Source organism: Flavobacterium sp. GSA192 (assembly GCF_006386525.1).
In the GTDB taxonomy this organism is placed as follows: domain Bacteria; phylum Bacteroidota; class Bacteroidia; order Flavobacteriales; family Flavobacteriaceae; genus Flavobacterium; species Flavobacterium commune.
In genome coordinates this window covers 922,743-978,325 of record NZ_VAHC01000001.1, presented here as the reverse complement: position 1 = coordinate 978,325, position 55,583 = coordinate 922,743, and the positions used below count along the sequence as shown (strand labels likewise).

Annotated in this window: 49 protein-coding genes; 39 read left to right on the top strand and 10 right to left on the bottom strand. The window is 33.8% G+C overall.

The features are described 5' to 3' along the window. Nucleotides 1-803: IS3 family transposase (locus FDM27_RS04105; protein WP_140485271.1), on the top strand; the 803-nt coding region annotated here is incomplete at its 5' end. 50 nt (nt 804-853) lie between these two features. Here the strand turns inward: FDM27_RS04105 and FDM27_RS04100 are convergent. Then, nucleotides 854-1,699 carry an NAD(P)H-hydrate dehydratase gene (locus tag FDM27_RS04100; RefSeq protein WP_071186406.1) on the bottom strand — a complete coding sequence of 282 codons (846 nt, stop codon included), beginning with the start codon at nt 1,697-1,699 and terminating at the stop codon, nt 854-856. A 173-nt stretch (nt 1,700-1,872) separates the two neighbouring features. Between FDM27_RS04100 and gcvT the strand changes: the two genes are divergently transcribed. Next, a complete protein-coding gene (gene gcvT / locus FDM27_RS04095; RefSeq protein WP_140485270.1) occupies nt 1,873-2,955 on the top strand; it encodes a glycine cleavage system aminomethyltransferase GcvT in 1,083 nt (360 codons plus the stop codon). Nucleotides 2,956-3,011: 56 nt separating this feature from the next. Next, nucleotides 3,012-3,734, top strand: coding sequence for a YebC/PmpR family DNA-binding transcriptional regulator (locus tag FDM27_RS04090; protein WP_071185481.1), 723 nt, complete (start codon nt 3,012-3,014; stop codon nt 3,732-3,734). Nucleotides 3,735-3,812: 78 nt separating this feature from the next. On the opposite strand, the gene msrA is transcribed toward FDM27_RS04090, so the two are convergent. Next, entirely contained in the window at nt 3,813-4,358 is a 546-nt protein-coding gene (gene msrA / locus FDM27_RS04085; protein ID WP_140485269.1) for a peptide-methionine (S)-S-oxide reductase MsrA, read from the bottom strand. A 155-nt stretch (nt 4,359-4,513) separates the two neighbouring features. On the opposite strand from msrA, the gene FDM27_RS04080 reads away from it, so the two are divergent. After that, nucleotides 4,514-5,206 (top strand): ABC transporter ATP-binding protein, encoded by a 693-nt coding sequence (locus FDM27_RS04080; protein WP_140485268.1) that lies wholly within the window; start codon nt 4,514-4,516, stop codon nt 5,204-5,206. A gap of 14 nt (nt 5,207-5,220) precedes the next feature. Next, complete coding sequence (locus FDM27_RS04075) at nt 5,221-5,985, top strand: TIGR02757 family protein (RefSeq protein ID WP_140485267.1); 765 nt, start codon at nt 5,221-5,223, stop codon at nt 5,983-5,985. Here FDM27_RS04075 and FDM27_RS04070 read toward each other — a convergent pair. Then, the gene (locus FDM27_RS04070; protein WP_140485266.1) at nt 5,982-6,275 is read right to left on the bottom strand and encodes a hypothetical protein; all 294 of its coding nucleotides are present in this window, start codon (nt 6,273-6,275) and stop codon (nt 5,982-5,984) included. The genes FDM27_RS04075 and FDM27_RS04070 overlap by 4 nt on opposite strands. A gap of 537 nt (nt 6,276-6,812) precedes the next feature. On the opposite strand from FDM27_RS04070, the gene FDM27_RS04065 reads away from it, so the two are divergent. The 7 genes from FDM27_RS04065 (at nt 6,813) to FDM27_RS04035 (ending at nt 17,952) form a co-directional block, all read left to right on the top strand. Continuing rightward, complete coding sequence (locus FDM27_RS04065; RefSeq protein ID WP_255510464.1) at nt 6,813-9,563, top strand: T9SS type A sorting domain-containing protein; 2,751 nt, start codon at nt 6,813-6,815, stop codon at nt 9,561-9,563. A gap of 341 nt (nt 9,564-9,904) precedes the next feature. Beyond that, entirely contained in the window at nt 9,905-10,273 is a 369-nt protein-coding gene (locus tag FDM27_RS04060) for a response regulator transcription factor (RefSeq protein ID WP_071186402.1), read from the top strand. Between the two features lie 18 nt (nt 10,274-10,291). Further along, complete coding sequence (locus FDM27_RS04055; RefSeq protein WP_140485265.1) at nt 10,292-11,395, top strand: HEAT repeat domain-containing protein; 1,104 nt, start codon at nt 10,292-10,294, stop codon at nt 11,393-11,395. Between the two features lie 128 nt (nt 11,396-11,523). Next, nucleotides 11,524-12,828 carry a glycosyltransferase family 2 protein gene (locus FDM27_RS04050; protein WP_232227093.1) on the top strand — a complete coding sequence of 435 codons (1,305 nt, stop codon included), beginning with the start codon at nt 11,524-11,526 and terminating at the stop codon, nt 12,826-12,828. A gap of 28 nt (nt 12,829-12,856) precedes the next feature. After that, nucleotides 12,857-15,283, top strand: coding sequence for an LTA synthase family protein (locus FDM27_RS04045; protein WP_140485264.1), 2,427 nt, complete (start codon nt 12,857-12,859; stop codon nt 15,281-15,283). Then, nucleotides 15,283-16,545 carry a YaiO family outer membrane beta-barrel protein gene (locus tag FDM27_RS04040; RefSeq protein WP_140485263.1) on the top strand — a complete coding sequence of 421 codons (1,263 nt, stop codon included), beginning with the start codon at nt 15,283-15,285 and terminating at the stop codon, nt 16,543-16,545. Before FDM27_RS04045 ends, FDM27_RS04040 begins: the two co-directional genes overlap by 1 nt. Nucleotides 16,546-16,602: 57 nt before the next feature. Continuing rightward, on the top strand, nt 16,603-17,952 hold the full coding sequence (locus FDM27_RS04035) for a DEAD/DEAH box helicase (RefSeq protein ID WP_071185472.1): 1,350 nt from the start codon (nt 16,603-16,605) through the stop codon (nt 17,950-17,952). A 161-nt stretch (nt 17,953-18,113) separates the two neighbouring features. Here FDM27_RS04035 and FDM27_RS04030 read toward each other — a convergent pair whose 3' ends face one another. Continuing rightward, a complete protein-coding gene (locus FDM27_RS04030) occupies nt 18,114-19,064 on the bottom strand; it encodes a PhoH family protein (RefSeq protein WP_035661295.1) in 951 nt (316 codons plus the stop codon). A 195-nt stretch (nt 19,065-19,259) separates the two neighbouring features. Here FDM27_RS04030 and FDM27_RS04025 point away from each other — a divergent pair, with 195 nt between their 5' ends. The 4 genes from FDM27_RS04025 (at nt 19,260) to dnaN (ending at nt 23,843) form a co-directional block, all read left to right on the top strand. Further along, nucleotides 19,260-20,090 (top strand): S-adenosyl-l-methionine hydroxide adenosyltransferase family protein, encoded by an 831-nt coding sequence (locus FDM27_RS04025; protein WP_140485262.1) that lies wholly within the window; start codon nt 19,260-19,262, stop codon nt 20,088-20,090. Nucleotides 20,091-20,196: 106 nt separating this feature from the next. Further along, on the top strand, nt 20,197-20,922 hold the full coding sequence (gene gldF, locus FDM27_RS04020; protein ID WP_071185470.1) for a gliding motility-associated ABC transporter permease subunit GldF: 726 nt from the start codon (nt 20,197-20,199) through the stop codon (nt 20,920-20,922). After that, nucleotides 20,922-22,607, top strand: coding sequence for a gliding motility-associated ABC transporter substrate-binding protein GldG (gene gldG / locus FDM27_RS04015; protein ID WP_140485261.1), 1,686 nt, complete (start codon nt 20,922-20,924; stop codon nt 22,605-22,607). Before gldF ends, gldG begins: the two co-directional genes overlap by 1 nt. 117 nt (nt 22,608-22,724) lie before the next feature. Further along, a complete protein-coding gene (gene dnaN, locus FDM27_RS04010) occupies nt 22,725-23,843 on the top strand; it encodes a DNA polymerase III subunit beta (RefSeq protein ID WP_071185468.1) in 1,119 nt (372 codons plus the stop codon). Nucleotides 23,844-23,996: 153 nt separating this feature from the next. Here dnaN and FDM27_RS04005 read toward each other — a convergent pair whose 3' ends face one another. Further along, nucleotides 23,997-25,769: a MutS-related protein gene (locus FDM27_RS04005; protein WP_140485260.1), complete on the bottom strand. Its 1,773-nt coding sequence runs from the start codon at nt 25,767-25,769 to the stop codon at nt 23,997-23,999. 249 nt (nt 25,770-26,018) lie between these two features. Then, nucleotides 26,019-26,852: a universal stress protein gene (locus FDM27_RS04000; protein WP_140485259.1), complete on the bottom strand. Its 834-nt coding sequence runs from the start codon at nt 26,850-26,852 to the stop codon at nt 26,019-26,021. Between the two features lie 145 nt (nt 26,853-26,997). Between FDM27_RS04000 and mnmE the strand changes: the two genes are divergently transcribed. From mnmE to FDM27_RS03985, 3 genes are all read left to right on the top strand, one after another. Next, complete coding sequence (mnmE, locus tag FDM27_RS03995; RefSeq protein ID WP_140485258.1) at nt 26,998-28,401, top strand: tRNA uridine-5-carboxymethylaminomethyl(34) synthesis GTPase MnmE; 1,404 nt, start codon at nt 26,998-27,000, stop codon at nt 28,399-28,401. A 56-nt stretch (nt 28,402-28,457) separates the two neighbouring features. Next, nucleotides 28,458-29,045, top strand: coding sequence for a nucleosidase (locus tag FDM27_RS03990; protein WP_140485257.1), 588 nt, complete (start codon nt 28,458-28,460; stop codon nt 29,043-29,045). 171 nt (nt 29,046-29,216) lie between these two features. Continuing rightward, nucleotides 29,217-31,517 carry a DNA topoisomerase 3 gene (locus tag FDM27_RS03985; RefSeq protein WP_140485256.1) on the top strand — a complete coding sequence of 767 codons (2,301 nt, stop codon included), beginning with the start codon at nt 29,217-29,219 and terminating at the stop codon, nt 31,515-31,517. A gap of 51 nt (nt 31,518-31,568) precedes the next feature. Here FDM27_RS03985 and FDM27_RS03980 read toward each other — a convergent pair whose 3' ends face one another. From FDM27_RS03980 to FDM27_RS03970, 3 genes are all read right to left on the bottom strand, one after another. Next, the gene (locus FDM27_RS03980) at nt 31,569-33,263 is read right to left on the bottom strand and encodes a GH39 family glycosyl hydrolase (protein ID WP_140485255.1); all 1,695 of its coding nucleotides are present in this window, start codon (nt 33,261-33,263) and stop codon (nt 31,569-31,571) included. A gap of 162 nt (nt 33,264-33,425) precedes the next feature. Continuing rightward, on the bottom strand, nt 33,426-34,466 hold the full coding sequence (locus FDM27_RS03975; RefSeq protein ID WP_071185442.1) for a PLP-dependent cysteine synthase family protein: 1,041 nt from the start codon (nt 34,464-34,466) through the stop codon (nt 33,426-33,428). A 71-nt stretch (nt 34,467-34,537) separates the two neighbouring features. Beyond that, nucleotides 34,538-36,598 (bottom strand): S9 family peptidase, encoded by a 2,061-nt coding sequence (locus tag FDM27_RS03970; protein ID WP_140485254.1) that lies wholly within the window; start codon nt 36,596-36,598, stop codon nt 34,538-34,540. 143 nt (nt 36,599-36,741) lie between these two features. Between FDM27_RS03970 and FDM27_RS03965 the strand changes: the two genes are divergently transcribed. After that, complete coding sequence (locus tag FDM27_RS03965) at nt 36,742-37,062, top strand: YbaB/EbfC family nucleoid-associated protein (protein ID WP_071185440.1); 321 nt, start codon at nt 36,742-36,744, stop codon at nt 37,060-37,062. A gap of 72 nt (nt 37,063-37,134) precedes the next feature. Here FDM27_RS03965 and FDM27_RS03960 read toward each other — a convergent pair whose 3' ends face one another. Next, a complete protein-coding gene (locus FDM27_RS03960; RefSeq protein ID WP_140485253.1) occupies nt 37,135-38,154 on the bottom strand; it encodes a threonine aldolase family protein in 1,020 nt (339 codons plus the stop codon). A gap of 84 nt (nt 38,155-38,238) precedes the next feature. Between FDM27_RS03960 and prfB the strand changes: the two genes are divergently transcribed. The 19 genes from prfB (at nt 38,239) to FDM27_RS03875 (ending at nt 55,563) form a co-directional block, all read left to right on the top strand. Next, a protein-coding gene (gene prfB / locus FDM27_RS03955; RefSeq protein ID WP_140485252.1) for a peptide chain release factor 2 occupies nt 38,239-39,337 on the top strand; the annotation gives its coding sequence in 2 pieces (ribosomal slippage) (nt 38,239-38,301 and nt 38,303-39,337; 1,098 coding nt in all). A gap of 200 nt (nt 39,338-39,537) precedes the next feature. Further along, a complete protein-coding gene (locus tag FDM27_RS03950; RefSeq protein ID WP_140485251.1) occupies nt 39,538-40,107 on the top strand; it encodes a pentapeptide repeat-containing protein in 570 nt (189 codons plus the stop codon). A gap of 180 nt (nt 40,108-40,287) precedes the next feature. Continuing rightward, complete coding sequence (locus FDM27_RS03945) at nt 40,288-41,658, top strand: TlpA family protein disulfide reductase (RefSeq protein ID WP_140485250.1); 1,371 nt, start codon at nt 40,288-40,290, stop codon at nt 41,656-41,658. Nucleotides 41,659-41,719: 61 nt separating this feature from the next. Next, nucleotides 41,720-42,328 (top strand): hypothetical protein, encoded by a 609-nt coding sequence (locus FDM27_RS03940; protein ID WP_140485249.1) that lies wholly within the window; start codon nt 41,720-41,722, stop codon nt 42,326-42,328. A gap of 163 nt (nt 42,329-42,491) precedes the next feature. Then, nucleotides 42,492-42,839 (top strand): DUF1801 domain-containing protein, encoded by a 348-nt coding sequence (locus tag FDM27_RS03935; protein WP_140485308.1) that lies wholly within the window; start codon nt 42,492-42,494, stop codon nt 42,837-42,839. Nucleotides 42,840-43,041: 202 nt separating this feature from the next. Continuing rightward, nucleotides 43,042-43,479 (top strand): Hsp20/alpha crystallin family protein, encoded by a 438-nt coding sequence (locus FDM27_RS03930; RefSeq protein ID WP_071185435.1) that lies wholly within the window; start codon nt 43,042-43,044, stop codon nt 43,477-43,479. A 175-nt stretch (nt 43,480-43,654) separates the two neighbouring features. Continuing rightward, nucleotides 43,655-44,428 (top strand): Rossmann-like and DUF2520 domain-containing protein, encoded by a 774-nt coding sequence (locus FDM27_RS03925; protein ID WP_140485248.1) that lies wholly within the window; start codon nt 43,655-43,657, stop codon nt 44,426-44,428. Beyond that, nucleotides 44,412-44,939, top strand: coding sequence for a KdsC family phosphatase (locus FDM27_RS03920; protein ID WP_140485247.1), 528 nt, complete (start codon nt 44,412-44,414; stop codon nt 44,937-44,939). The genes FDM27_RS03925 and FDM27_RS03920 overlap by 17 nt, the downstream gene beginning before the upstream one ends. Before the next feature lie 164 nt (nt 44,940-45,103). Next, the gene (locus FDM27_RS03915) at nt 45,104-46,036 is read left to right on the top strand and encodes a geranylgeranylglycerol-phosphate geranylgeranyltransferase (RefSeq protein WP_083382123.1); all 933 of its coding nucleotides are present in this window, start codon (nt 45,104-45,106) and stop codon (nt 46,034-46,036) included. Continuing rightward, entirely contained in the window at nt 46,023-46,607 is a 585-nt protein-coding gene (locus tag FDM27_RS03910; RefSeq protein ID WP_071185431.1) for a Maf-like protein, read from the top strand. Before FDM27_RS03915 ends, FDM27_RS03910 begins: the two co-directional genes overlap by 14 nt. 11 nt (nt 46,608-46,618) lie before the next feature. Next, the gene (locus tag FDM27_RS03905) at nt 46,619-47,158 is read left to right on the top strand and encodes a mechanosensitive ion channel domain-containing protein (protein ID WP_071185430.1); all 540 of its coding nucleotides are present in this window, start codon (nt 46,619-46,621) and stop codon (nt 47,156-47,158) included. An 82-nt stretch (nt 47,159-47,240) separates the two neighbouring features. Then, nucleotides 47,241-47,930 carry a hypothetical protein gene (locus FDM27_RS16180; RefSeq protein WP_255510463.1) on the top strand — a complete coding sequence of 230 codons (690 nt, stop codon included), beginning with the start codon at nt 47,241-47,243 and terminating at the stop codon, nt 47,928-47,930. A 274-nt stretch (nt 47,931-48,204) separates the two neighbouring features. After that, a complete protein-coding gene (locus FDM27_RS16175) occupies nt 48,205-48,420 on the top strand; it encodes a hypothetical protein (protein WP_255510462.1) in 216 nt (71 codons plus the stop codon). Nucleotides 48,421-48,821: 401 nt separating this feature from the next. Next, nucleotides 48,822-49,055 carry a hypothetical protein gene (locus FDM27_RS16170; protein ID WP_255510461.1) on the top strand — a complete coding sequence of 78 codons (234 nt, stop codon included), beginning with the start codon at nt 48,822-48,824 and terminating at the stop codon, nt 49,053-49,055. A 114-nt stretch (nt 49,056-49,169) separates the two neighbouring features. After that, the gene (locus tag FDM27_RS03895; protein ID WP_255510460.1) at nt 49,170-49,454 is read left to right on the top strand and encodes a hypothetical protein; all 285 of its coding nucleotides are present in this window, start codon (nt 49,170-49,172) and stop codon (nt 49,452-49,454) included. Between the two features lie 146 nt (nt 49,455-49,600). Further along, complete coding sequence (locus FDM27_RS03890; protein WP_071185427.1) at nt 49,601-50,104, top strand: hypothetical protein; 504 nt, start codon at nt 49,601-49,603, stop codon at nt 50,102-50,104. 431 nt (nt 50,105-50,535) lie between these two features. Continuing rightward, nucleotides 50,536-51,051 carry a hypothetical protein gene (locus FDM27_RS03885; RefSeq protein ID WP_071185426.1) on the top strand — a complete coding sequence of 172 codons (516 nt, stop codon included), beginning with the start codon at nt 50,536-50,538 and terminating at the stop codon, nt 51,049-51,051. 136 nt (nt 51,052-51,187) lie between these two features. Continuing rightward, nucleotides 51,188-53,725, top strand: a complete 2,538-nt coding sequence (locus FDM27_RS03880) for a PIG-L family deacetylase (protein ID WP_140485245.1) — start codon at nt 51,188-51,190, stop codon at nt 53,723-53,725. A 122-nt stretch (nt 53,726-53,847) separates the two neighbouring features. Continuing rightward, a complete protein-coding gene (locus FDM27_RS03875; protein ID WP_071185424.1) occupies nt 53,848-55,563 on the top strand; it encodes a sodium:solute symporter in 1,716 nt (571 codons plus the stop codon). Nucleotides 55,564-55,583 lie beyond the last annotated feature (20 nt).

Here is a 55,583-nt window from a genome sequence, read left to right as displayed (position 1 = left end):
CAAGTGGCTATTATAAATGGAAAAGCAGGGTTGTTTCAGAAAGACTACTAAAAAAGAATATGCTGAAAGAAAAAATAAAAGCTCTTTATTTTGAATTTAAGCAACGTTATGGTAGTCCAAGAATAATATCTGAGCTACATGCTTTAGGATATCGAATATCACGATTTACTGTCGCAAAATACATGAGACAACTTGGCTTACGGAGTAAAGTAAGTAAGAAATTTAAAGTTACAACCAATTCAAAACATAATTATCTAATTGTTGATAATGTGCTCAATAGAAACTTTATGGTAACTAAACCTTCAGAAGTATGGGTGTCCGATATTACCTATATTCAAACAAAAGAAGGTTTTTTGTATTTAACAACTGTAATTGATTTATATGACCGAAAATTAATTGGCTGGAGTTTGAGCAATACAATGAGCACGAATGACACATCACTAGCTGCTTGGCGAATGGCAATAAAAAACAGAGCTATCAAAAAAGGATTAATATTTCATTCCGATCAAGGTGTACAATATGCTACTAAGAGATTTGCTAATACTATTAAGTCTTATGGAGTAATCCGGAGTATGAGTAGAAAAGGGAATTGCTGGGATAATGCAGTGGCTGAAAGTTTCTTTAAATCTCTCAAAACAGAACTTATCTACGGAAATAAGTTACTATCAAAAGAACAAATGAAACTTGAAATATTTGAATATATTGAAATATGGTACAACAGAAAAAGAAGACATCGTGCTTTGAATTATAAAACAATAGAGGAGTTCAATTATCAAAACGATATTTACAAAAATGTAGCTTAACTTAAACTGTAATTTTTATTTGCATATCCAGACAGGTCTGTGTACCATTTTTACTCCAAACTCAAAAAAGCTGCACCAAGATGGTCAATAATATCCGAAGCGACGAAAGATTGAAATCCGGTTTTAGGCACAGCAATATCAGCCGTTAATCCATGTAAATAGACTCCCAAAATAGCTGCTTGGAGCGGTTCGTAGCCTTGTGCTAATAAACTCGTAATGATTCCTGTCAAGACATCGCCACTTCCGGCAGTTGCTAAGGCGGGATTTCCGGTTGTATTTTTATAAATAGTTTGACCATCAATAATATGTGTTGGTGCGCCTTTCATTACAACTACTACATGATATTGCATCGAAAAAGAAATGGTTTTTTCAAATTTCTCTTCTTCCGAATTCCATTCTCCAATCAATCGTTCCAATTCTTTGGGATGAGGAGTTAGTATGCTTCTGGATGGCAAAAGCAGAAACCAAGCTTTGTTTTTAGATAAAATATTCAAAGCATCGGCATCAATAACTAAAGGGGCTTTATTGTTTTTTAGAAATTTCAAAAAAGTCTTTTGAGTCAGTTCGTCCTGCCCTATTCCCGGGCCAATTCCGATAGCATCGGGCTGAATATCAAAACTGATATTGGAGATACATTTTTTCTTCACATCAGTCAAAACCATCACTTCGGGAATGGCAATTTGAACTATTTCATAACCACAGCGAGGTACAAAAGCAGTTACTAATCCACAGCCCGCTTTCAGAGCTGCTTTCGATGATAAACACACTGCACCTATTTTACCATAGCTCCCCCCAATAATCAACGCATGTCCCTGAATCCCTTTGTGCGTATCTATAGCTATTGGCTTATAATACTTTAGCATTTCGTTCTTATCAATAGGAATAGAAGGTATCATGATAGCTGTTTTTTGAATATATTCCTCTAATTTAGTGGTATTTCGGCGAATAAAATGAATTTCTAAAGTATTTTTCATTGGCATTTATTCCCGATAAACTTTGACTCTCACGCCTTTGCTACTCAAAATAAAAGCAATAAATTAGCGCCATCAAAATTTACACAGAAATCATAATGAAAAATACTGCGCTAACGCACATACACGAAGCCTTGGGAGCAAAAATGCTACCATTTGCCGGATACAATATGCCTATAACTTATGAAGGAATAAACGCTGAACATGAAACAGTTCGTACCGCTGTTGGTGTTTTTGATGTGTCTCACATGGGAGAGTTTTTACTTTCGGGACCAAATGCTTTAGCCTTGATTCAAAAAGTAACTTCTAATGATGCTGCTACATTAACAGACGGAAGAGTGCAATATTCTTGTTTACCTAATAATGAGGGAGGAATCGTTGATGATTTGCTGGTTTATAAAATCAAAGACGAGCAGTATTTGTTAGTGGTTAACGCATCCAATATTGATAAGGACTGGGACTGGATTTCGGCTCACAATGATTTAGGCGTTGAAATGAAAAACCTTTCTGACGACTATTCTCTATTGGCAATCCAGGGACCAAAAGCAATTGAAGCTTTACAATCTCTAACTTCAGTAGATTTATCAGCAATAAAATACTATCATTTTGAAGTGGGTGATTTTGCAGGAATCGAACATGTGATTATTTCGGCTACTGGATATACCGGTGCCGGAGGTTTTGAAATTTACTGTAAAAATGAGGAAGTAGAACAAATTTGGAATAAAGTTTTTGAAGCTGGAGCTGCTTTTGGAATTCAACCAATTGGTTTAGCTGCCCGCGATACTTTACGCCTTGAAATGGGATTCTGTCTTTACGGAAATGATATCAACGATACTACATCGCCAATAGAAGCAGGATTAGGTTGGATTACAAAATTCAACAAGGAATTTAGTAATTCGGATAATTTAAAAAAACAAAAAGAAGCTGGAGTAACTAAAAAACTAATCGGCTTTGAAATGCAGGAACGCGCTGTACCAAGACACGATTACGAAATTGTTGACGCCAATGGAAACAACATCGGAATTGTAACTTCGGGAACCATGTCGCCTTCATTGAACAAAGGAATCGGAATGGGATATGTAACTGTTGACAATAGCGCAATTGACAGCGAAATCTTTATTCGAATCAGAAAAAAAGATGTTCCTGCTAAGGTGGTAAAAATGCCATTTTATAAAAACTAATACTTAAAAAAATGCAGAATAATTGTAATTTTGCATCGTTAAAAAAATAATCAGAAATGGGAAGAGCATTCGAATTTAGAAAAGGAAGAAAAATGAAACGTTGGGCTGCAATGGCCAAAACATTTACCAGAATTGGAAAGGATATTGTTATGGCCGTAAAAGAAGGCGGACCAAATCCTGACGCTAACTCCAGATTGAGGGCGGTAATGCAAAATGCAAAGGCAGCTAATATGCCTAAAGACAACGTAGAGCGCGCCATTAAAAATGCAACGAACAAAGATACTGCCAACTATAAAGAAATTTTATTCGAAGGATATGCTCCTCACGGAATTGCCATCCTGATTGAAACTGCTTCTGATAATAACAACAGAACGGTAGCTAATATTCGTAGTTATTTCAACAAATGCAACGGAACTTTAGGAACTCAGGGTTCAGTAGAATTCATGTTTGACCATACTTGTAACTTCCGAATTCCAAAAGAAGGTTTGGATGCTGAAGAATTAGAATTAGAATTAATTGATTTTGGTGCCGAGGAAGTTTTTGAAGACGAAGATGGTATCTTAATCTACGCACCTTTCAACAGTTTTGGAACTATCCAAAAAGAGTTAGAAAGCAGAAATATTGAAATCCTTTCTTCTGGTTTCGAAAGAATTCCTCAAATCACGAAACAACTGACTCCTGCTCAGGTTGCCGATGTGGAAAAACTAATTGAGAAAATTGAAGAAGATGATGACGTAATGAACGTTTATCACACAATGGAAGAACAGGAAGAAGCTTAATTCTTCAACTATTCATAAAAAAAGAGAGTTTAGCATTACGTTAAACTCTCTTTTTTATTTAGGAATTTACGAAGTTATTTATTTTAACTTCTCAGCAAAATATTTCCTCACTTTCTCTATTTTTGGTGTAATTACAAAAGCACAATATCCCTGAGTTTTATTTTGATTGTAATAATTTTGATGATACTCTTCGGCAGGATAAAAAATGGTCGCAGCTGAAACTTTGGTAACTATTGGTTTTTCAAAAACAGCTTCCTGAGTCAAAAACCGAATAAAATCTTCTGCAATTTCTTTTTGCTCTTCGTTATGATAAAAAATTTCGCTGCGGTATTGCGTTCCCACATCATTTCCCTGACGGTTTAAAGTGGTAGGATCGTGTGTAGCAAAAAACAATTCTAATAATTCTCCAAACGAAATCGCATTAGCATCAAAACTAATCTCAATTGCCTCAGCATGTCCTGTATCTCCCTGACAAATTTCCTTGTATGTGGGATTTACCGTTTTACCTGCAATATAGCCCGAAACGACAGCTTCTACCCCTTTTAATTCTAAAAAAACAGCTTCGGTACACCAGAAACAACCACCTGCAAAAGTTGCCAATTCCATTTTCATTTCTTTTTCCATAACAGTCTTTGTCTATTTTTACACAACAGCTCAATTGGTTTCTAAAAAACGTTTGCTTTTTATTAACCCAAATTTATGACTTTATACTCTAAAAAAATAGCTATTCCCATTTTATAATCCTTAAAATCTTTGTTTCTTTGTACAAACTGCAAACCATGATACAAGCCAAAAACTTACATAAATATTACGACCAACTCCATGTTTTAAAAGGTGTTGATTTGCATATTCAAAAGGGCGAAATTGTTTCAATTGTAGGAGCTTCAGGAGCAGGAAAAACAACACTTTTACAAATTTTAGGCACACTCGACAGACCTAACACCTCAGACGATAAAGGAGACAAAAATCTTAAAAACGATATTGAACTCCGAATTAATAATGAAGATATTTTGTCTATGAACGACAAAAATTTATCCCGATTTAGAAATTTGAATTTGGGATTTATTTTTCAATTCCATCAATTGCTACCTGAATTTACAGCTCTGGAAAATGTTTGCATTCCGGCTTACATTGCTAAAAAATCCAAAAATGAAACCGAAGCGGAAGCCATAAAACTACTTACTTATTTAGGACTTTCGCATCGAATCAACCACAAACCCAGCGAACTTTCGGGTGGAGAGCAACAGCGTGTGGCGGTGGCCAGAGCATTGATTAACAAGCCTGCAGTAATTTTTGCCGATGAACCTTCGGGAAATTTAGATACCCATTCAGCAGAAAATTTACATCAATTATTTTTTAAACTAAGAGATGAATTTGGACAAACTTTTGTCATTGTAACCCATAACGAAGAATTAGCCAACATGGCTGATAGAAAACTGGTGATGGTGGACGGAATGATTAGTGACCATTAATCCATCTGTTTTATATGAATTTTGACGAACTCAAAGATTTTCTGGACGAAAAAGTACTGCAATATAACACCTTAGATTTTATCGAAAGTGACCCGGTGCAAATTCCGCATTTATTTACCCAAAAAGAAGATATTGAAATTGCGGGATTCCTGAGCGCTACCATAGCCTGGGGAAATCGCAAAATGATTATTAAAAATTCGCATCGCATGATGGAACTCATGGGGAACACTCCTTATGATTTTGTGATGTCCCATAATGAAACTGATTTAGAAAGATTAACATCATTTGTACATCGCACCTTTAATGGTCAGGATTTCATCGGTTTTATCCAATCACTACAAAACATCTATAAAAATCACGGCGGACTGGAAGCTGTCTTTTCAAAAAACCAGGAAGTGAATTCGATGCAAAAAAGCATCTCTGAATTCAAAAAAATCTTTTTTGAAATTCCTCATTTGGCCCGTACCCAAAAACACATTTCGGATCCTTTAAATAATTCGGCAGCAAAACGCATCAACATGTACTTGCGTTGGATGTGCCGTCAGGACAACAAAGGAGTCGATTTAGGGATTTGGAAAAGCATTTCCCCTGCTCTGCTTTCTTGTCCGTTGGATGTCCATTCCGGAAAAGTAGCCCGAAAATTAGGCTTATTGGAACGTAAACAAAATGACGGCAAAGCACTTTTTGAATTAGATTCTAAACTTCGGGAGTTTGATCCAAAAGATCCTGTCAAATACGATTTCGCACTTTTTGGCCTTGGTGTTTTTGAAGGTTTTTAAATATCAATTTTATAATATTCATTATTGGCAATTCTAGTTAATTCAATTATATTAAAATTGACTATATAAGTGAAATTTTCTTCGAAATTTATTATATAAAATTTTAAACAGCCCAAAACATTATTTACAATATTATCGACATTATCAGTTGGCAGAGTAATTAAACTACTATCACCTATTTTCAAATCTTTTTTAATAGTCAATAATGTAGCTATATTCCAAGTTGCTCTGGCTCCATCAGAATTCCAAACAGCATCATTTGTCCCATCAATTTCAATTCTATTTTTCATTTTGTTTCCTAATTAAATTTAAGATATGAGACAAAGTTACGAGAGATATTTAAATAATAAAAAGTATTAAACTCCAGATTCAAATCTTAAATTTCCTGACAACAAAAACTTGGTAAGATACTTTTTTGCTCTTTTAGAACTTGGAGCATTTGAATATTTTTAGACAGATTTACCATAGATTATTGTTAGTCTCAATTTAAGTAAATTAAAAAGTATAGCACTAGCCAATAAGTTTTTTTGGGAAAAAACTTTTTTTGTCAATTTACCTCTGTTTTAGCACCAAATTGTGATTTGACCCTGCTTTAAAAGCAATTTTTACCCCTAATTTGTTTTTTGTATATCTAATTTTATCCAGTATAAAATATTTATTAAAAGTTTTTTTATTACTTCATGTAAACGTTTACAAAAAAAACAAACAAGAAAATTATGAATGAAAAATTTTAAACAATAAATCGAATTATTAACCCAAAAACCAACCTTAAAATGTTAAAAAATTACATGAAACCGTCATTGGTCAAGGCGATAGTCTGTCTCACAATGACAACAACCGCAATGCTTGCACAGAATCCAGTAGTAAAAATTGATTTTGACCAATCAGGAAGACAATCAGCCGAAGTAAGTGAACCAGGATATACTCCCTGGGTAGTTACAACAAATACAGCCACTAAAATCCAAAATGGAGTTACATTCACAGTAACCAGAGTTGGAGACAAAGGAGATAATTTAGGAACCAACTGGGAAAAAGTAGGTATTCAAGCCCCCTATTATGCTAAATTAGTATGCGATGGACTCACTGTAAAAGGAACAACTGCCAATCAAGGTGGACAAATAGAACTTCGAATAAAAGGATTAGAAACTGGAACTCATACTATAATGGCTTTTTTAAATGCCGTAGACAGTCCTGTTTTTACTTTTAGTCCCATTGATATTTCTGTAGATGGAAATTTAGTTTTTGATAATGTAATTCCGACTATCAGAGCTCACAAAACAGCCGATGCAAAATCAGTTTATCTAACTTTTCAAGCCACAGCAGGAAACGATGTGGTCATCCTTTTTGCGGCAGAAAGATCAGGTTCTGAAGTTTATAAAAATGTAATGCTAAACGGAATCGAGTTAAATACCCCTAACATTTTCAACCAGGCCACCAATCCGACTCCTGGTAACAATGACGAACACGTAGAATTAAAATCCGGAGGTACAGTTTTGAGTTGGACAGCTGCCATAAATGCGGTATCACACAATATTTATTTTGGAACAGATTTAGCATCGATTGAGACAGCAAATACTTCTTCTTCGTTATATAAAGGAAACCAGCCTAAAGCAAATAGCACTTATACAGTAAATGGGCTATATACTGAAGAAACCTACTATTGGAGAGTTGACGAAGTTTTAGCCAACGGCGAAGTAGTAAAAGGAAATATTTGGCGTTTGCGACCAGCTCAACTAGCTTTTCCGGGTGCTGAAGGATACGGTCGTTTTGCCCGCGGAGGAAGAGGCGGAAAAGTAGTAGCTGTAACAAATTTGAATGACAGTGGTCCTGGAAGTTTGCGTGAAGCGGTTACTAATGATATCGGTCCAAGAACGATTGTTTTTAATACTTCAGGAATTATCCAATTGAATTCCCGTTTGGTTTTAAACCAGCCTTATGTGACTGTTGCGGGACAAACTGCACCCGGAAAGGGAATCTGTATTCGTTCTGCTCCTTTCGGTATTACAGGAAATGATGTAATCGTCCAAAATATAAGAGTCCGATTAGGTGCAGGTCCTACTTATGACGGAATGGGATTAACCGGAGCCAATCATAGTATCATAGACCATTGTTCAATCAGTTGGACAATTGATGAAGCATTTAGTTCACGCTCAGGTAAAAACATTACTTTGCAAAGAACATTAATTTCAGAAGCCTTAAATGCAGCAGGGCATCAAAATTATCCGGCAGGAACTGAACATGGTTATGCAGGAACAATAAGTGGAGATATTGGAAGTTTTCACCATAATTTATTAGCACACAATTACGGACGCAATTGGAGTCTGGGTGGTGGATTAGATGGTAGTGGAGCTTATTCCGGCAGAATGGATATCACTAACAATGTAGTTTACAATTGGGGAGGCAGAACTACAGACGGAGGAACGAAAGAAGTCAATTTTGTAAATAATTATTACAAGCCTGGTGCTGGTTCTAAAATATTTGTTGCATTTAGTGCAGATAATGAAAATGTAGGAACTGGAACACAACGTTGTTATTTTAACGGAAATGTAATGCCTGGTTACTTTGATGAAACCAATCAAACTATTGGTAGAAGAGCTACTTTTAGAAATGGAGCTACATATCAATACGATAACTTTGTGAACACTCCATTTTTTCCTTCTTATGTAACAACTCAAACGGCTGGTCATGCCTATAAAATTGTACTTTCTGATGTAGGTTGTGTTCAGCCAGAATTTGACGAACACGATCAAAGAATCATTACAGAGACATTAGAAGGAACTTATACATACACAGGAAGTGTAACCGGAAAACCTGGATTTCCTGACAATGAATCAGATGTAGGGGGTTATGAAAACTATCCTGTAGTTAACAGAGATGTTGATTGGGATACCGATCAGGATGGATTACCTAACTGGTGGGAAGCCATCAAAGGAACTAATCTGAATTCTGCAATTGGAGATTTTTCAGACACTAATGCCGACGATGATTTAGACGGTTACACTAATTTGGATGAATATTTACAATGGATGTCTCTACCTCATTACGAATCTCCAAAAGGACATAAATTAAGTATTGATATCAAAAAACTTTCGAGAGGATTTACCGATGGAGCTAGTTACTCCCTATCTAATGTTGAAAAAGGAAATGCTACTTTAGTTTCTAACATAGTAGAATACAGACCAACAGCCAACGGCTTAGGTTCATTCGATTTTACCGTTACTGACAATACCGGAGCAACAATGACACGCAGAGTAAATATAGTTAACGGATATTCTTTGTCAGCAACAAAAAAAAATCCAGAAATCTCTACTCAAGTTAATGTTTGGCCTATTCCAAATAATGGTTCATTTTCTATACTAATGACCAATGACAGTGATCAAGCTGAAACAAATACTAATTTTAGCTCTAATGCAGAATACAAAATCTATGATATTTTTGGAAAAGAAGTCAAAAAAGGAATTCTTAAAGAAAGTCGTCAGGAAAATGCTAACCTACAATTAAAAGGAGTTTTTATACTAAATGTTTCAAATATTTCAACTAAAAAAATAATACATTCACAAAAAATCATCATACAATAACTTTTACTTAGCTTTTAGACAAATGGCAACTTTTTTAAGTTGCCATTTTTTTTATACCAGATTCCAAATCTAAAACCTTAATTTTCTGACTACTTCACTACAATCCAAAACTATTCTGTAAATACTATTTTGCACTTTTAATCTTGGTGTTTTTGAAGGCTTTTAATTTCGGGTATACAAAAAAGCTTTATCGTTTTATAAAAAATATAAACAAAAAACTACAAAACACACAAAATATGTATTTAATCGATGTTTTTATACACTTTATCGATGTTATTAACATTTATTTATTACATTTATACCGTAAAAAGCCCCCATTACAAACTAATAACCTACAAAAGATGAATCTTACAAAAAAAATTGTTCTAGCTGAGGATAATTCAATCCTTTCTAAATTGTTGCAATTCAAATTAGAAAAAGAAGGTTATCAACTCTTAATAGCTGTCAATGGTAAAGAAGCTGTTGATTTAATTGAAGATCACAACCCTGATATGATACTTACCGATATTATGATGCCTTTCATCAGCGGATTAGAGGTTATCAGTCACGTAAGAAACAAACTGGAAATGCAAACTCCTATAGTTGTTTTTTCTTCTGCCGGTCAGGAAGAAATGGTTCTGAATGCTTTTAATTTAGGTGCTACTGATTTCATGAGTAAACCTTTTAGTCCAAACGAATTAATTATTCGTATTAAAAGATTATTACAATAATTCTATAAAACAGCTATTATGTTAGAATTACTTAAAAATAGCGTTGACACATTAAATAATTCACATCCAATTATTCAATTGTGTATTTATGGGACTATCATTTTGACAATCTCTATTGTAATACTCCTTTTTTACTTAAAAAACCTTAGGTATAAATTAAGAATAAAAGGCAGAATTGAAGCAACGTATCAAAAAAAATACGAATCTGACCTTATCGAATATTTATATGCTGGTGATGAACAAGAAATAAATGAACAACAAAAGCAAATAGTTCGATACTTAAAAAAGTGTGCTGAAAACAGCTTAAAAAGAAAAATTATCATTAAAACTTTTTTAAAACTAAAGGATGATATTTCGGGTGAAACAGCTGATGCAATTCAAAATTTATATTATCAAACAGGACTAATTGACTCGGCTACCGGAAGATTAAAAAGTAAAAAGTGGGATACTGTAGCACGCGCCATAAGAGAATTAACGCAATTTGAAATTAAAGAAGCACATGACGAAATTATCTTATTGATTAATCATCCTAAAAAAGAAGTTCGTAATGAAATTCAAAAGTATTTAGTTAAACTATTTCGTTTTGAAGGTCTTGAATTTTTAAATGTTCTGGAAAATGAACTATCAGAATGGGATCAGATTCAATTATTAGAAATTTTAAATAAATTCAACAATCTTCATATCCCTGATATTGGAAATTGGCTGCGTTCTGCTAATCAATCAGTAGTTTCATTTGCTTTAAAACTAGCTAAAATATACAAGCAATTTGATGCTAAAGACGATATAATAACGCTATTTAATCATTCCAATGCCGATATTAGAATCGAAGCTATTAATCTTGTAACTCATTTAGGCATTTTTGAAGCTGTAACTATCTTAAAAAAAGATTTATTTGACAGAACTTTAGACGAACAAATTGCTTTTTTTAAAATGATGGAAGAGATGGCTATGCCTGAAGACATTCCGTTTGTTGAAGAACACATACAGCATGAAAATTTCTTTATTCGAATTTCGGTAATGAAAATCATGAACCTGATTACAGTAGAAGATAACAATACATTCAAAATCAATAATGCCGACCAGTACTACATTATAGACAAAAAATTAACCAAAGCCAGTTAGTTATGTTTCAAAATCTACCCCAACAATTAATTGAAATTTTTGATTTTATTTTTTTCGGCTTTGCATTTGCAGCAATATCCTCTTATATTATTTTAGCAATAATATCAGCTTTTGAAACGGTAAATTACATGAAGAAAAATAGTTTTGTAAACTATACCGAAATATTATCTTCTTCAATTTCACCTTCCATCTCCATTATTGCTCCTGCGTATAACGAAAGTTTAAATATTGTTGAAAATGTTCGCTCTTTGCTCTCAAACCATTATGTAAACTATGATGTAATTATAATCAATGACGGTAGTAAAGACGACACTTTAGAAAAATTAATTACAGCATATAACTTAGTAAAAGTAGATTATTTAATCAATAATCAAATTGCAACAAAACCGCTTCGAAAAGGCGTTTTTAAATCTACTAATCCGGCTTTCGAAAAATTAATTGTAGTTGATAAAGAAAATGGAGGAAAAGCAGATGCACTTAATCTAGGTTTAAATATCAGTACTAACAAATACGTTGCCTGTATTGATGTGGATTGCTTATTGCTGGAGGATGCTTTACAAAAAATGATAAAACCATTCCTTGAATCAACCAATGAAAAAGTAATTGCTGCGGGTGGTGTAATTAGAATTGCAAATTCATGTAAAATACAAGACGGAAAATTATTAGATATTAATTTTCCTAAAAACCGAATTGTCAGAGGCCAAATTTTAGAATATTTAAGGGCTTTTCTTTTAGGACGAATGGCCTGGAGTAAACTCAACGGATTATTAGTTATCTCGGGAGCATTTGGTTTATTTGACAAAAAAATTGCTCTTGAAGTGGGTGGTTATGACACTAAAACGGTGGGTGAAGATATGGAAATCATTGTGAGAATGAGAGCCTATATGGAAGAGCAAAAAGTAAAATACCGAGTGGCTTACATCCCTGATCCGTTATGTTGGACAGAAGCTCCGGATAGTTATAAAATTTTCATTTCACAAAGAAACCGTTGGACACGAGGTACTATTGAAACCCTTAAAAAACACAGAAAAATTGGATTTAATCGAAAATACAATTCATTAGGAACACTTAGTTATCCTTATTGGTTTTTCTTTGAAAGATTAGCGCCAATAATAGAAATACTTGGATTGGTTTACTTTACCATACTTATTGTAACCAATAATGTAGTTTGGACGTATGCCATACTATTTATGATTGTTGCCTATCTTTTTACCGTATTGTTCTCAATTATTACTATTATTGCCGAAGAACTTACTTACCACCAATACACCAAAAAAGGCATGGGATTACAGCTCATAAAAACGGCTTTTACAGAGCCGATACTTAATCATCCTTTTATTTTGTATGCGGCACTAAAAGGGAATTTTGACTACTATTTTAACAAATCAATTAAATGGGGCGAAATGACCCGAAAAGGTATGAGTAGTAATTAATTTAGTAAAACAACACAACTTATTAATAATGGATAACAATCAACAATTAAAAAATCACTTTAGTTACGGCTTCGCTTGTCTTTCTTTAGTAATTTCTTTTTGGTTCATTAGCATTTTTGAAATCATTGCTAAAATTTACACAGGAATTAAAGTTCCTGCTATTGGACTTAGTTTATTTTACAAAATAGTAAACGACTTTAACACCGTTCTTGTTATTAGTCTTGTTGCTTTGCCTGTATATCTTATATTATATTTTAGCAAACAAAACTGGAAAGATACCTTTATAAAAATTATTTTTACATTAATTGTTATTATCCAATTTGGATTAACCAAATACCATTTGACTACTTTGGTCAATCTGGGAGCTGACTTTTTAGGATATTCAACTGAGGATATGTACATCACAGTTACAGCATCCGAAACTTTCTCTGTTTTATATTTTATTCCTTTTATTGCTTTTCCTTTATTATTTTGGGGAATTAACCACTTTATTTCAAAAAAAATAAAGCAAAAAAATGCACTTATAATTGCTGCTACTATAAGCATCATTAGCCTGGGAACCCGATTTTTAATCACCGAGACCAGCGATTCACAATTTCAAAATAAACTGGCCTATTTTAGCAATCAAATTATCCAATTTCAGGAAAATAAAAAACAATTTAACGCTGCCAATCTAAGCTATAAAAAAGAATATCCTTTATTAAAACCCTTCTCTGCAACACCAGATGTTTTAAGTCCTTTTTTTGAAATAAAAGGAGAAAAACCCAACATCGTTATGATAATTGTTGAAGGTTTAGGGGATGAATTTATTGGTAAAAACGAATACCGAGGTTTTACTCCTTACTTAGATTCTATGATTCCAAAATCTTTATATTGGGAAAACTTTGTTAGTAATGCCGGACGTACTTTTGGTGCTTTACCTTCAATTTTAGGTTCTTTGCCCTATGGCGAGAAAGGTTTTTTAGAACTAAAACCTTTGCCAGCTCACAGCTCATTAATTAGTATTTTAAAATCTAATGGATACAATACCTCTTTTTATTGCGGTGACGAATCGAGTTTTGACCAAAGAATCAATTTCTTAGAATACAACAATATTGATAATGTGACAGACATTAACAAATTTGGTTCTAACTATAAAATGACAAATAAAAACGCCGAAGGCTTTAGCTGGGGTTATCCTGATGCCGAAATTTTTAGAAAAACCCTTAGTGAAATTGACACAAAAAAAGGCCCTCGTTTAGACATTGTTATGACATTAACTAATCATGAACCTTTTGATTTTCCTGAAAAAGCAGCCTATTTAAAAAAAGTAGATCAGATTATTAATACCAATAAAAGTTTACAACTTACCAAATCAGAAATAGAACCCTACAAGAACATCTATGCCAGCTTGTTATATACCGATCATTCTATTCAAACTTTTATGGAATCTTATGCAAAAAGACCCGATTATAAGAACACCATCTTTATAATTACCGGTGATCACCGTTTGATTCCAATTGAGCAAAAAGACAAATTATGTCGTTTTCACGTTCCTTTGTACATCTACAGTCCAATGCTGAAAAAAGCAGAATCTTTCAAATCAGTTTCTTCACATTGGGATATTACTCCAAGCTTACTTTCATTTTTAATGAATAATTATAAAATGAATAAAATAGAAAAAACAGCCTGGATGAGTAGCGGATTAGATACTTACAAAGGTTTTAGAAATATTCACACCATTCCAATAATGCAAAATAAAGGTGTAATCAACGAACTGATTTATAAAGATTATTTATATTCAAATGGTGAATTATTTAAAATTGATCAAAATTTTTCTACCTCAAAAATTTATGACAGTGAAATATTAAAAACAATTGAAGACAGCTTACAAGAAGTGAAAAAACTCAATGCTTATTTGACACAAAGAAATAAAATTATTCCAAAATCCTTACTTATATACAGCAAAGCTTCCTTTGAATTTTCAAAAGAAGAACTGGCTACCATAAAAAAACATACCAAAGGATTAGATAATGATCAAATATTCTTTAAAGCCAGAGAATTAGCATTTAACGGTCAAAGAAAAGAAGCCCGCTTATTATGCAATTACGTTCTAAACGAATTGCCGAATTATGCCGATGTAAGAACACTAAAAGGAAGAACCTTAGCTTGGGACAAAGACTATATAAACGCTGAGAAAGAATTGTTGGAAGTAATAAAAAGAACCCCTTTTTACTACGATAGCTACCTTGCTCTAATGGACATGTACTGGTGGACTAATCAAGATAAAAAAGGAATTGCTATTGCAAAAAAAGCTTTAGGAAACGATGTTAAAAACCCCGAATTATCAGTTAAATTAGCTAAAGCATACCAAAGAACCAGACTGCTTGCTATGGCTAATAAAACCATAGATAGTATGCTTAAAAAATATCCAAATAATACCGAATACTTACAACTCAAAAAAGAATTGAAATAATGATAAACAAATCAATTTTCAAAGTAACACTACTTTTTATTCTTTTCAGTTTTTTTCAAATGCAAGGACAAATTGCATATAATGGAAATCCTGATACCTCCTTTGAAACCGCCCGTAAACTAGCCTTCAATCAACAGCGAAAACAGGCTCAGGACACCCTAATCAATATATTAACAAAGTATCCCAATTACCATGAAATTCGTTCATTTTTAGCAACTACTTATGCCTGGGACGGCGATTATAAAAAAGCACGTAAAGAATTTGCTTATGTTATCGAAAAAGCTCCTGAAAATAAAGAGAACTGGATTGCAGCCATAAAAAATGAATCCTGGAGTGAAGCTCCTTATGAAGCATTAGAAATGAGTAAGAAAGCATTAAAAATCTTTCCAAATGATTCCGATTTAACTATTTTAAAAGCAACTGCTCTTAAAAACACCAACAACTCATTAGAAGCTCAAAATACAATCAAAGAATTTGTAACTAAAAATCCTGACGATCAAAAATCAAAAGAATTTCTGGACGATTTAAACAGTACTCTAAGAACAAATACTATTGGAATAAGGGCTGCTGTGGATTTATACTCTAAAACATTTGACCCGATGCAGTATTATACTTTGAGTTATGGCAAACAAACCAAATATGGAAGTATCATTGGAAAATATAATTTTAACCGCCGTTTTAATGAAAATGGTTCTCAGATAGAATTTGATTTATACCCTAAAATTACCAAGGGACTATATGCCTATTTAAATGTAGGTTTTGCCAATACTTTTCTTTTCCCTGACTTAAGATATGGTGCTGAATTGTACAAATCATTGCCACATAGTTTAGAAATTTCGGCAGGTTTTAGAACCTTAAAATACAGTACAACTACCAATATATATACAGGTTCTATTGGTTGGTACACAGGGAACAGCTATTGGTCTTTACGCCCTTACTTTACCCCTGGAGAAGGAGGAACCAGTACATCAGCAGCTTTAAACTATAGAAAATACCGCAGCAATGCCGATAATTATATCAGTTTTATGTACAGTATGGGAGTTTCTCCTGAAGTGAACCAATTCCTGTTTGATACTAATGACTCTCCAATTGTTAACTTAAAAACACAACGTTTCAATATTAGTTATTTCTTTTCGACTTCTAAAAATAAAAATGCCTGGGGAGCACAATTTGACATAGCCCATCAGGAAATAAGTTTTGACCCGGGTAATTATTTTTGGATTTACTCACTTACCCTTTCATGGGATTTGAGATTCAAGTAAGGATATATTGACCGCATTACTCTCAAAAAGACTATCTTTGCAGAAAATATACGTTTTATGGCTACTTTCGAGCAATTCAATCTTCCTAAATCATTACAAAAAGCAATAGATACGTTAGGATTTACAACTCCTACTCCTATTCAGGAAAAATCTTTTTCTGTAATTATGTCGGGAAGAGATATGATGGGAATTGCACAAACAGGTACGGGTAAAACCTTTGCCTATTTATTACCCTTACTAAAACAGTACAAATTTAGCACAACACATACACCTAAAATTGTCATTTTAGTTCCTACCAGAGAACTTGTAGTTCAGGTTGTTGAAGAAATAGAAAAGCTAACCCAGTTTATGTCTATTAGAACCATCGGAATTTTTGGTGGTGTTAATATCAATACCCAGAAAAAAACGGTTTACGAAGGTTCAGATATTCTTGTGGGAACTCCAGGTAGAACCATGGATTTAGCTCTTGACAATGTGGTTCGTTTTGAAGATATGCAAAAGCTGGTAATTGACGAATTTGACGAAATGTTGAATTTAGGTTTTAGAGTTCAACTTACAGCCTTATTAGCGATGATGCCTAAAAAACGTCAAAATATCTTATTTTCGGCGACAATGACAGACGAAGTTGATGCTGTTTTGAACGATTATTTTGATTATCCTGAAGAAGTAACGCTTTCAGCATCGGGAACTCCATTAGAAAACATTAAACAAATTACTTATAATGTTCCTAATTTTAATACCAAAGTCAATTTGCTCAAACATTTACTAAATACTAACGAAGACATGAGTCGCGTTTTGATTTTTGTAAATAACAAAAAGATTTCTGATATGCTTCACGAATGCATTGAAGAAGATTTTGAAGGACAATTTGGTGTTATTCACTCTAATAAATCGCAAAATTACCGATTGAATACTATGGCTGCTTTTCAGGAAGGCGAACTTCGCGGATTAATCACTACGGATATTATGGCGAGAGGTTTAGATATTTCGAATATTACCCATGTTATCAATTTTGAAATGCCCGAATTTGCCGAGTTGTATATGCACCGTATTGGGCGTACCGGTCGTGCCGATGCAACAGGAACTGCTATTAGTTTCATTTCGCCACGCGAAGAAGAAGCTAAAGTAGAAGCCGAAGTATTAATGGATATGGAATTAGAAATTGAAGAATTCCCAGAAGAAGTCGAAATTTCCATCAAACTGATTGGGCCTGAAAAAGACAGACAACCCGTTAAGTTTTTAATGAAAAAACCAAAAACCGATGGTGATGGTGCTTTTCACGAAAAAGCCAAAAAAAATCAAAAAGTAAATCTTGGAGGTCCCTCAAAAACAAAGAAAAAAACACATGGTTCTGTCAATAGAAACATGCTGAAAAATCAAGCTGCCAAAAAGAAGAAAAAGAAATAATCAAAAAAATCCTAAAGATGAAATTTCATTTTTAGGATTTTTATTTTGAGTTTTACTAAACAATACAAACAAAATTAGATTAAAAAATTCTATAAAAAAACTACGATCTAAAAATTAGAATCGTAGTTCTTTTGTTATTGCTATTGACTTATACTATTGTTCTAATCAATATTCTCCGTATACTTATAAGCATCAATTACTTTTTTAACTAATCGGTGACGCACAATATCTTTATCGTCCAGATAAATAATCCCAATACCTTCAATATCTTTCAAAACCAATAAGGCTTCTTTTAATCCTGAAATGGTTCTTCGGGGCAAATCGACTTGTCCCGGATCACCCGTTACCATGAATTTAGCATTTTTCCCCATACGGGTTAAAAACATTTTCATCTGTGAGTGGGTGGTGTTTTGAGCTTCATCCAGAATCACAAAAGCATTATCCAGTGTTCGTCCGCGCATGAATGCCAATGGTGCAATTTGTATAATTCCTTTTGCAATATGATCTTCTAATTTTTCATTCGGAATCATATCTCGCAAAGCATCATAAAGCGGTTGCATATAAGGATCCAGTTTTTCTTTCATATCTCCCGGAAGAAAACCTAAATTTTCCCCGGCTTCTACTGCCGGACGCGTCAAAATAATGCGTTTTACCTGTTTTTCTTTCAATGCTTTGACAGCCATTGCTACTCCGGTATAAGTCTTTCCTGTACCTGCCGGTCCTACAGCAAAAACCATATCATTCTTATTTATGGTATCGACCAATAACTGTTGATTAGGAGTCATTGCTTTAATGATTTTCCCTCCTACTCCATGTACTAAAATTTTGTCATTAGGACTCATTTTTCGGTCGTCCTGAACATCTCCTAAAATTACACGTTCAATCACATTATCGTCAATATTGTTATAACGTGTAAAATGAAGCATCAATCTTTGAAAACGCCTTTCGAACTCGTCCAGAATGTCTTTTTCTCCAAATGCTTTTAAAGTTGTCCCTCTGGCAACTATTTTTAATTTTGGATAGTATTTTTTAATGGTTTCAAGATGAGTGTCTTGAGCACCCCAAAACTCTTTTGGAGCGATGTCTATGAGCTCGATGATTCTTTCGTTCAAAGGGTATAGTTTTAGAATATTACTAAATCAATTAAAAATCTAATCCAAAAGGCTCTTAGACCTTAGGTTTTATTTGGTTACTATTTAGAATTTGTTTTGCTTTTTTGCTTTTTTGAATTTACTATTATTAGCTTTGCATATCTCAAATTTAATGAAAATTAATTTTAGATTTCACCAATAGTTATAAACAAAAATATGTCAATAATTACCCTTACTACCGATTACGGCTTGAAAGATCACTTTGTTGGTGCATTAAAAGGGAAAATTTTATCTGAGTATCCGGAAGCTCAAATTATTGATATTTCGCATGATATAGACCCGTTTAACACTGTTGAAGCCAGTTACATCATTGGTGCAGCCTACCCTAGTTTTCCTAAAGGAACCATTCACCTGATTGGTGTGGATATGGAATTAAATAAGGAAAACCAGCACATTGTAATGCAATGGAACGATTCTTACTTTATTGCTGCAGATAATGGAATTTTAAGCATGCTTTCGCAAAAGATTGTTCCTCAAAAAATTGTAGCCATCAACATACATGACCGTTTACCAAGCGATGCTTCAGGACTAGATGTTTTTGTCACAGTGGCTTGCCATATTGCCCGTGGTGGTTTACTGAATGTTGTTGGAAAAGAAATCAATGCGGTCAAAGAAGTAACCGAAATGAAAGCCGTAGCCTCCAATGACAACAACAGCCTGAAAGGACATGTTATTTATATAGATCATTTTGGAAATGTGGTGACCAATATCAGCAAAAAACAATTTCTGGAAGTGGCTAAAGGCCGACCGTATGAAATTCAGATGAAGACCAAAAACATCAAAACCATATTGCCTAATTATTCGGCAATTGCCATTTCAGACAAATACCCAATCAAAAATTATGAAGGAGAACAACTCGCCATTTTTAACGAAGCGGGGTTTCTGGAAATTGCCATTTTTAGAAGCAATCCTTCTAAAGTAGGTTCAGCAAACAGCTTACTGGGATTGAATTACCGCGATGTGGTAACCATAGAATTTAAGAATTAAGTCCCGATAGCTATCGGGATAGATTTCAGATTAACGATTTTTGATTTTTGAAGTAGAAAAAAAATGTTTACAAAGCTTATAACTCATAACTATTAACTCATAAAGAATGAAAGCCCTATTATTACGTGAAATTAAATCCTTTTTTGGTTCGCCCATAGGTTATTTAGTTATCGCCATTTTTCTAATCACCAATGGATTATTTCTGTGGGTTTTTGAAGGAGATTACAATATTCCTAACTCAGGTTTTGCCGATATGTCTCCGTTTTTTACGCTTGCGCCTTGGATTTTAATTTTCCTGATTCCGGCAGTAACCATGCGCTCTTTCTCTGACGAAAGAAAACAGGGAACATTGGAATTATTACTAACTAAACCTCTGTCTGTTTGGCAAATAACCAACGGTAAATTTCTGGGTGCTGTACTTTTAATAATCATAGCCATTATCCCAACATTTATTTATGTCAAAGTAATTTCAACTTTAGGAATGCCCGAAGGCAATATCGATATGGGAAGCACTATTGGTTCTTATTTTGGACTTTTATTCTTAATTGGAGCTTATTCTGCAATAGGAATCTTCACTTCTACCCTTTCTGATAACCAAATTGTAGCTTTTATACTTTCGGTGTTTTTGTGTTTCTTTTTCTATTTTGGATTTGACGGTTTTTCGAGCATCATTCCTTCTTTTTCTTCGATTATTTCAGCCATAGGAATGCAGGCTCATTTTAAAAGTATGAGCCGTGGCGTGATTGACACCAGAGACATTATTTACTTTATAAGTGTAATGACAGCGTTTTTGTCATTTACTGTTTACCAACTTAAATCTTTTAAATTGTAATGATAGCTGCAAAAAAAAGAAATCTTAAATCAGTCGTAATTACAATTGCAATTCTGTTAGTATTAAATATTGTTGGTAATTACTTTTTTCATCGTTTTGATTTAACCAAAGACAAAAGATATACCTTATCTCAAACTTCTTTAAATATTATCAAAGAGGTCAAAGAACCGCTTTCGATAAAAATTTATATGGAAGGTGATTTACCTGCCGAATTCAAAAGATTACAACAGGAAACCAAGGAATTACTAGAAGAATTCCAGGCTTACAATTCGAATATTGTTTTCGAATTTGTGAATCCTTTAGAAAATGAAGACGAAAGCATGAACAACATCAAAGCGTTGTACATGAAAGGTATGACTCCTGTAAACATTACCGTTGACGACAAAGGAAAACAATCGCAGGCAATGGTTTTTCCATGGGCAATTGCTGTATATCACAATAAGGAAGTGAATATTCCGCTCTTAAAAAACATTATGGGTGCTTCCACCACCGAAAAAGTAATTGGCTCCGTTCAGCATTTAGAATATTCGATAGCCGATGCTCTGAATAAAATTACCAAAGAGAAACAAAAAAAGATTGCGGTAATCAAAGGAAACGGAGAAATTCAGGATGTTTTAATTGCTAAATTCTTGTTGCAAATAAGAGAAAGTTACCACATTGGCCCATTTACTTTGGATTCAGTTGCCAAGAATCCTGTTGGCAGTTTAGAAGCCTTGCAAAAATACGATTTGGCTATTATTACCAAACCTACTGAGACTTTCTCTGATAGTGAAAAACAAGTTTTAGACCAATTCATCATCAATGGTGGAAAAACTATGTGGCTGATAGATCAGGTAGCTGTAGAAATGGATAGTTTGTACAACGATGCCGGAGCAACTTTAGCTTTTCCAAGAGATTTGAATTTGAACGATATGTTCTTTAAATACGGTATCAGAATCAATCCTGATATTGTAAAAGACGAACAAGGAAGTCCTATAAAACTAGCCACAGGAGAACAAGGAAGTGCTACCCAATACCAGACCTTCAACTGGAAATTTGCTCCTTTGGTTTATCCGGCAAGCAAGCATCCTATTGTGAAAAACCTGGGCGGAATCAAATTTGATTTTGCAAATCCAATTGACACTTTGAAAAACGGAATCAAGAAAACGGTTTTATTACAATCGTCTCAATATTCTAAAAAAACAGGAACACCTACAGAAGTCAATTTGAATATTGTAGCAGAAGAAACCAGCCCCAATCATTACATCAATACCGGAAATATTCCTATGGCGGTGTTACTCGAAGGAAAATTCCATTCGGCATTTGAAAACAGAGTTCTAGCTTTCAAACAAAACGATTTTGAATCCACAGGAAAAAGCAACAAAATGATTGTGATATCGGATGGCGATATTATCAAAAACCAATTGGATAAAAACTTTGCTCCTGTTGAATTAGGATTTGATCAACGCTCGGGAAATTTATACGACAATAAAGATTTCCTGCTTAACTGCGTCAATTACCTGCTTGATGACAGCGGACTTATTAACATTCGAAGCAAAGATTTAGATTTGCCTTTATTAGACAAAGAGAAAGTTTTCGAAAACTACACTCAGACGCAAGTCATAACTATCGGGCTTCCAATTCTAATTTTAACACTTTTTGGAGCCGTATTTAGCTTTTTAAGAAAGCGCAAATACAGCAGATAGATGTTAATAAAAAATTTTCAAAACTAGATTTGTTTACGATATATTTGTAAAAATGTATCTTTTGCAAATTCTAATAAAAGATACCATTTTACAATAAAAAACAAATATAATCTTCATATGAAATTTATAGTATCGAGTTCCTACTTATTAAAGCAATTACAGGTTTTAGGAAGCGTTATCAACAGCAGCAATACTTTGCCTATTTTGGATAACTTCTTATTCGAATTAGACAATAACGAATTAACTGTTTCTTCTTCTGATTTAGAGACAACAATGTCGGCTACTTTGTCAATCGACTCTACCAGTAAAGGAAGTGTTGCCGTACCTGCTAAATTGCTTTTGGAAATTTTAAAAACTTTCCCGGAACAACCTTTGACTTTTACTGTAGAAGAAAATAGCACGATAGAAATTAGTTCTAACTCTGGAAAATATGCCTTAGCCTATGCTCCTGGAGAAGAATTCCCTAAAGCAATCAACTTAGATGATCCATCAGTAACTTTAGTTCCTGCCGATGTTTTGGCAACTGCAGTTAGTAAAACTATTTTTGCTGCCGGAAACGACGATTTGCGTCCGGTAATGTCAGGAGTATTCTTCCAGTTTTCACCTCAAGGTTTGACTTTTGTTGCTACTGATGCTCATAAATTAGTAAAATACGCTCGTACTGATGTTACTGCATCTCACGTTGCTGATTTTATTATGCCTAAAAAACCATTGACTATTTTAAAAAATATTCTTTCTACATCAGACGCTGAAGTAAAAATTGAATACAACGATTCGAATGCTACTTTTTCTTTTGACAACTACGTGTTAATGTGTCGTTTGATTGATGGAAAATATCCAAATTACGAGGCTGTTATTCCAAAGGAAAATCCAAACAAATTAATGATTGACCGTTCTCAGTTTTTAAGTTCTGTACGTCGTGTGGCTATCTTTTCGAATAAAACAACACACCAAATTCGTTTGAAAATTGCCGGTGCTGAATTGAATGTTTCTGCCGAAGATATTGATTATTCCAACAAAGCCGAAGAAAGATTGACTTGTGATTACCAAGGTGATGATATGCAAATAGGTTACAACTCTCGTTTCCTTACAGAAATGCTAACTAACTTACAATCAGACATGATTATGCTTGAAATGTCATTACCAAATCGTGCCGGAATTTTAACTCCAATTGACGGATTAGAAGAAGGTGAAACAGTAACTATGCTTGTTATGCCGGTAATGCTAAATAGTTAAAATAAAATTAAGAAAATGTTAAGTTTTATTTTTGATATTCAAATATAATACTTATCATTGTGCCTCTATTAACCAACCATTTTTTATATTTAAAAAACCGCGATTCCTCCTAGAAAAGCGGTTTTTTTTTCGTTTTAAAATTCTTGTTCAGAATTAGATAACCTCCATTTTCTTCATTAAAAAAGTAGCACTTTTATTTTTACAAATACCTTCTCTTAATTTGTAATCAAAATGCAAATCATTGTCTTTAATTTCAACTTCAAAACAATTATTGCTTAAAATTCCCGGATAATCATTGGTAGTCAAACAAACTTCAATATCGTGTGTCGCAATAGCACCAATGGCTTTTTTAGCAATTACTTTTTTTAGCACTTCGATAGTTCCGTTGCGTTTATCATCCGAATTAGTACCTCTTAAAATTTCGTCAAGCAAAACAAAAGCTGGTTCCACTTCCAAACAATCCATAATTTGCTTTAAGCGTTTTATTTCAGCAAAGAAATACGATTCACTATCAGACAAAGAATCAGATAATCGCATGGAAACTAAAACCGGCAAAGGATGAATTGTAGCTTCGGAAGCACAAACTACACAACCCATACCGCCCAAGACCATATTAATCCCTAAGCTTCTCAAAAAAGTACTTTTTCCGGACATATTAGAACCCGTTAAAATCATAAATGATTGCGGATAAAAATGAGTATGATTACCTACTCTCGTTTTTGGATTCAACAAAGGATGACTCAAATTAGAAAAACCAATCTTATAATCGGAATTAATAGTTGGGAAAACAAAATCCGGATTGTTATACGAAAAATTAGCCAGACTATTGAGTTTTTCGAATTCGCCAATTACAATTAACCAATCTTCAATAGCTTCAGAATGCTCTTTTTTCCACTTTAATAATGCTTTTAAAACATGAAAATTAAAGAGAAACGTACCATTAAAAACTGTAGCTGTAACTAAATTTGCAATAGTATCCATTCTTGAAAACAACTCTGATAATTTTTTAAAATGTGTACTTGCATTGGCTGATTTGAATTGAAGTCTTTTTTGCAAATCAATTAACTTTTGAGAATGAAATTTTTCATCTTCAATTTTTTTTACCAACAAACCATATTGGGCAATAATTTTATCAATGTTATCGGCATTTGCAATTTCGCTTTGAATTCGTTTAAAAAATTTTCCCAGAAAAATTAAATTAATAACAAACACATACGACATACAACTCAAAAATACAATGCTGTTAGTAATCAAATACGCAATCAATGTTCCTAAAAACAAAGCAGGAAAAACATAAGAAAGAACAATTGCCGTTTTTGATAAATCCGAACGGGAACTTTTACTCCATTTCAACAAAGCTTCATAACTACTTTGATTATCCTGACTTACTTTGGCAAAAGCCAAAAACTCCTGACGCCAATCTAACTTTTCAGTTAATTCTTTTACGGCTTGCTGATTAGCTATAATCTCATCATTAGTCACCTTATGCAATAAAGATGTTGCAAATATTTTTTTACCAATAAAAGTAGCGGTTCTGTTTAGATTCTGAAACAAGGAATGTTCTCCGAAAATATCCAAATCATAGGCATAAGGATGGTGAAAATCCTGAAATTCCACACCGTTTTCAAAAGGGATTTTTTCTCTTTTTAAAAACGAAATTTCATCTTCATTAATTTGCAACAATGCCTTTGTTAAAAGTCTTTGAAAAGACAATCGGGAATGAATTCGCATTAAAAACAAAAAGGAAGTAAAAAATATCACTGCCAAAAGAATCCAAAATCCTTCTGATTTTTGAATGTAAAAATAGATTGAAGCTAGAAACAGAAAAATGCTCAACAATCGAAACAAACTGATTGTATTGTATTTTTTGTTGATTTTGTTTAATTCACCAGTAAAAAAAGTAAGCTTAGATTTATAAATATCCATAATATAACAAATGAGATACAAATATAAACCAGCTAAACCTCAAATTGACAAAATTTACAACTTAATATACAAATTACCTCAATACTACTAAAGAGAAACCCGCAGATTGAAATTAAAAAAATACCGCAGATTCGTAGATTTATTATATTTAAAAAAATCTGCGAATCTGCGGTTAAATATTCTGGAATTTAATTTATAATAATCCTTTATTATCTGTTAGATCTATATTTCATCTTTTTCAAAAATAAATTACTCTATTGGAATTGCCAGAATAGGAATATCTAAATGAGCAGCACAATTTTCGGTTAAACTATGATGGAATAAATTTTCGAAAAAATTGCGTTTGTAGGTCAACATAACCAAAACATTGACATCCTTAAACATGATAAAATCCAAAATACTTTCTTTGACTTCTTCGCTAAAAATCACATTAAAATCAATCGGTTCATTAGCAAATTCGGTTTCCCATTCTTTGATAGTTTCTTTTGTTACATCCGAACTGTCTTTTTTCACATAAAGACATTTAATTTTTGCCTTCATTTTTTTAGCAATTACTAAAACTTCTTTCAATGCTATTTTATCTTTGGGTCTAAATCGGGTTGTAAAAACAATATTTTTTATAGGTTTAAATACTGCTTTAGCAGGAATGCTAAAAACAGGAATACTTACATCAGAGATTACCGCTGTAGTTTGCGTACCGAGCAGTAAATCTGACCAATTTTTAGCTCCTTCGGTTCCCATAACGATATAATCAATTTGATCTTCTTTGATGGCTCTTTCTATGGTGTGCAATAAATCGCCGTCCATCAATCGATGCGTCATTTTAATATGACTCAAATTGCGTTTTTGAGCAATTGCGTGCAATTTAGGCAACTCATCTTTAAAAACCTCAAATTCAGCCAATTCTACTGATTCATATATCAACATGTAATTTTCCGGAAAATACTGACTGTCAAAAACAGGCAAATCAAAGGCGTGCAGCAACACTAACTCTCCGTCAACACTTTTGGCAAACTCTAAAGCATGTACAAAAGCGTTGGTTGCAGCTTCAGAAAAATCGGTAGGAAATAAGATGCGTTTCATTTTTAATTACTTAAAAGTTAAAGATCAACTAATAGAATAAAGATACAATTTTAACGCTTTAATTCCCAACAAAATATTCTTTTATATTGAGCTGTTCAACAATACTTCATTAGATTTAGTACCTTTGCAACCAATAATTAAGAAAATGCTAAACAACGATTCTATAGTAGCACTAGCCACAGCTTCAGGTGCCGGAGCCATTGCCGTTATCCGTATTTCAGGTCAGGATGCCATCAGCATCGCTAATTCAGTTTTTAAATCAATTAAGGAAAAAGACTTAACTAAGCAAAAAACGCATACGCTGCATTTAGGGCATATTGTTGATGGTGCAAAAACTTTGGATCAGGTACTGGTTTCTATTTTCAAAGGACCTAATTCTTATACTGGCGAAAATACTGTTGAAATTTCCTGTCACGGCTCTACTTATATTCAGCAGCAAATTATTCAGTTATTGCTTCGAAATGGCTGTCGAATGGCCGATGCAGGAGAATTTACATTACGTGCTTTCTTGAACGGAAAACTCGATTTATCGCAAGCCGAAGCCGTAGCCGATTTAATTGCGTCTGACAACGAAGCTTCACACCAAATTGCGATGCAGCAAATGCGTGGCGGATTTTCGAATGAAATTGCCAAATTGCGTGAAGAATTATTGAATTTTGCTTCTTTAATTGAACTCGAATTAGACTTTGCCGAAGAAGATGTAGAATTTGCCGACAGAACTCAATTTAACGAATTGATTAACCGAATCGAATTTGTCTTAAAACGTTTGATTGATTCTTTTGCCGTTGGAAATGTTATCAAAAACGGAATTCCGGTAGCCATTGTAGGCGAACCTAATGTTGGAAAATCAACCCTTTTAAATGCTTTGTTGAATGAAGAGCGTGCCATTGTTTCAGACATTGCTGGAACAACCCGTGACACCATCGAAGATGAATTAGTCATTGGCGGAATTGGCTTCCGTTTTATAGATACAGCCGGGATTCGTGAAACTCAGGATTATGTAGAAAGCATTGGAATCAAAAAAACTTTCGAAAAAATAGAACAGGCACAAGTGGTTCTTTATTTAGTTGACAGTTATGAGTTATCGGTTGTGAGTTTAGAAGCTCTAAAAATTGAGATTGAAAAAGTTAAAAATCAATTTCCTTTAAAACCACTTTTGATTGTTATCAATAAAATGGATTTACTTTCAGAAGAAAAAATCAAGTTAATTGAAACACAACTCACAACACACAACACACAACTTCAATTTATTTCCGCTAAAAACAAAGTAGGAATTGATGAATTAAAAAATAAATTATTGTCGTTTGTCAACACTGGAGCCTTGCGCAACAACGAAACAATTGTAACCAACACCAGACATTACGATTCGTTGTTAAAAGCGCTGGAAGAAATTCAAAAAGTAAAATATGGCCTAGAAACCAATCTTTCCAGCGACCTGATGGCTCTGGACATAAAAGAAGCTTTATATCAATTTGGGATGATTACCGGACAGGTTACAAACGACGAATTATTAGGTAATATTTTTGCTAATTTTTGTATCGGAAAGTAACTATCCGAAACATCTAAACTCACAACTTTTTTAAAGTTTTAGCACAACAAACACAAATGATAACAATTAACCCAAACCATAAATATTCGCTTGATAATGTTCTTTTTGTATTTGCTTTAGAAATGGAAGCAGGCGAAATTTTTCATGCTCAGAATAAATTGTTCACCGGAATAGGCAAACTGAATGCCACCTACGAATTAACAAAGGCAATCCACGAGAAAAAACCTGAACTAATTATCAATTTAGGTTCTGCCGGAAGCAGTCAGTTTAATAAAGGAGATGTAGTTTGTTGCACGCAGTTTGTACAACGCGATATGGATGTAAGAGGTTTGGGCTACGAACTGTATAAAACTCCTTTTTCTAATATTCCAACAATATTGCAATACGGTTTACCTATGGAAAGTCTTCCTGCCGGAATTTGTGGTACAGGAGATAGTTTTGAAATGGGACATACCGAAACAAAATATGATGTTGTCGATATGGAGGCTTATGCCCTCGCAACTATAGCCATGAAAGAAGAGATTCCCTTTTTATGCCTGAAATACATCTCAGACGGCGCTGATGACAACGCAGCCGATGACTGGACGGTTTTAGTGCACAAAGCTGCTGTTGCTTTTGGTGAAATTCTTCAAATTAATCGCTAATAAATCATAGAAAAATAGCTTTTTTTACAATACTATACCATTAAACCGTTTCAATACTCCTTTTGAAACGGCTTAATGGTAAAAACGGTTTGTGGTTCATAACTCCTGATGATTTCTCTTTATTCCCAATTTCAAAAGTCTTAATTTGCAGCCTCAAATAAGGAAGATAAAATGAAGGTCTGTATTGCCGAAAAACCAAGTGTAGCACGTGAAATTGCATCCGTTTTAGGAGCGAATACCAAACATGATGGCTATTACGAAGGCAATGGTTATGCCGTAACCTACACCTTTGGACATTTATGCACCTTAAAAGAACCCAACGATTACAGACCGTATTGGAAAAGTTGGGATTTGAATAACCTTCCGATGCTTCCCGAAAAATTTGAAACTAAGGTAGTGGAGAATGCGGGTATTCAGAAGCAATTTAAAATTGTAAAAAGTTTATTTGATAAAGCTGAATTGGTCATCAACTGCGGGGATGCCGGGCAGGAAGGAGAGCTGATTCAGCGTTGGGTAATGAATGAGGCCAATTATAAAGGAGAAGTGAAACGCCTGTGGATTTCCTCCTTAACTGCCGAAGCTATTAAAGAAGGTTTTGAAAACCTCAAACCATCCGCTAACTACGATAATCTATATTACGCCGGTTTTTCCAGAGCTATTGGCGACTGGTTATTGGGCATGAATGCCACCCGTTTGTACACCGTAAAACACGGCGGTTACAAACAGATATTATCTATTGGTCGCGTGCAAACGCCAACATTGGCTATGGTGGTAGAACGCTTTAAAGAGATTGAAAATTTTGTACCACAACCTTATTGGGAATTGCAGACTTTATACAGAGAAACCCTTTTTAGTTATGAAGAAGGACGTTTTCTAAAAAAGGAAGACGGAGAAATTTTAGCCGATAAAGTCAAAGAAAGTGATTTCGAAATTGTTGCTGTCGAAAAAAAGAACGGAAATGAATATGCACCAAAACTTTTTGACTTAACAGGATTGCAGGTGTATTGCAATACCAAGTTTGGATTTTCTGCAGATGAAACGCTTAAAATAGTTCAGACTTTGTACGAACAAAAAGTAGTTACTTATCCCAGAGTGGATACTACTTTTTTACCAAGCGATATTTACCCAAAAGTGCCTGGGATTCTTCAAAATTTGACTAATTACGCAACGTTGACGGAACCTCTTTTAGGAAAGAAGATTAAAAAATCTCCTAAGGTTTTTAATGATAAAAAAGTAACCGATCACCATGCAATTATCCCAACTGGAGTACAAAATAATCTACCCTACAACCAGCAACAGGTGTATGATATTATTGTAAAGCGTTTTATAGCCGTTTTTTATGATGATTGCCTAGTTGCCAATACGACAGTAATTGGTAAAGCTGCCGATGTAACTTTTAAAACCACCGGAAAAGAGATTTTAAAAAAGGGATTCCGAGTGGTTTTCGAAGACCCAAATACTAAGGAAAAAGAACCTGATTTATTGCCGAGTTTTATAGTAGGCGAAAAAGGGCCACACCAACCTTCGTTTTTAGAAAAAGAAACCAAAGCACCCAATCATTTTACGGAAGCATCTTTATTGCGAGCGATGGAGACTGCCGGAAAACAAGTGGATGATGAAGATTTACGCGAATTGATGAAAGAAAATGGTATTGGACGACCATCTACAAGAGCCAATATTATTGAAACGCTGTTTAAACGCCAATACATTGTTCGAAACAAAAAACAAGTTTTACCAACACCAACAGGAATTCAGCTTATTGATATTATCCAGAATGATTTATTAAAATCGGCGGAGCTAACCGGTTCCTGGGAAAAACAGTTGAAAGATATTGAAAAAGGAACTTTTACCGCAGCTGCGTTTATCAATAATATGAAGCGCATGGTAGATGCTCTGGTGTATGAAGTTCGAAGTGAAGCTACCCGCGCCAATATTTCGCATGCCGGAAGTATTCAAAAACAGGAAGCGACTGTAGAGAAAAAAAAAGCTGCCGGAATTGCTGCTGAATCTTGTCCGAAATGCAAAAAAGGAAACCTGATAAAAGGAAAATCGGCTTATGGCTGTAGTGATTATAAATCAGGTTGTGATTTTGTATTGCCATTTGTTTTTGGAACCAAAAAAATATCCGAAAATCAATATTTGCGATTACTTCAAAAAGGATCAACAGTCAATTTAAAAGATTTTAAAATAGACGACAATGTTGTTGAAGGTTTATTGCGTTTTGATGAAAATTTCAAACTCAAATTAGAACCTAAAAAAACTTCTCCGAAAGTAACAACAGCAACTTCAGATGAATTAGCCTGTCCAAAATGTCAACAAGGAACCATTATCAAAGGCAATACAGCTTATGGTTGCAGCCATTATAAATCAGGCTGTAATTTTAAAGTTCCTTTTGAAACCATTAGAGAAAAACTAAATAATGAAAAAGCGACTAAGGAATTGGTCTATGCTATTTTGTGTCAAGAGGTCTAAAGAACAACACAAAATAGCAATAATACCTTTCCTTTTCTGAATCTTTCCTTTTTACCAATCCAATTTAACCAATGCCACTGCCTGACGCATTAATTGTAAAGGCACATTAACTTTTCCTGAACGGATTTCTACTTTTTTAGTCGTCACACATTTTAATTTCCCTGATTTTTCTAAAAGAGCTATTTGCTCAGAAGTTGGATTTTGTGGCGAACCCATTTTTTTCCAAACTTCGTATGAATTACTATTATCCCTGTCGATAAGATAAACGTTTAAAGTCGCTTTCTTAGCAGGAATGCTATTCAAAGTTACATCTACTGCTTCCGCTGAACCTTGTTCGTCTTTATCATGATAGTTCCAAACCATCACAGCCGTAGATTTAGAATCAGCACTGGCTAATACCCCAATATCCGATTGACTGTCACGAATACTTTTTTCAAGTACCGCTTCTAAAGGATACATTCGGTTACTCACCGCTTCCACTCGACTTCCTTTCATCATTCCAAACATTCTAAAAACATTCAACACCGGTTTGTCAACTCCGTTTGTTGCCAAATCCCTGAAACCATAGAACCAAGGTTGATTTTCAAATTCGAAAGACCAGGAAACAGCCCCCAGAAAATTAGCTTTGGTCTTATCTGCCAATAAATATTTACGGGCAAAAGAAGCCGCTGTATAACTGGAATACATGGTTCCGTTTCGATACGCATTTTCAGGATTAGTTGCCATACCGCAAGCGGCGCAACCTTCAGGATCTGATTCTCCAATGATAACCGGCAAATCCTTAGTTTCAGGATAAGACATCGTAATTTTAAAACCAGTTTGAATGTCCCTCAACTGAGGAGCCATATCCATTATAACAGTTCCGTCCATTAATCTTGGACGGCCTTTAGCGTGAAAAAGTATTGCGTCTAAAGGAGAACCTATTTTTCCGGTAGCATAATTAGTACCCGAAATACAATGCTTTATAAAATTATTCATCCAGCTGCTTGCTCCTTTTCCGGAAGTTCCCGCAACGTTCAAACCACCTATTTTGGCTGTTGGTAATGCTTTTTTCACTCCATCGGCTGCATAATCGTATAATTTAAAAAATTCTTCCTGAGTTCCTTTCCAGTAATGTCCGTTAGCCTCATTCCAAACTTCCCAATACCAACTCTCCACTTCGTTTTTTCCATAACGTTCAACTGAATGTTTTACCCATTCGTAAACCAGATTACGCCACTTATCATAATCCTTTGGCGGATAAGCCCAACCCGTGATAATATCGGTATAAGGATCGCCCGGTTTCCAATAATGTCTGTACGGACTGGGATGAGTTGATAAAGCTTCGGGCATAAAGCCAATTTGTGCCAAAGGCTTCATTCCTCTCTTTACATAAGTATCAAAAATACTATCTACAATTTTCCAGTTGTAAATTGGATTTCCATTAGTATCTTCGGTATAAGCATTGGTAGAACCCCATTTTAAGGCTGCCACACCATCACCGCTTACTAATAAACTATGTGTACGTACATAAACCGGAACAGGGCTTAAATCAGCAATTTCAGAAAGCAGCTTTTTACCGTCTTTCATATAGGTATAATTAGGCTCGTCGTAGCCAAACCAAGCCCAAACAGGTTTCATTGGAGCTATTTCTTTTTTTAAATCAACAGTGATTAAAGCTTTTTTTTCTTGTAAAACCTGCGCACGAACAGATACAAACGAAAAAAAGAACACAGCCCCCAAGAAGCAATTGGATAATTTTAGCATAGTTAAATTGGTTTTGGTAGAATAGAAAACTAAAATAGTACTTTTTAACTTAACTCTTAAAACATTTGAATATTAATCTATTACAAAATTAATTTCTTTAGAAAAAGAGCAAAAAAAACTCCAGATTGCTCTGGAGTTTGCTATAATCGAAAATAGAAAAATCTATTTTATCATTTCAATTTTTTGTACTTCTTCTTCATTGATACTATCAAAGAATCCTTGTTCATTCATCCAGTCATCGCTGAAAACTTTACTCATATAACGGGAACCATGATCAGGGAAAATAGCAATTACATTACTATTAGCATCAAACTCACCTTCTTCGGCATATTGCTTTATTGCCTGCAAAACAGCTCCTGATGTATAACCTACAAACATCCCTTCTTTTCTGGTGATTTCTCTTGCTGAATGAGCACTTTCCTCATCTGTTACCTTCATAAATTTATCGATAACATCAAAATCTGTTGCTGATGGAATTAAATTTTTCCCTAAACCTTCAATACGGTAAGGATAAATTTCTTCAGTATCAAATTCTCTTGTTTCGTGGTATTTTTTCAATACAGAACCAAAAGCATCTACACCAAGAACTTTAATATTGGGATTTTGTTCTTTTAAGAATTTAGCTGTTCCTGAAATTGTCCCTCCTGTTCCGCTACAGGCAACTAAGTGGGTAATTTTACCATTGGTTTGTTTCCAAATTTCCGGCCCTGTAGTATTGTAATGGGCATCGATATTTAATTGATTAAAATATTGATTGATATAAACGGAGCCTTTTGTTTCTTCGTGTAATCGCTTAGCAACACTGTAATAAGAACGCTCATCATCAGCCGAAACGTGTGCAGGACAAACATAAACCTTAGCTCCTAAACTACGTAGCATATCGATTTTATCTCTTGATGATTTAGAGCTTACCGCTAATATGCAATTATATCCTTTTATGATACTCACCATGGCTAAACTAAAACCTGTATTACCGGATGTAGTTTCGATTATGGTGTCTCCAGGAGATAATATCCCTTTTTTTTCTGCTTCTTCAATAATGTATAAAGCGATCCTATCTTTTGAGGAATGTCCCGGATTAAAAGCTTCTACCTTAGCATAGAAATTACCTTCTAAATTTTCGGTGACTTTGTTTATCTTGATAAGAGGTGTATTTCCTATCAATTCTAAAACATTATTATAAGCATTTATTTCTTCTTTCATAAAAAAATAGTTAATCAAGATTAAGTTTTATTTAACCTGGATACGCAGCAAATTTAACAAAAAAAAACTAATTAGATTTTAATTTTTTCCAAATCTAGTAAAAAACTAAATTCTTTAGCTAATTCTTTTAATGCTTCAAACCTTCCCGAAGCTCCTCCATGACCTGCATCCATGTTTGTATCCAAATACAAAATAGTATCATCTGTTTTATATTCTCTTAGCTTAGCCACCCATTTAGCTGGTTCCCAATACTGTACTTGCGAATCGTGCAAACCTGTAGAAACATACATATTAGGATATTTTTGTTTTTTAACATTATCATAAGGAGAATACGATCTCATGTATTGATAGTATTTTTTAACATTTGGATTTCCCCATTCGTCATACTCACCCGTAGTTAACGGTATCGTATCGTCCAGCATTGTAGTCATCACATCCACAAAAGGAACCTGCGCAATTACCCCATTATATAACTCCGGAGCTTCATTAATAATCACTCCCATAAGCAATCCTCCTGCCGAACCGCCTTCGGCATACAAATGTGCTGCTGAAGTGTATTTTTGTTCAATTACATACTTAGAACAATCAATAAAATCAGTAAATGTATTCTTTTTATGAAGCAATTTGCCGTCTTCATACCAATGTCTTCCTAAGTCTTCTCCTCCACGAATGTGAGCAATAGCATAAATAAACCCTCTGTCTAACAATGACAAACGTGTCGATGAAAAATAAGCATCCATTGAATGACCGTAAGAACCATAAGCATAAAGCAATAACGGATTTTTTCCGTCTTTATTTAGTTCTTTTCTATAAACCATCGAAATAGGAATCTTAGTTCCGTCTTTGGCTGTTGCCCAAATACGTTCTTCGGTATAATTATTTTTATCGAATTTGCCTCCTAAAACCTCTTGCTCTTTTTTGACTTCTTTCTCTTTGGTACGCATATTAAAATCAATCACCGATGATGGCGTTGCCATCGACTGGTAACTGTAACGCAAAATTTCAGTTTCAAAATCAACATTTGTCGATGTGTAAGCCGTATAAGTTTCGCTGCCAAAAGGCAAATAATATTCTTCTTTTCCATCCCAGCTCATGATTCGGATTTTATTCAATCCTCCTTGGCGTTCATCGATAACTAAATAATTGGCAAAAATTTCAATATCTTCCAATAAAACATCTTCACGATGCTCGATAATTTCAACCCAATTTTCTGCGGAAGTAGCATCTTCAGGGGTTTTCATCAATTTAAAATTCTCAGCATCGTCTTTATTCGTAAGAATGTAGAAACTATCTTTATAGTGATTAATGCTGTACTCTACTCCTCTTTTTCGCTTTTGAAAAATTTTAAATTTCCCATCCGGATTATCAGCATTTAAAATACGAAATTCAGAAGTCAATGTACTTCCCGATTCAATTGATAAATATTTTCTGGACTTTGATTTGGCTATATCAACATTAAAAGTGTCGTCTTTTTCGAAATAAACTAATACATCATCTTCCTGTTTTGTACCCAATTTATGCTTGAAAATCTTATCCGAACGCAAAGTAACCTCATCTTGTTTCGAATAAAAAATCGTTTTATTATCATTAGCCCAAACTGCTGAACCCGTTACTTTTTCGATTTTATCTTCCAGAATCTCATCAGTTTCTAAATTCTTAACCTGAATGGTATAAATTCTTCTGCCAATAACGTCAGTACTAAAAATAGCTAACTTATTATCAGGACTGATACTCATTCCGCCTAATTTGAAGTAAGCCTGACCTTCGGCCAACACATTACAGTCAAAAAGAATTTCTTCTTTTGCTGAAAGACTGCCTTTTTTTCGGGAATAAATAGGATAGTTTTTGGCCGTTTCATATCGGGTGATGTAATAATAGCCATTGTACAAATATGGAACCGACTCATCGTCTTCCTTAATTCTGGCCTTCATTTCCTCATACAATTGCGTTTGAAAATCCTGCGTATGAGCCGTCATCTGTTGGTAATATTCGTTTTCCTTGTTGAGATAATCGATAACCTCCGGATTTTCGCGATCTTTTAACCAAAAATAATTATCGATTCGTACATCACCAAACTTTTCAAATTCGGTAGCTATCTTTTTAGCAACAGGCGGTTGTAATTTTTCTATCATCTGGTAAATCTTCACATTTATGTAAAAGCTCGCACAAAAATAGTTGAAACAACTTCTTATGCAAAAACCTTTTTCATCAATTTTAACATTCTAATCAGCGTAAAAATAGTAATTTCGTAAACTAATTTTTAAAAAATCAAAAAATGGATTTAATGGGAATGATGGGTAAATTAAAAGAAACCCAAAATAAAATTGAAGAAACTAAAAAACGTCTGGATACCGTTCTTGTTGACGAGCAAAGTACAGATGGTTTATTAAAAGTAACCATTACTGCCAATAGAAAAATAAAATCCATCACTATTGCCGATGAATTATTGGAAGACAAAGAACAACTGGAAGATTATATGATTTTGGTTATCAATAAAGCTATCGAAAAAGCAACTAAAGTAAACGAAGCCGAACTGGATGCAGTTGCCAAAATGGATATGCCAATGATTCCTGGAATGGACAATCTTTTTAAGTAAAGAAATTAGAAGTTAGAGGTTAGAAGTTGAGACACTTTGTAAAACTTCTAATCTCTAACTTCTAACTTCAATCTACATTTTCGCCAAGGTTTCAATCACATAGGTGTGCATTACCTCGCGATAATCCAAATGCGTCACCATTCTTAATTTTCTATTTCCAACAGCGCTAATCGAAATATTTTTTTGCTTTAATTTCTCAATCAAATCATCGTCTTTATATTCAGGAACTAAAGAAAAAATCAAAATATTGGTTTCTACAGGCTCCACCGAGGCTACCCAAGTTTTTTTCTTCAAAATATTTGCCAATTCCTTAGCTCTTCGGTGATCTTCGGTTAACAATTTGATATTATTTTCCAAAGCATAAATTGCACCTGCCGCCAAATATCCCGATTGACGCATAGCACCTCCCAATACTTTTCGGATTCTCAAAGCACGCTGAATTGTTTTTTTATCGCCTAACAAAACCGAACCTACCGGCGCTCCCAATCCTTTTGAGAAACAAACCGAAATAGTATCGAATAGTTTTCCAAAATCTTTCGGATTCTGTCTTTTGGCAACCAAAGCATTCCAGATTCGGGCACCATCCAGGTGTAATTTCAAATTGTTAGCCTCGCAAACCGCTTTTATTTTTTGCAAATCCTCCATTTCATAACAGGCACCACCGCCAATATTGGTTGTGTTTTCAAGACAAACCAAACTCGTTAACGGACTGTGGTAAAAATCGGGTTCATTGATTGCGGCGGCAACCTGCTCAGCGGAAATCATTCCGCGATTTCCTTCAACTAAGCAGCAGGAAACCCCACTGTTAAAAGAAACGCCACCGGCTTCAAAATGAAAAATATGCGAATGTTTATCGGCTATTAATTGTTCACCCGGTTGGGTATGCAGTTTTATGGCCGTTTGATTTGCCATAGTCCCCGAAGGAAAAAACAAGCCCGCTTCCATCCCAAAAATAGCCGCCACTCTTTCTTCCAGTTCAACAACGCTAGGGTCTTGTTTATAAACATCATCCCCTACATCAGCGTTAAACATGTATTGTAACATTTCGTAGGACGGTTTTGTAACCGTATCACTAACTAAATTTATTTGCATTTTTATATTTTTAATAGAGATACAGTCTCTGTAATCCCTACGTGATTTTTTTTACTATTTTTGCGCAACAAAATTACACATTTTATGACAACTACCGAACAAATAAAAGGTATTGTGGAGCGCCTTGGTGCGTTGAGGAGGTATCTTTGACGTCGATGCTAAACTTATCGAAATTTCTAACGAAGAAGAGAAAACCTTTGCTCCGGATTTTTGGAACAACGCCAAAGAAGCCGAACTTATTGTAAAGAATCTTCGAAACAAAAAAAAGTGGATTGAAGACTACGACAAAGCCGTTGCCTTAACAGAGGAATTACAGCTCGCCTACGAATTTTACAAAGAAGGCGAACTCACATCAGACGAACTTGACGAACAATACCAACTGACTCAAAATCATATCGAAGGCATCGAATTTAAAAATATGCTTTCGGATGAAGGAGACACTTTGAGTGCTGTTTTGCAAATTACAGCCGGTGCCGGTGGAACCGAAAGTTGCGATTGGGCTTCAATGCTGATGCGTATGTACATGATGTGGGGTGAAAAATACGGTTTCAAAATAAAAGAACTGAACTATCAGGAAGGCGACGTTGCGGGAATCAAAACCGTGACCTTAGAATTTGAAGGCGATTATTCTTTTGGCTATCTAAAAGGCGAAAATGGAGTGCATCGATTGGTGCGTATTTCTCCGTTTGACAGTAATGCCAAGCGTCACACCTCGTTTGCTTCTGTTTATGTGTATCCATTGGTGGATGACAGTATCGAAATCGACATTAATCCTGCCGATATCGAAATTACAACTTCCCGCTCCAGTGGTGCCGGAGGACAGAACGTAAATAAGGTAGAAACCAAAGTACAGCTGTATCACAAGCCTACAGGAATCCAAATTCAGTGTTCTGAAACCCGTTCGCAGCAAGACAACAGACAGCGTGCCATGCAAATGCTTCGCTCTCAATTGTACGAAATCGAATTGAAAAAGAAACAGGCACAGCGCGCCGATATCGAAGCCGGAAAGATGAAAATCGAATGGGGTTCGCAAATACGCAATTACGTGATGCAACCTTATAAATTAGTCAAAGACGTCCGCACAGGATGTGAAACCAGCAATGTCGATGGCGTAATGAACGGCGAAATTGACGAATTCCTGAAAGCTTATCTGATGATGATGGGACAGAAAGAAGAAGAATAGATTGCAGATTTTTGGAAACGTCAGTTCGAGTGTTTTTTGTGTAGTGAAACGAAACAAAAAATGTATCGAGAACCTTTAATAAATTTTACATATCAGAAAGCAGAAGGCAGATTTTAGAATGCAGAACGCAATTTTCTAAAATCTGCCTACTTCTAACTTCCCACTTCTAACTTCTAACTTCTAACTTCTAACTTAAAAAAATGACTGAGTATTTCTTTGACCAACACTACAACCGCATCCATTATGGTCTGGAAACGCTCAACCTCAAAGAATTTGAAAGCTGCACATTTACCAATTGCAATTTTTCTGAATGTAATCTCATAGGCGTCACTTTTATAGATTGCCAGTTCAACCACTGCATTTTTGACAATGCAAAAATCAATCACACTGCTTTTAGAACTGTATTCTTTAATAATTGCCAAATCAAAGAAGTCAATTTTGCCATGAGTGACAAACTCATCTTCGAAATTCACTTTAACAACTGCACCTTGGATTTCTCTAAATTCTACGCCTTGAAACTAAAAGGTATCTCGTTTAACAATTCTAGCCTGATTGCCGTTGACTTCATGGCGACCGATTTAACCGGAGCACAATTCTACAACTGCGATTTGTACCGCTCCGAATTTGAAAAAGCCATCGCCAACAAAGTCGATTTTAGAAGCAGTTACAACTACACTATCGATCCTTCTAAAACCAAATTAAAAAAAGCACAATTCGCTCTGGAAGGACTAAAAGGCTTGCTGTGTAAGCATGGGATCATTGTGGAATAATATATTCTTTTTCAGCAATTCAACTATTAGCAACCCTGTCAGAGTTTAAAAGACTAACAGGGTTTTATCGTTCAAAAACATTTATTTCTAAAATACATTTTGTAAGAATATTTTAATATATTTGAAAAGAAAAAAATCTCATAACCTATATCAATCAAAGCTAGTTTAAACTGAAATACAATGAAAAACTTAAACCTACTATTATTATTTAGTTTAATAACATTCAATAATTATTCACAAGAAATAAAAACCAATCAAGGTTTTATTGAGAAAAAAACTAAAATTAATTCACAAGAAACTACATCAAAAATAATTTCGCTAGATAAGGTAATACAAGGAATTGGTCCTACTGGAATAAGTAGTCATGGAATAGCTTCCAGAGACAGGATCGGTGCAGAAGAACTCAAAGCTTACCCTGCAATGAAAAATTTACCCGATACACTTACAAATGTAAAAGAGTATCTTTTTATTCTAAATAACTTTCAGTTTTACTATCAAAATTATAAACAAGGTATTTATAGTAAAGAAATTTTTCTAAAAAAAGCAGAAGGGAATAAAATGATTCTTAAAGACACCATCCTTTTAAGCAATAAAAAAGTAAAAAACACTATATCAATAATAACAGGTTACACACCTAACAATACAGTTGTATATATAGTTGATGCAAATAATAATGACGATTACTCAGATGATGAACCTAAGACTTTATTATCAAATTTGAATAACCAAGATAATATACTTGAAAATGCTGTATCTGTTGATATAGAATATTTTGATGGTACATCCATAAAAAAAGACAAACAATTAATAGTTGTTGAAAAAGACAGATATAACAAGGACTTATCTCTAATGTTTAAATTTCCCCAATATCGTTATGGAAAAGTACAATTAGGCTATGATAATTATTTAATAGTTGCAGAAACTTATAATAGTGAACAATCTATTTATCTCGTAAAAGACCAGCCCTATTTTGACAGACTTGATAAAAAGCACAGAATTAATCCTTCTCAATATTTAAAAATAGAAGATAATTATGTTCAATATTCTCCAATAACACAAAATTTCGATAAAATAAAATTAACCATTAGTCCTAATGAAATAGAGAATAAGACAACCCCAACAGCAAATCAGGTAGGAATGATGGCACCAAATATAAGTGGTGTAAATATTCTTAATGAAATTAAAATTTCACTAGATAAGTATAAAGGAAAATATGTATTTCTCGATTTTTGGAGTACTACATGCGCACCCTGTATTAAAGAATTTCCTAAAATAAAAGAGGTTTATGATAAATTTAGTCAAAAAGATATTGAAATTATTGGAATAGTAGATATTAGAGGTGAAATTGATATAAAAAAGTTTATCAATGACAAGAATGTTACTTGGAAAAATATTGACGAAAAAAATCCATTAACAGTAACTAAAGGTTACAATATTAATTCGTGGCCTACATCTTATTTAATTGACCCCAACGGAAAAATTATCGCTACTGATATGAGAGGAGATGAGCTAAATAATAAATTAGAATCATTGAAATTAGCAAAAAAATGACATAGTTCAATAACCATAAGTTCACATGTCTAACAGTCACTTTCTAAATTAATAATAAAACATGAAACAGAAAATTTTAATTTTATTCATTATTTTATCCTCATTCAAAGTTCAAGCAAAAAAAATGATTTTACCTTTAAGTATAATTGCAGGGATCTCAGATTTAATTGTTATGGGAGAAATTGATATTGTAAAAAACGATACCTATATATTCAAAATAAGTGAAACTCTAAAAGGAAAAGCGTATAAGACAATATCTGTACAAATGTTTGAAGAGTGGACTTGTGATAATAGATTTGAAAAAGCTAAAAAAGGACAGAAACTTTGCTTATTTTTAAAGAAAGGACAAAGCCAGTGGAAAATAATCAACGGAAGTTCAGGTGAACTTTTTATTTCTAATAAATCAATCTATTTAGGTGGAGAGGATGCTATAAAAATAGTAAATAATAAAATCTCTCGAAATTCTGTATCCTTAATAGAATTTAAAAATGCAGTCAGAGATTTCTGCAAATGCTATATATTCATCGGAGATGGTGATTATCATAACAATAATCCTCCGTATTTCAAACAAATAGGTAGTAACAAACAAATTTCTGAATTCAAAAACCGCAGTAAATTTTCAACAAAATTATTTGAAGAAACAACAAGGTATTCAGTAAAGAAAAATTAAATTTTCCCACGCTAGCACAAACGTCCCACTTGTACCTACAAAAGAGAAGCTTTAATTATCTATACATAAAAAGCAATACAAATAACGATATTCATACTACTTGAAAATTGATAACGAATTAATGCCTTGTCCTAAAATAGTTTTACTCAAAAGAGAAAAATTGATGGAAGCTCTAGAAAACTATTATCTAAACAAAACCGAACCCAACCAGAGTTGCTTGCTGGCGTTGCGGAGTATTATCTTAAATCAGGACAAAGACATAAACGAAACACAAAAATGGGTAATGCCCTGTTTTTGCTATAAAAAGAAGATATTCTGTTATTTATGGACCAATAAAAAAACAAACGAACCTTATATTCTTATGGTAGAAGGAAAACTCCTTGACTTTCCCGAATTAAAAGAAGGAGACCGAAAAAAAATGAAAGTTTTAACAGTCAACCCAAACCAGGATTTACCCATAAAAACAATTGAAACCATTTTACAGAAAGCTTTGGAATTCTATAGAATATAGCTTTTTAACAAAACTAAATTTGACTTTACTATAGTTTACAACCTGAAAAATTGACATTTCTTTCTTAAAATTTATTAAAATTTTCAGAAACAAAAAAGCCTAACAAAAGCAAACAACTTACTTATTGTCAGTTTATTGCAAATGGCATTTTCTTTGTTATTTCAAATAAAAAAGCAATGTTTAACTTAAAAAATTATTTATTATGACAATTGTTAAGTATCAAAACCAATGGCCTAGTTTATTTGACAAATTTTTTAATAATGATTTTGAAGGTTGGAATAGAGACAATTTTTCAAAAACCAACACCACTCTACCTTCTTTAAATATCAAAGAAAACAAAGATTCTTTCTTTGTAGAGGTTGCGGCTCCCGGTTTTGAAAAATCAGATTTCAAAATTGAACTGGATAATGATTTATTGACTATTTCTTCAGAAAAAAAACTAAGCAATGAAGTTAAGGATGGAGAAAGAATTACCAAACAAGAATTCAGCTACCAGTCCTTTAGAAGATCTTTCAGTCTTCCTGAATTAGTGAATGATGAAAAAATTTCGGCAAAATATGAAAATGGAATTTTATCCATCACAATCCCTAAAAAAGAAGAGGCAAAGCCCAAAGCTGCAAAAGTTATCGACATCAAGTAAAATCAGATTTAAAAAATGAGTTAGGAAAACACTAACTCATTTCTTTTTTTATACTAAATTACTACCATAACAGACGCTTCTTGTTTTTACTTATTTTAAAACCGAATATAGTACCAGTCTAATTGCTGTTCTTTTTATAAATTTGAAAAACGAGTTTTTTTCTTAATTTTACCCTATGATTAAAGTAAGTATTATTGGCTCTGGAAATGTAGCCCAACATCTTATCACTACATTTCAAAACCTTGAAAAATCGGGCAGTGAAATGGAGTTGGCGCAGGTATTTTCGAGAAAAAGAGAAACATTAGTGACCTTACTTCGCCCGGAACAAATCATTACCGACTATTCTGATTTACAAGAAGCTGATTTGTATATCATTGCCGTTTCTGACGATGCAATCGAAACTGTTTCTAAGCAACTTCCGTTTAAAAATCGTTTGGTAGTGCATACTTCCGGCAGCATGCCTTTGACTACTTTGCATAACAACAACCGAAAAGGTGTTTTTTATCCTTTACAAACATTCACCAAAGGAAAAACAGTCGATTTTAAGACAATTCCTATTTGCTTAGAAGCCGAAAATGCGCCTGATTTTCAGGTTTTGGACAAAATTGCCAAAAGCATTTCAGATAAAGTACACGCAATCAATTCAGAACAACGAAAAGCACTCCATGTTGCAGCCGTTTTTGTCAATAATTTTACCAATCACCTCTACTCAATTGGAAATGATATTTGTCAGGAAAACCAAATCCCTTTTGATATTCTAAAACCTTTGATACAGGAAACGGTGGAAAAACTGGCAACTCTTTCTCCTAACGAGGCACAAACAGGACCGGCAATTCGCAATGACCAGAAAACCATTGCAGCGCATGAAGCCTTTTTAACCAATGAAAATCAATTAACTATATATAAAATCCTAACCCAATCGATTCAAGATAATGGCAAAAAGTTATAAAGAAATAATGAACGACATCACTACTTTTATTTTTGATGTTGATGGTGTACTTACTGATGGCTCCGTATTTGTAAACCCTGATGGCGAAATGCTAAGAACCATGAACATTCGCGATGGTTATGCCTTGAAAGCAGCGGTTGACAGCGGCTACAATGTTTGTATTATTTCAGGCGGAAGCAACGAAGGCGTGCGTGTGCGTTTGCGAAATCTGGGTATCACCAACATTCATTTAGGAACACCGGACAAGGTTGAAACCTTTGATGAATACATCGATATTCACCAAATCAAACAGGAAAACATTCTATACATGGGTGACGATATCCCTGATTATCATGTGATGAAATTAGTAGCTTTACCAACTTGCCCTCAGGATGCCTCACCGGAAATCAAAGAGATTTCCAAATACATTTCGCACAAAAATGGTGGAAAAGGCGCTGTTCGGGATGTTATTGAACAAGTAATGAAAGTACAAGGGAAATGGATGGAAAGTTTTAACGCAAAATACGATTAAAAGTGGGAAGCTAGAAGTTGGAAGCCAGAAGTTTTTTAAAATCTGCATTACGCCTCCAGCTTTCTGCTTTCTGCTTTCTGCTTTCTGCTTTCTGCTTTCTGAAATCTTCCAACTTCTAGCTTCTAGCTTCCAACTCCCTACTCCTAACTTCTAACTTCTAACCCATGTCCTTCCTAAATCTCATTAGATATAAAAACCTGTTGATGCTTGCCTTGATGCAAATCATTTTCAGATATGGTTTTTTGAAATTACAAAAAATTGATTTGGCCCTGGCTGATTGGCAATACGGTCTATTGGTTTTAAGTACAGTTTTAATCGCGGCGGCGGGTTATGTAATCAATGATATTTTTGATCAGGAAACCGACAAAGAAAACAAACCGAATAAGGTCATTGTAGGTAAATTTATTTCGGAAAACCAGGCTTATAATATTTATGCCTTATTAAATATTAGTGGAGTTGCTATTGGATTTTATTTATCCAATGTAATCATGCGACCTAATTTTGCAGCGATTTTTGTTCTAATTGCTGCAACTTTATATATTTATGCTACCAGTTTAAAACAAATGCCACTTTTGGGCAATATAGTTGTGGCTTTGTTATTGTCATTAAGTGTTATTATCATTGGGATTTTCGACATTTTTCCGGCAACTGATACTACCAATAAGGAAATAATGGCTAGTATGTTTTCAATTCTTTTAGACTATGCTATTTTTGCTTTTATCATCAATTTATTACGTGAAATTGTTAAAGATTTAGAAGATTTCGACGGCGATTCTAAACAAGGAATGCGCACCTTAGCAATTGTTTTGGGCGTTCAAAAAACAACAAAATTAGTTTTTGCTTTAAGCTTTATTCCTGCAATTATCCTGCTTATTTACATCAATAACTATTTGGTGACTAATAATTTGATTGCAGCCACCATTTATAGTTTGTTATTTGTTTTAGGACCTATTCTCTATTTCAGCATTAAAATTTGGAATTCACAATCAAAAACCGACTTTCAGAAATTGAGTAAAGTCCTGAAATGGATCTTATTTTTCGGAATTTTATCTATTCTGTTTATCACTTTAAATATACAATACCATGCTTCGAAATAAATTAAAAAACTATCAAATCATATTAGCTTCGGGTTCACCCAGAAGACAACAATTTTTCAAAGATTTAGATTTGGATTTTGAAATTCGATTAAAAGAAATTGAAGAAATATTTCCTCCGGAATTAAAAAGAGAGGCGATCACTAATTATCTGGCCGAATTAAAAGCCGCTGCTTTTGATGGTGAACTAAAAGACAACGAAGTTTTGGTTACCAGCGATACTCTTGTTTGGCACAACGAAAAAGCCTTGGGTAAACCAAAAGACAAAGAAGACGCTTTTGAAATTTTAAAATCATTATCAAATGCTACTCACGAAGTAATTACCTCGGTTTGTTTTAAAACCAATACAAAAACAGAAGTTATATACGAAATAACCAAAGTTACTTTCAATGAATTAAGCGATGAAGCAATTAGGTATTATATCGAAAATTACAAACCTTTTGATAAAGCTGGTGCTTACGGAATTCAGGAATGGATTGGTTTTGTGGGAGTTGCAAAAATAGAGGGGTCTTATGCCAATGTTATTGGACTTCCGGTAGATAAAGTATATCAATATTTGAGTAATTTAGCTTAAAAACGAAACAAATGAATTTTCTAAATAATTTTACAACCGAGTCAATTGCCAGCGGTATAGTAGTATTAATTCTGATAATTTTACGAATTACATCCACAAAATTAGTCCGCAAATTTGCTAAAAGCACTCATATCATTGAAAACAGAACTAATTTAGTTATTAAATACATTCACTTACTGATAAATATTCTGGCAGCTATTGCATTTATTATTATTTGGGGAGTAAGTTCAAAAGAAATTATTTCAGGAATTGCTTCGGTCGCAACAGTTATAGGGGTGGCCGGTGTTGTTATGATTGCCCAATGGTCTATTTTGAGCAATATTACCGCAGGTGTCATCTTATTCTTTTCTTTTCCCTTTAAAATTGGCGATGTAATTCAAATTTTAGACAAAGATTTTCCTATTATAGGCGAAATTGAAGATATTGGGGCTTTTCATGTAACCATAAAAAACAAAGATGGAGAAATAGTTATTTACCCCAACAATTTGTTTTTTCAAAAAGGAGTTTCTATACTTCCTAATCTACATGAGGAGAAAGAATTTACAGATTAATTGCTTAAAAAACAGTTTATAAGGTATTTATAAGTAACTTTATAGGAAAGGTAATTTATAAAACCTTTTAAACAATCCTATCATGCTATTTAATCATAAAATAACTGTTTATGTTATAATTTTCCTTTGTCACCAATTTTTATTTTCGCAAGACAAACTAATACCAAAAGACAGTAGTACTGTACTTAGTGGCATTGTAACTCCACCGAAAAACAAAACGGCTAAATTTTTTCATCGCTTAGTATTCAAGCCTGCAAAGTCTCAAAAGATCAAAAAAAAGATTATTGTTCCAAAGCATTTAAAAGTAGAGGGCAAAATCATTCGAAATATTATTATTACTACACTTGATCCATTTGGATATTCAGATAGTGATATTGACAAAATACCGAAAAACTGGTCCGAGAGAACAGGAAACCGGGCGCATCTGAAATCAAAAAAAATAGCGATAAAAAACTTATTGCTTTTTTCAAAAAACAAGCGTTACAGCTTACTTGAAATAAAAGAATCCGAACGTATTTTAAGAGCTCAAAACTTTATAAACAGGGTAACTATTACCGAGAAATTAGCAGCTCCAAAATCAGATTCTGTAGATGTTTTTGTTCGCGTTCTGGACTCCTGGAGTTCAATACCTAAATTCAATATTTCAAATTCAAAAACAGGATTGGGACTCAAAGAACGTAATTTTTTCGGATTGGGACATCAATTAGATTATTACTACTCCAATCGAAAAAGTGATGGAAAAGAGGCCAATAATATTAGTTATCTGACCTAATATCAAAAATTCATTCATTAGAACCGAAGTAAAATATAATGTCGATTTTGATCGTTATTATTCTAAAGGCATTACTATCGAACGTCCTTTTTATTCTCCATTATCTAAATGGGCAGCCGGAATTGCACTTAATCAAAATTACCTAAAAGACAGTATTCAGGATGTAGAGGAAAACTATATCTCCCAAAATTTCAAATACAACAATCATATTTTTTGGGCTGGAAGAGCTTTTCGTATTATCAAAGCAGACACCATTACAGAACGTACAACCAATTTGATTATTGCCGCCTGTTTTTCAAACTTAAATTATCTAATTGAACCTTCAGAAACATTAGATCCAACAGATTTTTATGACTCTGAAAAATTACTTTTAACGGGAATAGGAATCAACACCAGACAATTTATTGAAGACCGTTACATTTTTAAAAACGGACAAACGGAAGACGTACCTGTAGGACGAATATACGGAATAACGGGTGGTTATCGGTAAAAAATTCAAAATGGAGTCCTTATTTAGGAGCTCAGATATCTTTTGGCAATTACCATTCATGGGGATTTTTAAGTACCAATTTTGAGGTAGGCAGTTTTTTTAAACAAGCTAAAAAGGAACAGAGTGCCATCAGTTTTCAAGCTAATTATTTCACTAATATCATCGAAATTGGAAATTGGAAATTCAGACAATTTATCAAACCTCAAATAATCATTGGTATCAATAGAGAAAAAAGCTTAGGCGATTTACTAACTATAAACGAAAATAATGGTATTCAAGGATTTAACAGTCCTGTTTACGGTACTCAAAAACTAATATTTACTTTACAAACTCAATCTTACTCCCCAAAGTCAATTTGGGGATTTCGTTTCAATCCCTATTTTAATTATTCCATCGCAGTATTGGGCAATAAGAACAATCCAATTCACACTAACAAAACCTATTCAAAAATTGGGATAGGAGCCATTATTAACAATGATTATTTAGTATTTAGTGCCTTTCAATTATCTATAGCTTATTATCCTAATATTCCGTTTCAGGGAGATAATATTTTCAAAACAAATGCGTTTGAAACTACTGATTTTGGATTTCAAAATTTTGAATTGGCAAAACCAAAAACAATATCTTTCAAATAAAAGAAAAGAAAACCTTATTAATTGATTACCAATTAATTAATCAGTATCTTTATAGAAAGAAATATCAATTTTAATCTAATTTTTTTAAATATGAAAAAACTAAACTTTTATTTGATGGTAATGATACTGTCAATATGCGTACTACCTACCGGCACCTATGCAACAGAAAAAAACGCTTCTGATACGCCAAAAGAAATTCCCGCAGAAGTTAGAACGATGCTCAATCGATTAAATGAAATCAAAGAAATGGATAAGTCAAACTTATCTTCTTCTGAAAAAAAAGAATTAAGAACAGAAGTTAAAACCATTAAAAACAATTTAAAAGCATCCGGTCATGGTGTTTATTTATCTGTTGGTGCTATAATTATTATCATTCTGCTATTAATCCTATTGCTTTAATAATCAACAAAATACAAGCTTAAAACAGCTCATTCCAAAAGGATGAGCTGTTTTGTTAAACTCAAATTTAAACATTCAATAGCTTTTTTGGCACAATAATTGGCTTTTGGAATCTAAAGAATTGAATAACCCTAAAAAATAGAATTATGAAAACTTTAAAATTAATCGCAGCAGGAATTATATTATTAGTAACGAGTGCCACACAGGCTCAGGTTTCAGTCAATGTAAACATTGGAGCTCCGCCAGCTTGGGGACCTGCAGGATATTCGAATGTAAATTTCTATTATATTCCGGACATTCAGGCTTATTATGACATTCGTCTTTCGCAATTTATTTATTTTGGAAACGGAAGATGGATTCGTTCAAGACAGCTTCCTGTACACTACCGAAATTATGACTTGTATCGAGGTTACAAAGTAGTCTTAACGGATTATCACGGAAAAAAACCTTATATTCATTATAAAGCTCACAAAGCAAAATATTATAAAGGATATAAAGGTAAACCACAAAAAAATATAGGGAAGCACTACGATTACAAACACGACAACAAACGTGATTTTAATTATAGCAAAGGAAACCACCCTAACAAAAATAATTCCGGGAACAACAAACAGAATCAGGGTGGAGGTCACGGAAATAATAAACGTTAAATTTTAACTCCTCAAATACTAAAGAAACGCTAACTGCGTTTCTTTTTTTTAAGCTATTTTAAAAAGTTAAAATTATGTTAACAAAAACAATATTGGCACGCAAATTGAATTAAATACTAAAAAAAACTATTCTATAAAAAGAAAGAAAAAAATTGACAAAACATTTCGATACTGATATAATAAAGTGAAAGGAAAAAATCCGAAAAGACTTTAATTGCATACTAAAAAACAAAATATATTAGTTTTTTAGGAAATATTAATCGTAGAAAAAAGTTTTATAGCAACGAATGTTTTGGAATACTTTTTTTCAATCTAAGATTTAAAAAGTTAAAACTAAGTTAACAAAATATTTTTGGCACAGTAATTGAAATACAACTAACATAAGTAGAAAATAAATCACAAACCCCAAGTAACTTTAAAATATAGAAATCATGAGAACTTTAAAATTAATCGCAACAGGAATCATTTTATTTGCAGCAAGTACTTCACAAGCACAAGTTTCAATTAATGTAAACATAGGAGCACCGGCAGTAGTTGTTAGACCAGCCTGGGTACCTCAAAACCATGTAAATGTAGATTTTTATTACATCCCTGAAATTGAAGCTTACTACGATGTAAATGCCTCTTTGTATGTTTATTTAAACAATGGAAATTGGGTTCGCACCAGATACGTTCCGGTACAATACAGAGGCTGTGATTTGAATCGTGCCCATCGAATTGCCTTAAGAGGTTACCACGGAAATCGTCCTTATGCTTATTTCAACAATCACAATGTTAGATATCATGATAATAGAAATTATCACCCTAGATATGTAGAAGGTCGCCGTTATAATGACAACCGCTATGCCGATAACTATAAATCAAAAAATCGATACGATCGATACGATAGAGATGACAGAGACGACAGACGCGATAGAGGAAATCACTACGGACACAGAAACCGTTAATCAAATCATACAAAAAATTAAAGGCGAATTTCAAATTGGAATTCGCCTTTCTGTTTGTTAAGCATTGGACAAAGCCCCCGATAATGATTTTATTCCAAAAAAATAATTACTACATTTGAGCTTATTGAGAAAAATTATGCAAAAAACACTAGAAAATAGATTTTTAATTATTCTGCTATCCTTATTATTCTTTCAATTTACATCAGCTCAAAAACCACAAAAATGGAATGCAGTTGAAATTTACAACCAAATCCAAAAACTGAATTTTCTAGGGAGCGTTCTCTACATTGCAGCACATCCCGATGACGAAAACACCCGATTAATTTCTTATCTATCGAATGATAAAAAAGCAAGAACTGCTTATTTATCATTAACCCGCGGCGATGGAGGACAAAATTTAATAGGACCTGAATTAAGAGAATTATTAGGTGTAATTCGCACTCAGGAATTGATTGAAGCCCGAAAAATTGATGGTGGAGAACAATTTTTTTCCCGTGCCAATGATTTTGGTTTTTCTAAAAACTCGAATGAGACTTTCGAAATTTGGGATCGTGAAAAAGTTTTGGCCGATGTGGTTTGGACAATTCGAAAATTCCAACCCGATGTTATCATCAATCGTTTTGACCATCGCACCTCAGGAACGACCCACGGCCATCATACCGCTTCGGCAATTTTAAGTGTTGAAAGTTTTAAACTAGCCAATAACCCAAAACGTTTCCCAGAGCAGCTAAAATGGTTTAGTACCTGGCAACCCAAACGTTTATTCTTTAATCCTTCCATTTGGTTTTACGGAAATCAGGAAAAATTTGACCAGGCTGATAAATCCAAATTTATTAGTATGGAAACCGGTGTTTATTATGCCGAAACAGGAAAATCCAATCAGGAAATTGCAGCTTTAAGCAGAAGCAGCCATAAATCTCAGGGTTTTGGAAGTACAGGCAGTCGTGGTCAAGATACCGAATATTTGGAACTAATTAACGGCGAAAAATTAAACAATAAATCGAATATTTTTGACGGCATTGACACGAGCTGGAATCGCGTAAAAGGCGGAAAAGCAATTGGAGAATTACTTAACCAAATTGAATCGAAATTCGATTTTTCTAATCCTTCGGCATCACTTCCTGATTTAATTAAAACCTACCAAATGATAGCTTCTTTAGACGAAAATCATTGGAAATCCATAAAATTAGAAGAACTAAAAAATATTATTGCCGGCTGTAGTGGTTTGTATCTGGAAGCCGTTTCCAACGTACAACAAGCCACTCCCGGAAGTACTGTCAAATTAAAACTGGAAGCCATTAACCGAAGTGCTATCCCAATGGAATTAAGTGGCATCAGTCTTTTTCCTAATCAAAAAAACATTATTTTAAATACAAAATTAAGCACCAATATTGCCGAAAAAACTACTATTGATTTAGAATTAGACGAAAATTTAGAATACAGCCAACCTTATTGGCTCAAAAACAAAGGAACAACCGGAATGTATGAGGTTACTGAGCAACAAAACATTGGAATTCCGGATATTATAAGAGAGGTTAAAATTCAATTTAACATTAAAATAAATGATATTATCATTCCATTTGAGCGTGATGTTGTCTATAAATACAATGACAAAGTAAAAGGAGAAATGTATAATTATCTCGACATTATACCTGATGCCAGCACTAAAATACTAGATCAGGTTTCTTTTTTTAACGACGGAAAAACTAAAAAAATGGCCGTTCAGGTTAAGGCCGGAAAAGACAATATCGAAGGAAATGTACAACTGGAATTAGCTGATAACTGGCAGGTAACCCCAGCTACAATTGCTTTCAGTCTGGAAAAAAAAGAGATGGAAAAAACATTGTATTTTGATGTTACTCCACCGGAAAATCCTTCGGAAGTAATAGCAAAAAGCAGTGTAACCATCAACAATAAAAAGCTGGAAAAAGAGCAAATTATCATCAATTACGATCATATTTCCAAACAGCAGGTTTTATTGCCGGCTGAAGCCAAATTTAAAAAACTCGATTTAAAAACCACCAATGAAAGAATTGGCTACATCATGGGTGCCGGTGATGAAGTTCCTGAATGCTTAAGCCAAATGGGATATAGTGTTAGCTTACTAAGTCCTGAAGAAATTAATTCCCGAAGCTTAACCAATTTTGATGTTATCATAACTGGAATTCGCGCTTATAATACTTTATCAGGATTAAAAATCAGACAACATCTATTGTTGGAATTTGTAAAAAAAGGAAAAACATTAATTGTACAATACAATACTCCCGATTCGAATATCCCTCATAACATTGCACCTTATCCACTAACAATATCCCAAGACCGGGTTACCGATGAAAATGCCACAGTGGAATTCCTTGCTCCAAACCATCCGATTTTGAATTATCCTAATCAAATTACACAAAAAGATTTTAAAGGCTGGACACAGGAACAGGGGTTGTATTATCCAAATGAATTCGACGCAGCCTTCACCCCTATTCTATCATCACATGACAAAGGAGAAACGCCTAAAAAAGGAGCTTTATTAGTGGCTACTTACGGAAAAGGACAATATATCTATACCGGTTTAAGTTTGTTTAGAGAATTGCCAATGGGAGTTTCCGGAGCGTATCGATTACTGGCTAATATGATTGCGTTAAAAACACCTGAATCAGAAATTTTTAACCTCAAAGAATAAAAACACATAAAATGGAACAACCAAAAGAGAAAAACTGGAAAACAAATTATACCTGGGTACTCGTTGCCAATGTAATATACATCTTGTTCTTTTATTCAATAATGAAATTATACTCTTAAACTATGCAATTATTTGACTGGATTGTATTAATTATCACCCTGCTCTTCATTGTATTTTATGGAGCCTGGAAAACCAAAGGAAGTAAAAACGTAGAAGACTTTATTCTGGGGAGTAACGAAACACCCTGGTACACCGTAGGTCTTTCGGTAATGGCTACTCAGGCCAGTGCTATTACTTTTTTATCCACACCGGGACAGGCTTACCATGACGGAATGGGTTTTGTGCAATTTTATTTTGGTTTACCCATAGCCATGATTGTCATTTGTTTGACATTTATTCCCATTTATCATAAATTCAAAGTTTTTACTGCTTATGAGTACCTAGAAAAACGATTTGACTTAAAAACCCGTTCCTTAGCAGCTATTCTTTTTTTGTTCCAAAGAGGACTCGGAACAGGATTAACCATCTATGCACCAGCCATTATTTTATCGGCATTACTGGGTTGGAATCTTAGTTATATGAATATTGTTATTGGTATTCTGGTTATCATTTACACCTTTTCAGGAGGAACTAAGGCGGTAAACGTAACCCAAAAACAACAGATGTTTGTAATTATGTCGGGGATGTTCATTACTTTTTTTCTAATACTTCATTTCCTTCCTAACGACATGACTTTTAGCAATGCCCTTCATATTGCCGGAGCTAATGACAAAATGGATATTGTTGATTTTTCTACCGATCCTGAAGAAAAATACACACTTTGGAGCGGAATAACAGGTGGTTTTTTTCTGGCTTTGGCTTATTTTGGAACCGATCAATCGCAAGTAGGACGGTATTTATCCGGAAAATCGGTTCGAGAAAGCCAGATGGGATTAATCATGAATGGTTTTTTAAAAGTACCTATGCAGTTTTTTATATTGCTGACCGGGGTTATGGTTTTTGTATTTTTCCAATTCAATCCTGTTCCTTTAAATTTCAATCCAAATAATAAAGCTGCAATTGAAAAATCCAAATACAAAGACGAATACCATGCTTTAGAAAAGCAATTAGAAGTTCTTTCAGAAGATAAAAAAGTTATCAATCTGCTGTATATCGACCAATTGAATCAGGATTATGACAATCCGATTCTTAGAAAAGAATTAGTAGCTATTTCGACCAAAGAAAAAGACCTTAGAGATCATGCCAAAGAAATTATTCTAAAAGCCGACAAAGGTAGTGAAACCAACGATAAAGATTATGTTTTCTTCCATTTCATTCTTCATTATTTGCCCAAAGGTTTAATTGGATTATTACTTGCGGTAATTATCTCGGCCGCCATGTCATCCACAGCTTCCGGACTTACCGCCTTAGCATCTACAACGGCTATAGATATTTACAAAAGAAATTTAAAAGAACCCAAAACCGAAAAACATTATTTGAATGCTACTAAATTTTTCACCTTATTTTGGGGAATCATAGCGATACTTTTTGCCTGTGTAGGAACACTGTTTGAAAATTTAATCCAATTAGTAAATATTGTAGGTTCTATATTTTACGGAACCGTATTAGGGATTTTCTTAGTGGGTTTTTACATCAAATTTGTAAAGGCAAAAGCTATTTTTTACAGTGCTTTATTTAGTCAGTTAACCATTTTTATTATCTACTATTTTGCTATTTACATCTATCCAAGTGGCGAAGAAAAACTGGGGTATTTGTGGCTGAATTTTATTGGAGCCATGATGACGATTGTTCTTTCTTCTTTGTTACAAGCCACAATTTTTAAGCATAGAAAAGTCTAATCCAAAAAAAATCCCATTCG

Bases quoted from the DNA above. Each gene is read 5' to 3' on its own strand.
- FDM27_RS04100 (WP_071186406.1), bottom strand. From the start codon at position 1,699: ATGATACCTTCTATTCCTATTGATAAGAACGAAATGCTAAAGTATTAT.
- gcvT (WP_140485270.1), top strand. From the start codon at position 1,873: ATGAAAAATACTGCGCTAACGCACATACACGAAGCCTTGGGAGCAAAA.
- FDM27_RS04090 (WP_071185481.1), top strand. From the start codon at position 3,012: ATGGGAAGAGCATTCGAATTTAGAAAAGGAAGAAAAATGAAACGTTGG.
- msrA (WP_140485269.1), bottom strand. From the start codon at position 4,358: ATGGAAAAAGAAATGAAAATGGAATTGGCAACTTTTGCAGGTGGTTGT.
- FDM27_RS04080 (WP_140485268.1), top strand. From the start codon at position 4,514: ATGATACAAGCCAAAAACTTACATAAATATTACGACCAACTCCATGTT.
- FDM27_RS04075 (WP_140485267.1), top strand. From the start codon at position 5,221: ATGAATTTTGACGAACTCAAAGATTTTCTGGACGAAAAAGTACTGCAA.
- FDM27_RS04070 (WP_140485266.1), bottom strand. From the start codon at position 6,275: ATGAAAAATAGAATTGAAATTGATGGGACAAATGATGCTGTTTGGAAT.
- FDM27_RS04065 (WP_255510464.1), top strand. From the start codon at position 6,813: ATGACAACAACCGCAATGCTTGCACAGAATCCAGTAGTAAAAATTGAT.
- FDM27_RS04060 (WP_071186402.1), top strand. From the start codon at position 9,905: ATGAATCTTACAAAAAAAATTGTTCTAGCTGAGGATAATTCAATCCTT.
- FDM27_RS04055 (WP_140485265.1), top strand. From the start codon at position 10,292: ATGTTAGAATTACTTAAAAATAGCGTTGACACATTAAATAATTCACAT.
- FDM27_RS04050 (WP_232227093.1), top strand. From the start codon at position 11,524: ATGAAGAAAAATAGTTTTGTAAACTATACCGAAATATTATCTTCTTCA.
- FDM27_RS04045 (WP_140485264.1), top strand. From the start codon at position 12,857: ATGGATAACAATCAACAATTAAAAAATCACTTTAGTTACGGCTTCGCT.
- FDM27_RS04040 (WP_140485263.1), top strand. From the start codon at position 15,283: ATGATAAACAAATCAATTTTCAAAGTAACACTACTTTTTATTCTTTTC.
- FDM27_RS04035 (WP_071185472.1), top strand. From the start codon at position 16,603: ATGGCTACTTTCGAGCAATTCAATCTTCCTAAATCATTACAAAAAGCA.
- FDM27_RS04025 (WP_140485262.1), top strand. From the start codon at position 19,260: ATGTCAATAATTACCCTTACTACCGATTACGGCTTGAAAGATCACTTT.
- gldF (WP_071185470.1), top strand. From the start codon at position 20,197: ATGAAAGCCCTATTATTACGTGAAATTAAATCCTTTTTTGGTTCGCCC.
- gldG (WP_140485261.1), top strand. From the start codon at position 20,922: ATGATAGCTGCAAAAAAAAGAAATCTTAAATCAGTCGTAATTACAATT.
- dnaN (WP_071185468.1), top strand. From the start codon at position 22,725: ATGAAATTTATAGTATCGAGTTCCTACTTATTAAAGCAATTACAGGTT.
- FDM27_RS04005 (WP_140485260.1), bottom strand. From the start codon at position 25,769: ATGGATATTTATAAATCTAAGCTTACTTTTTTTACTGGTGAATTAAAC.
- FDM27_RS04000 (WP_140485259.1), bottom strand. From the start codon at position 26,852: ATGAAACGCATCTTATTTCCTACCGATTTTTCTGAAGCTGCAACCAAC.
- mnmE (WP_140485258.1), top strand. From the start codon at position 26,998: ATGCTAAACAACGATTCTATAGTAGCACTAGCCACAGCTTCAGGTGCC.
- FDM27_RS03990 (WP_140485257.1), top strand. From the start codon at position 28,458: ATGATAACAATTAACCCAAACCATAAATATTCGCTTGATAATGTTCTT.
- FDM27_RS03985 (WP_140485256.1), top strand. From the start codon at position 29,217: ATGAAGGTCTGTATTGCCGAAAAACCAAGTGTAGCACGTGAAATTGCA.
- FDM27_RS03980 (WP_140485255.1), bottom strand. From the start codon at position 33,263: ATGCTAAAATTATCCAATTGCTTCTTGGGGGCTGTGTTCTTTTTTTCG.
- FDM27_RS03975 (WP_071185442.1), bottom strand. From the start codon at position 34,466: ATGAAAGAAGAAATAAATGCTTATAATAATGTTTTAGAATTGATAGGA.
- FDM27_RS03970 (WP_140485254.1), bottom strand. From the start codon at position 36,598: ATGATAGAAAAATTACAACCGCCTGTTGCTAAAAAGATAGCTACCGAA.
- FDM27_RS03965 (WP_071185440.1), top strand. From the start codon at position 36,742: ATGGATTTAATGGGAATGATGGGTAAATTAAAAGAAACCCAAAATAAA.
- FDM27_RS03960 (WP_140485253.1), bottom strand. From the start codon at position 38,154: ATGCAAATAAATTTAGTTAGTGATACGGTTACAAAACCGTCCTACGAA.
- FDM27_RS03950 (WP_140485251.1), top strand. From the start codon at position 39,538: ATGACTGAGTATTTCTTTGACCAACACTACAACCGCATCCATTATGGT.
- FDM27_RS03945 (WP_140485250.1), top strand. From the start codon at position 40,288: ATGAAAAACTTAAACCTACTATTATTATTTAGTTTAATAACATTCAAT.
- FDM27_RS03940 (WP_140485249.1), top strand. From the start codon at position 41,720: ATGAAACAGAAAATTTTAATTTTATTCATTATTTTATCCTCATTCAAA.
- FDM27_RS03935 (WP_140485308.1), top strand. From the start codon at position 42,492: ATGGAAGCTCTAGAAAACTATTATCTAAACAAAACCGAACCCAACCAG.
- FDM27_RS03930 (WP_071185435.1), top strand. From the start codon at position 43,042: ATGACAATTGTTAAGTATCAAAACCAATGGCCTAGTTTATTTGACAAA.
- FDM27_RS03925 (WP_140485248.1), top strand. From the start codon at position 43,655: ATGATTAAAGTAAGTATTATTGGCTCTGGAAATGTAGCCCAACATCTT.
- FDM27_RS03920 (WP_140485247.1), top strand. From the start codon at position 44,412: ATGGCAAAAAGTTATAAAGAAATAATGAACGACATCACTACTTTTATT.
- FDM27_RS03915 (WP_083382123.1), top strand. From the start codon at position 45,104: ATGTCCTTCCTAAATCTCATTAGATATAAAAACCTGTTGATGCTTGCC.
- FDM27_RS03910 (WP_071185431.1), top strand. From the start codon at position 46,023: ATGCTTCGAAATAAATTAAAAAACTATCAAATCATATTAGCTTCGGGT.
- FDM27_RS03905 (WP_071185430.1), top strand. From the start codon at position 46,619: ATGAATTTTCTAAATAATTTTACAACCGAGTCAATTGCCAGCGGTATA.
- FDM27_RS16180 (WP_255510463.1), top strand. From the start codon at position 47,241: ATGCTATTTAATCATAAAATAACTGTTTATGTTATAATTTTCCTTTGT.
- FDM27_RS03895 (WP_255510460.1), top strand. From the start codon at position 49,170: ATGGTAATGATACTGTCAATATGCGTACTACCTACCGGCACCTATGCA.
- FDM27_RS03890 (WP_071185427.1), top strand. From the start codon at position 49,601: ATGAAAACTTTAAAATTAATCGCAGCAGGAATTATATTATTAGTAACG.
- FDM27_RS03885 (WP_071185426.1), top strand. From the start codon at position 50,536: ATGAGAACTTTAAAATTAATCGCAACAGGAATCATTTTATTTGCAGCA.
- FDM27_RS03880 (WP_140485245.1), top strand. From the start codon at position 51,188: ATGCAAAAAACACTAGAAAATAGATTTTTAATTATTCTGCTATCCTTA.
- FDM27_RS03875 (WP_071185424.1), top strand. From the start codon at position 53,848: ATGCAATTATTTGACTGGATTGTATTAATTATCACCCTGCTCTTCATT.